This window comes from Actinorectispora metalli, from assembly GCF_056323685.1.
Genome location: NZ_JBREYE010000001.1, coordinates 3878920 through 3934426 on the forward strand (window position 1 = coordinate 3878920; position 55507 = coordinate 3934426).

General features: G+C 66.8%; 57 protein-coding genes and 1 pseudogene. 36 read left to right on the forward strand and 22 right to left on the reverse strand.

The window, feature by feature from the left end; all coding sequences use genetic code 11:
• Positions 1-1177: 1177 nt before the first annotated feature.
• On the forward strand, positions 1178-1663 hold the full coding sequence (locus ACU6XJ_RS18260; RefSeq protein WP_476312837.1) for a hypothetical protein: 486 nt from the start codon (positions 1178-1180) through the stop codon (positions 1661-1663).
• A gap of 22 nt (positions 1664-1685) precedes the next feature.
• Here ACU6XJ_RS18260 and ACU6XJ_RS18265 read toward each other — a convergent pair whose 3' ends face one another.
• Positions 1686-2090 carry a hypothetical protein gene (locus tag ACU6XJ_RS18265; protein ID WP_476312840.1) on the reverse strand — a complete coding sequence of 135 codons (405 nt, stop codon included), beginning with the start codon at positions 2088-2090 and terminating at the stop codon, positions 1686-1688.
• Positions 2091-2801: 711 nt separating this feature from the next.
• On the opposite strand from ACU6XJ_RS18265, the gene ACU6XJ_RS18270 reads away from it, so the two are divergent.
• From ACU6XJ_RS18270 to ACU6XJ_RS18280, 3 genes are all read left to right on the forward strand, one after another.
• Complete coding sequence (locus tag ACU6XJ_RS18270) at positions 2802-3200, forward strand: hypothetical protein (RefSeq protein ID WP_476312842.1); 399 nt, start codon at positions 2802-2804, stop codon at positions 3198-3200.
• Positions 3201-3215: 15 nt separating this feature from the next.
• A complete protein-coding gene (locus tag ACU6XJ_RS18275) occupies positions 3216-3590 on the forward strand; it encodes a hypothetical protein (protein WP_476312845.1) in 375 nt (124 codons plus the stop codon).
• A 606-nt stretch (positions 3591-4196) separates the two neighbouring features.
• A complete protein-coding gene (locus tag ACU6XJ_RS18280) occupies positions 4197-4538 on the forward strand; it encodes a hypothetical protein (protein WP_476312847.1) in 342 nt (113 codons plus the stop codon).
• Here ACU6XJ_RS18280 and ACU6XJ_RS18285 read toward each other — a convergent pair.
• The 6 genes from ACU6XJ_RS18285 to ACU6XJ_RS18310 form a co-directional block, all read right to left on the reverse strand.
• A complete protein-coding gene (locus ACU6XJ_RS18285; RefSeq protein WP_476312850.1) occupies positions 4528-6276 on the reverse strand; it encodes a recombinase family protein in 1749 nt (582 codons plus the stop codon). The two genes, ACU6XJ_RS18280 and ACU6XJ_RS18285, sit on opposite strands and share 11 nt — an antisense overlap.
• Before the next feature lie 224 nt (positions 6277-6500).
• On the reverse strand, positions 6501-6737 hold the full coding sequence (locus ACU6XJ_RS18290) for a helix-turn-helix domain-containing protein (RefSeq protein ID WP_476312853.1): 237 nt from the start codon (positions 6735-6737) through the stop codon (positions 6501-6503).
• Between the two features lie 56 nt (positions 6738-6793).
• Positions 6794-7600, reverse strand: a complete 807-nt coding sequence (locus ACU6XJ_RS18295) for a replication-relaxation family protein (protein ID WP_476312856.1) — start codon at positions 7598-7600, stop codon at positions 6794-6796.
• 115 nt (positions 7601-7715) lie between these two features.
• Complete coding sequence (locus tag ACU6XJ_RS18300) at positions 7716-9764, reverse strand: type IV secretory system conjugative DNA transfer family protein (RefSeq protein WP_476312859.1); 2049 nt, start codon at positions 9762-9764, stop codon at positions 7716-7718.
• A 313-nt stretch (positions 9765-10077) separates the two neighbouring features.
• The gene (locus ACU6XJ_RS18305; protein WP_476312861.1) at positions 10078-10404 is read right to left on the reverse strand and encodes a hypothetical protein; all 327 of its coding nucleotides are present in this window, start codon (positions 10402-10404) and stop codon (positions 10078-10080) included.
• A gap of 323 nt (positions 10405-10727) precedes the next feature.
• Entirely contained in the window at positions 10728-12215 is a 1488-nt protein-coding gene (locus ACU6XJ_RS18310) for a recombinase family protein (protein ID WP_476312864.1), read from the reverse strand.
• Positions 12216-12358: 143 nt separating this feature from the next.
• Between ACU6XJ_RS18310 and ACU6XJ_RS18315 the strand changes: the two are divergent.
• From ACU6XJ_RS18315 to ACU6XJ_RS18330, 4 genes and pseudogenes are all read left to right on the forward strand, one after another.
• Positions 12359-12955, forward strand: a pseudogene (locus ACU6XJ_RS18315) (magnesium chelatase subunit ChlI family protein); the annotation flags it as partial.
• Positions 12955-14214, forward strand: coding sequence for a DNA-processing protein DprA (dprA, locus tag ACU6XJ_RS18320; RefSeq protein WP_476312866.1), 1260 nt, complete (start codon positions 12955-12957; stop codon positions 14212-14214). The pseudogene ACU6XJ_RS18315 and the gene dprA, both read left to right, overlap by 1 nt.
• Positions 14215-14939: 725 nt before the next feature.
• Complete coding sequence (locus ACU6XJ_RS18325) at positions 14940-15911, forward strand: tyrosine recombinase XerC (RefSeq protein ID WP_476312868.1); 972 nt, start codon at positions 14940-14942, stop codon at positions 15909-15911.
• 298 nt (positions 15912-16209) lie between these two features.
• Positions 16210-16998 (forward strand): FliA/WhiG family RNA polymerase sigma factor, encoded by a 789-nt coding sequence (locus ACU6XJ_RS18330; RefSeq protein ID WP_476312870.1) that lies wholly within the window; start codon positions 16210-16212, stop codon positions 16996-16998.
• A gap of 442 nt (positions 16999-17440) precedes the next feature.
• Here the strand turns inward: ACU6XJ_RS18330 and ACU6XJ_RS18335 are convergent, their stop codons facing one another.
• The gene (locus tag ACU6XJ_RS18335) at positions 17441-18175 is read right to left on the reverse strand and encodes a peptidoglycan DD-metalloendopeptidase family protein (protein WP_476312873.1); all 735 of its coding nucleotides are present in this window, start codon (positions 18173-18175) and stop codon (positions 17441-17443) included.
• Between the two features lie 342 nt (positions 18176-18517).
• Here ACU6XJ_RS18335 and rpsB point away from each other — a divergent pair, with 342 nt between their 5' ends.
• The 6 genes from rpsB (at position 18518) to ACU6XJ_RS18365 (ending at position 23696) form a co-directional block, all read left to right on the forward strand.
• Positions 18518-19348, forward strand: a complete 831-nt coding sequence (gene rpsB / locus ACU6XJ_RS18340) for a 30S ribosomal protein S2 (protein ID WP_476312875.1) — start codon at positions 18518-18520, stop codon at positions 19346-19348.
• 96 nt (positions 19349-19444) lie between these two features.
• Positions 19445-20260: a translation elongation factor Ts gene (gene tsf / locus ACU6XJ_RS18345; RefSeq protein ID WP_476312878.1), complete on the forward strand. Its 816-nt coding sequence runs from the start codon at positions 19445-19447 to the stop codon at positions 20258-20260.
• Positions 20261-20374: 114 nt separating this feature from the next.
• The gene (pyrH, locus tag ACU6XJ_RS18350) at positions 20375-21112 is read left to right on the forward strand and encodes a UMP kinase (RefSeq protein ID WP_476312881.1); all 738 of its coding nucleotides are present in this window, start codon (positions 20375-20377) and stop codon (positions 21110-21112) included.
• Positions 21113-21185: 73 nt separating this feature from the next.
• The gene (frr, locus tag ACU6XJ_RS18355) at positions 21186-21743 is read left to right on the forward strand and encodes a ribosome recycling factor (protein ID WP_476312883.1); all 558 of its coding nucleotides are present in this window, start codon (positions 21186-21188) and stop codon (positions 21741-21743) included.
• Positions 21744-22060: 317 nt separating this feature from the next.
• Entirely contained in the window at positions 22061-22918 is an 858-nt protein-coding gene (locus ACU6XJ_RS18360; protein ID WP_476312886.1) for a phosphatidate cytidylyltransferase, read from the forward strand.
• Between the two features lie 58 nt (positions 22919-22976).
• Positions 22977-23696: a hypothetical protein gene (locus ACU6XJ_RS18365; RefSeq protein WP_476312889.1), complete on the forward strand. Its 720-nt coding sequence runs from the start codon at positions 22977-22979 to the stop codon at positions 23694-23696.
• On the opposite strand, the gene ACU6XJ_RS18370 is transcribed toward ACU6XJ_RS18365, so the two are convergent.
• A complete protein-coding gene (locus ACU6XJ_RS18370; RefSeq protein WP_476312891.1) occupies positions 23697-24488 on the reverse strand; it encodes a VOC family protein in 792 nt (263 codons plus the stop codon).
• 94 nt (positions 24489-24582) lie between these two features.
• On the opposite strand from ACU6XJ_RS18370, the gene ACU6XJ_RS18375 reads away from it, so the two are divergent.
• The 4 genes from ACU6XJ_RS18375 (at position 24583) to ACU6XJ_RS18390 (ending at position 27216) form a co-directional block, all read left to right on the forward strand.
• Entirely contained in the window at positions 24583-25341 is a 759-nt protein-coding gene (locus ACU6XJ_RS18375) for a class I SAM-dependent methyltransferase (RefSeq protein WP_476312894.1), read from the forward strand.
• 22 nt (positions 25342-25363) lie between these two features.
• A complete protein-coding gene (gene rlmN / locus ACU6XJ_RS18380; RefSeq protein WP_476312896.1) occupies positions 25364-26470 on the forward strand; it encodes a dual-specificity RNA methyltransferase RlmN in 1107 nt (368 codons plus the stop codon).
• Positions 26471-26542: 72 nt separating this feature from the next.
• On the forward strand, positions 26543-26788 hold the full coding sequence (locus ACU6XJ_RS18385; protein WP_476312899.1) for a FitA-like ribbon-helix-helix domain-containing protein: 246 nt from the start codon (positions 26543-26545) through the stop codon (positions 26786-26788).
• A complete protein-coding gene (locus ACU6XJ_RS18390; RefSeq protein ID WP_476312902.1) occupies positions 26785-27216 on the forward strand; it encodes a PIN domain-containing protein in 432 nt (143 codons plus the stop codon). The genes ACU6XJ_RS18385 and ACU6XJ_RS18390 overlap by 4 nt, the downstream gene beginning before the upstream one ends.
• A 23-nt stretch (positions 27217-27239) precedes the next feature.
• On the opposite strand, the gene ACU6XJ_RS18395 is transcribed toward ACU6XJ_RS18390, so the two are convergent.
• On the reverse strand, positions 27240-27512 hold the full coding sequence (locus ACU6XJ_RS18395) for a DUF2631 domain-containing protein (protein WP_476312905.1): 273 nt from the start codon (positions 27510-27512) through the stop codon (positions 27240-27242).
• A 138-nt stretch (positions 27513-27650) separates the two neighbouring features.
• Here ACU6XJ_RS18395 and ACU6XJ_RS18400 point away from each other — a divergent pair, with 138 nt between their 5' ends.
• From ACU6XJ_RS18400 to ACU6XJ_RS18420, 5 genes are all read left to right on the forward strand, one after another.
• The gene (locus ACU6XJ_RS18400; protein WP_476312908.1) at positions 27651-28724 is read left to right on the forward strand and encodes an ABC transporter ATP-binding protein; all 1074 of its coding nucleotides are present in this window, start codon (positions 27651-27653) and stop codon (positions 28722-28724) included.
• 76 nt (positions 28725-28800) lie between these two features.
• Positions 28801-29967 (forward strand): polyamine ABC transporter substrate-binding protein, encoded by a 1167-nt coding sequence (locus ACU6XJ_RS18405; protein ID WP_476312910.1) that lies wholly within the window; start codon positions 28801-28803, stop codon positions 29965-29967.
• Between the two features lie 10 nt (positions 29968-29977).
• Entirely contained in the window at positions 29978-31093 is a 1116-nt protein-coding gene (locus ACU6XJ_RS18410; protein WP_476312912.1) for a lysostaphin resistance A-like protein, read from the forward strand.
• Between the two features lie 4 nt (positions 31094-31097).
• Positions 31098-31943: an ABC transporter permease gene (locus ACU6XJ_RS18415; RefSeq protein WP_476312915.1), complete on the forward strand. Its 846-nt coding sequence runs from the start codon at positions 31098-31100 to the stop codon at positions 31941-31943.
• A complete protein-coding gene (locus tag ACU6XJ_RS18420) occupies positions 31940-32746 on the forward strand; it encodes an ABC transporter permease (protein WP_476312918.1) in 807 nt (268 codons plus the stop codon). Before ACU6XJ_RS18415 ends, ACU6XJ_RS18420 begins: the two co-directional genes overlap by 4 nt.
• 154 nt (positions 32747-32900) lie before the next feature.
• Here the strand turns inward: ACU6XJ_RS18420 and ACU6XJ_RS18425 are convergent, their stop codons facing one another.
• Positions 32901-33170 (reverse strand): GlsB/YeaQ/YmgE family stress response membrane protein, encoded by a 270-nt coding sequence (locus ACU6XJ_RS18425; RefSeq protein ID WP_476312921.1) that lies wholly within the window; start codon positions 33168-33170, stop codon positions 32901-32903.
• A 166-nt stretch (positions 33171-33336) separates the two neighbouring features.
• On the opposite strand from ACU6XJ_RS18425, the gene dxr reads away from it, so the two are divergent.
• Genes dxr through ispG form a run of 3 tightly spaced genes read left to right on the forward strand, consistent with a single transcriptional unit; the run spans position 33337 to position 37018 of the window.
• On the forward strand, positions 33337-34572 hold the full coding sequence (dxr, locus tag ACU6XJ_RS18430) for a 1-deoxy-D-xylulose-5-phosphate reductoisomerase (RefSeq protein WP_476312923.1): 1236 nt from the start codon (positions 33337-33339) through the stop codon (positions 34570-34572).
• Between the two features lie 5 nt (positions 34573-34577).
• Positions 34578-35795 (forward strand): M50 family metallopeptidase, encoded by a 1218-nt coding sequence (locus ACU6XJ_RS18435; protein WP_476312925.1) that lies wholly within the window; start codon positions 34578-34580, stop codon positions 35793-35795.
• 59 nt (positions 35796-35854) lie between these two features.
• Positions 35855-37018, forward strand: a complete 1164-nt coding sequence (gene ispG / locus ACU6XJ_RS18440) for a flavodoxin-dependent (E)-4-hydroxy-3-methylbut-2-enyl-diphosphate synthase (protein WP_476312927.1) — start codon at positions 35855-35857, stop codon at positions 37016-37018.
• 50 nt (positions 37019-37068) lie between these two features.
• Here ispG and ACU6XJ_RS18445 read toward each other — a convergent pair whose 3' ends face one another.
• Positions 37069-37467 (reverse strand): hypothetical protein, encoded by a 399-nt coding sequence (locus tag ACU6XJ_RS18445; protein WP_476312930.1) that lies wholly within the window; start codon positions 37465-37467, stop codon positions 37069-37071.
• 174 nt (positions 37468-37641) lie between these two features.
• Between ACU6XJ_RS18445 and ACU6XJ_RS18450 the strand changes: the two genes are divergently transcribed.
• The 3 genes from ACU6XJ_RS18450 (at position 37642) to map (ending at position 41561) form a co-directional block, all read left to right on the forward strand.
• Positions 37642-38475: a GNAT family N-acetyltransferase gene (locus tag ACU6XJ_RS18450; protein ID WP_476312933.1), complete on the forward strand. Its 834-nt coding sequence runs from the start codon at positions 37642-37644 to the stop codon at positions 38473-38475.
• A 57-nt stretch (positions 38476-38532) separates the two neighbouring features.
• The gene (locus ACU6XJ_RS18455) at positions 38533-40350 is read left to right on the forward strand and encodes a penicillin-binding transpeptidase domain-containing protein (RefSeq protein WP_476312934.1); all 1818 of its coding nucleotides are present in this window, start codon (positions 38533-38535) and stop codon (positions 40348-40350) included.
• A gap of 353 nt (positions 40351-40703) precedes the next feature.
• Complete coding sequence (gene map, locus ACU6XJ_RS18460; RefSeq protein ID WP_476312936.1) at positions 40704-41561, forward strand: type I methionyl aminopeptidase; 858 nt, start codon at positions 40704-40706, stop codon at positions 41559-41561.
• Here map and ACU6XJ_RS18465 read toward each other — a convergent pair.
• Positions 41548-42255 (reverse strand): alpha/beta fold hydrolase, encoded by a 708-nt coding sequence (locus ACU6XJ_RS18465; RefSeq protein WP_476312939.1) that lies wholly within the window; start codon positions 42253-42255, stop codon positions 41548-41550. The genes map and ACU6XJ_RS18465 overlap by 14 nt on opposite strands.
• Before the next feature lie 60 nt (positions 42256-42315).
• Between ACU6XJ_RS18465 and ACU6XJ_RS18470 the strand changes: the two genes are divergently transcribed.
• Positions 42316-43827 carry a cobyric acid synthase gene (locus ACU6XJ_RS18470; RefSeq protein ID WP_476312941.1) on the forward strand — a complete coding sequence of 504 codons (1512 nt, stop codon included), beginning with the start codon at positions 42316-42318 and terminating at the stop codon, positions 43825-43827.
• A 36-nt stretch (positions 43828-43863) separates the two neighbouring features.
• Here the strand turns inward: ACU6XJ_RS18470 and ACU6XJ_RS18475 are convergent, their stop codons facing one another.
• Entirely contained in the window at positions 43864-44544 is a 681-nt protein-coding gene (locus ACU6XJ_RS18475; protein WP_476312943.1) for a FadR/GntR family transcriptional regulator, read from the reverse strand.
• A 144-nt stretch (positions 44545-44688) separates the two neighbouring features.
• On the opposite strand from ACU6XJ_RS18475, the gene ACU6XJ_RS18480 reads away from it, so the two are divergent.
• Positions 44689-45879 (forward strand): MFS transporter, encoded by a 1191-nt coding sequence (locus ACU6XJ_RS18480; protein ID WP_476312946.1) that lies wholly within the window; start codon positions 44689-44691, stop codon positions 45877-45879.
• Here ACU6XJ_RS18480 and ACU6XJ_RS18485 read toward each other — a convergent pair.
• Positions 45870-46289 carry a VOC family protein gene (locus ACU6XJ_RS18485; protein WP_476312949.1) on the reverse strand — a complete coding sequence of 140 codons (420 nt, stop codon included), beginning with the start codon at positions 46287-46289 and terminating at the stop codon, positions 45870-45872. The two genes, ACU6XJ_RS18480 and ACU6XJ_RS18485, sit on opposite strands and share 10 nt — an antisense overlap.
• Before the next feature lie 32 nt (positions 46290-46321).
• Between ACU6XJ_RS18485 and ACU6XJ_RS18490 the strand changes: the two genes are divergently transcribed.
• Entirely contained in the window at positions 46322-47158 is an 837-nt protein-coding gene (locus ACU6XJ_RS18490) for an LLM class flavin-dependent oxidoreductase (RefSeq protein WP_476312952.1), read from the forward strand.
• Here ACU6XJ_RS18490 and ACU6XJ_RS18495 read toward each other — a convergent pair.
• From ACU6XJ_RS18495 to ACU6XJ_RS18515, 5 genes are all read right to left on the reverse strand, one after another.
• Complete coding sequence (locus ACU6XJ_RS18495; RefSeq protein WP_476312954.1) at positions 47155-48573, reverse strand: mycothione reductase; 1419 nt, start codon at positions 48571-48573, stop codon at positions 47155-47157. The two genes, ACU6XJ_RS18490 and ACU6XJ_RS18495, sit on opposite strands and share 4 nt — an antisense overlap.
• A gap of 26 nt (positions 48574-48599) precedes the next feature.
• A complete protein-coding gene (locus tag ACU6XJ_RS18500; RefSeq protein ID WP_476312957.1) occupies positions 48600-49466 on the reverse strand; it encodes a 3-methyladenine DNA glycosylase in 867 nt (288 codons plus the stop codon).
• 16 nt (positions 49467-49482) lie between these two features.
• On the reverse strand, positions 49483-50010 hold the full coding sequence (locus ACU6XJ_RS18505; RefSeq protein WP_476312960.1) for a YbhB/YbcL family Raf kinase inhibitor-like protein: 528 nt from the start codon (positions 50008-50010) through the stop codon (positions 49483-49485).
• Positions 50011-50295: 285 nt separating this feature from the next.
• Complete coding sequence (locus ACU6XJ_RS18510; protein WP_476312962.1) at positions 50296-50505, reverse strand: DUF397 domain-containing protein; 210 nt, start codon at positions 50503-50505, stop codon at positions 50296-50298.
• 26 nt (positions 50506-50531) lie between these two features.
• Positions 50532-51389, reverse strand: coding sequence for a helix-turn-helix domain-containing protein (locus ACU6XJ_RS18515; protein WP_476312965.1), 858 nt, complete (start codon positions 51387-51389; stop codon positions 50532-50534).
• Between the two features lie 239 nt (positions 51390-51628).
• Here ACU6XJ_RS18515 and ACU6XJ_RS18520 point away from each other — a divergent pair, with 239 nt between their 5' ends.
• The 4 genes from ACU6XJ_RS18520 to ACU6XJ_RS18535 all read left to right on the forward strand — a co-directional run bounded on the left by ACU6XJ_RS18520 (position 51629) and on the right by ACU6XJ_RS18535 (position 53781).
• The gene (locus ACU6XJ_RS18520) at positions 51629-51919 is read left to right on the forward strand and encodes a hypothetical protein (RefSeq protein WP_476312968.1); all 291 of its coding nucleotides are present in this window, start codon (positions 51629-51631) and stop codon (positions 51917-51919) included.
• A gap of 218 nt (positions 51920-52137) precedes the next feature.
• On the forward strand, positions 52138-52656 hold the full coding sequence (locus ACU6XJ_RS18525; RefSeq protein ID WP_476312970.1) for an SRPBCC family protein: 519 nt from the start codon (positions 52138-52140) through the stop codon (positions 52654-52656).
• A 146-nt stretch (positions 52657-52802) separates the two neighbouring features.
• Complete coding sequence (locus tag ACU6XJ_RS18530; protein WP_476312972.1) at positions 52803-53294, forward strand: AMIN-like domain-containing (lipo)protein; 492 nt, start codon at positions 52803-52805, stop codon at positions 53292-53294.
• A 19-nt stretch (positions 53295-53313) separates the two neighbouring features.
• Positions 53314-53781 carry an AMIN-like domain-containing (lipo)protein gene (locus tag ACU6XJ_RS18535; RefSeq protein ID WP_476312975.1) on the forward strand — a complete coding sequence of 156 codons (468 nt, stop codon included), beginning with the start codon at positions 53314-53316 and terminating at the stop codon, positions 53779-53781.
• A 46-nt stretch (positions 53782-53827) separates the two neighbouring features.
• On the opposite strand, the gene ACU6XJ_RS18540 is transcribed toward ACU6XJ_RS18535, so the two are convergent.
• Positions 53828-54475, reverse strand: coding sequence for a DUF6766 family protein (locus tag ACU6XJ_RS18540; protein ID WP_476312978.1), 648 nt, complete (start codon positions 54473-54475; stop codon positions 53828-53830).
• A gap of 78 nt (positions 54476-54553) precedes the next feature.
• Positions 54554-55390, reverse strand: a complete 837-nt coding sequence (locus ACU6XJ_RS18545) for an MBL fold metallo-hydrolase (RefSeq protein ID WP_476312981.1) — start codon at positions 55388-55390, stop codon at positions 54554-54556.
• Between the last annotated feature and the right edge of the window lie 117 nt (positions 55391-55507).

Genomic DNA, 55507 nt, shown 5'->3' on the forward strand with positions numbered 1-55507 from the left:
GGGGGGGGGGTAACTTCCAGGCTATCTTTTTACGAACCACTGCCCAAAAGGCGACACGTGCGCGCCTTCAGGCCGAGCTGGCCCATGAGGGTACTCCTTTGGCCCATCCCCTTTACATAATTATATCATCTTTCGTGATCTTGAGCGGGCGCCAGTTGGCGAGCAGGCTAACGCCCACTGCGACGAATGGCCGCAGAAAAGCGACGCAAACGGCTGAGTCAAATGTGAATGTGCTGAAGAACCTCTCCGAGTGTCAACCTTCTTGATAAACCGCTAGACTGCCGTGTTCCTGTCCAGGGATATGCAGCTCAGGGGTAAGCGTGAAGAAACCAGCAAGGCCGCGGCGGCTAGGGAAGAAGCATTGGGTCGCCCTCGCTGTACCAGTGATCGGGGGCCTGTTCGTGCTCGGCGCGGCATTCATCAAACCGAGCCTGAGTGCTCAGAGCGGGTCGCAGTCATCGGGCCCACCGACCTCCATGCCGTCCACACTTACGAACTCCTCCAGCTCGCCAAGCGCGACGGCGGTAATGCCTCCGCCGACTCAACCGCCTCCGGCACCAACGAAGGAGAACGCTACGTCCACCACGCCTCCTGGGCCTGCGCTGCTGGCTGCGGAAGTACCTACCGCCTACACGCTCTTCACCAAGACCAAAGAATTTCGGCTTGCTGGCAGGGTGGTCTGGGAACCCGACGGAAATGTCAGGATGGGCGGGGATATCTATGAGGGCAGCAACAAGCGGTGCGCACCGGGCTTGAAGGTAGTTGTAGAGGTCAAGAATTCCGCAGGCCGCCCGAGCGGCGGATGGACCCACAACTGCGACACGACCGACCGGTCAGGTTTCTCCCCGCGCTTTTCCGCTGAGACCATGCGGGTGGAGATCAAGTTCTACCAAGACGGCCAACTCGCAGGAGCGGCCTTCTGCACGCGGGCTGGCTGCTGAGTTTCAGCGTGACCGAGTCGAAACCATCTTGCCGAGGGTGGTGACTGCACCCAAAACCCGATCATGAATCCCGGAGACCGACTTAACGGCCTCCGGGTCGTTCCTTTCCTGACCATGCTCGAACTGGTGAAGTTCCAGTGCAGCGCGTCTCCAATGCATAACGATGACTGTCTCGGCATCCTGCATGTGGTACGGCTGACCTCTTAGGCCGTATCGCAGATGGAAGGTGCCAGACGATGGACGACTCACCTATCGAGCAACTTATGGCCAGGGGCGTGCCGAGATCTATAGCCCAGCGTGCAGCAGTATTTGTGACCGGCAAAATGCGATACCACGATGCGGATATCACCTGGGCGGACAATGCTGATTCCACGGGGACGTTTGTCATCTTGACTGAATCGACGGTTATCCGCGGAGGGTGGTTCAAAGACGCATTTGGGCGCGTCACTGCACAGGGGACGCAGTGTTGGTCACGTCGAACCCTGCAACAGATAGTATTGGTCGAAGTGCGCGATGATGGACTTATCGAGTCTCAGTGGGAAGATCTTGACCAGCGTGGCTGGGCACGTGGTGCGCAACTATCGTTGCAATATGCTGGCGAGTCGATTCAACTCCCCTTGACTCGGCAACGCATGCCATCGGGTGGAGCTGAACCGTTCCGCGAGCTGATTGATTCGTTGATTAATGACATGCAGTGTCAGGCGAAATCTAGTGACGATTAAGGGTACGAGCTGTGTGCTTTGCCTAAGATGCGACGGCTGATGGATTGCCAAGCTGGATAATAAACACCTTGCCCTCGGAATCGGCCAGCCCAATATCCGCGGCCGCGGCAATTTCGTACGCGTAATTTCCGGCATGCTCGCTAGGGTCGATGCCGTGCTTCTTGAAGAACTGTTCCGCCCGAATGGCTGTCGGGTACTCCTTCGTAACGCCGAGGGGGTACGCCTTCCTGTTGCTGCTGTCGGTGAACGAGATAGCCATCCGCTTCGTCTCGTTGTCCCAGAAGATGCGCGCCCGATCACCTTGGTTAATGTCGTACTCGGTCACGAAGTGCCGACGCAGACCGATGCGTCCTTGTGTGCTGAGTCGAAAGCAGCCGTCAGCGCCTTCTTTTTCTTCATATGGTGCTTCTATAAATGATGCTTTCATAGTATCCAGAATAAAATGGCGGGTGCATAATGTAAATACCTTTTCCGGCAGGCTCGTGTCGGTTCAGGCGCAGGAAGGCGGCGGCAGGGCTTCAAACCGGCTGTGTGCGTCGCCGTGTCCATCGCCCCACAGCCATAAGCGCCTTTGACCAGCATCTGGACTGGCCGCGCGCAGCGGCATAACGCCTCGTTTGGCACTTCGCCGTCCTCGGCCCCGGGCGGGGTGAAGGTGGTCGTCGTCGCCGAGCTGGTGGACGCGGCGGCTTTGCCTCTGGGGCCGCCTGCGCCGGAAATCCGGACCCGCAAGCTCGAAGCCGCGGGACGGCCCCAATTCCACCCCGTTGGAGTTTTCCACAGGCACCCCTCATTTCGCCCGCTAACAGAGGCGAAAACCCTTCTCAACAGAGGTCGAAAGAGATATAATAGAAGTACAACCAAATAAAAGAAGCCCCGATTGCGGCAGGGCTCCCATGAAACTTTGGCTACGTAAGTAGTCAAAGCCCACTGCTATTATTAGCACCCCCTGCCGCATTGGGCAAGGGGGATAGTCATATGCCAGTACCGTAACCACTTTTCTCTGACCGTGAGGCCGTGCCTCACGCGTCATGCTTGAACAAATATCCAACAAATCAGTAAGCGCCCTGACAGAACCGGCGACGGTACTCGTCGTGGTCCGCGCGTAGTTCGTGGGATGGGCGGAAGGAATATGTGTATGGGAACAACATGTGAGGAGCGGATAGCAACAGAACTACAAACCACCGAGGCGTGGCTCACTGATACCTACCGCAAAATCGAAGCCAGTGAAAGCCGCGGGGACTATAGCGAGGCCGACGGCCTGCGGGAAGAAATACAGCCTTACAGCGCCGACATCAAGTACACCATGAAGCTAGAGTTATCCGGTGGTGGTCCGGCCTCGTGGGTAGAGGTAGACCTAGAACGCGGGGGATTTGGCTATCAGGCAGTGGCAGTGTCCTACCACTTTGCCGATTGGTTCGACCACGCCCAGCGTGTAGTGAAGGAACATGAAGCGCCTGGCGTCTGGCGGCTGGCCGAGTACTACGCCGAACATGCCGACTGGCTGATACAAGCTAATGCCAAGCAGGCAGCGTAAGCAGGAGTGCCATGTATGCCAGACTGGACACTCAACATCGTCATCATAACTGGCGAAGCCGCTGCTATCCAGAAGATGAAGCGACGCCTTACCGGACAAACACCTTTTGACTTCAATCGCCTGGTGCCCACTTCGGCCAAAACATCTGAACGCCTCGCGTGGCGTGAAGACCGCTGGGGGACGAAATGGAACGCCCGCAAGGTCGCACTCTTTACGGATAGTACCTACCTGCTGGGCTACAGCTTTGAGACGCCCTGGGGTGCGCCCTATCCCATCGCCAGTAAGCTCAGCCGCCTGTGCCTGCACCGTGGACTATTCCTGACGTGGACGGCCACGGATGAGGGCGAAATTGCCATATATAACGTGCTGGCCGAGGATGCCGAAGAGTAAACAACTAAACAAGGGAACATCATCATGCAGACCGAAACTGATAAACGACCCATCACCTCCTGCCCGCACTGTGGCAGTGACGAGTTCTACATGTGTGAATCGATTGTCTGGAAAGCGGCGATTTACCCGGACAGGCCCGGAACGCTTAAGACGTGCGGCATGTCAGACAGCAGCACAGATTCCATCACGTGCAGGGGCTGCGAGGCCGAATTCGACCGTGAACAGTTTGAAGAAGTCGACTACAGCTAAGAGGTAATACGGTCATGCGCTACAAAGTCATCGACTCATGGACTAACACTCAGGTCGCAGAGCTGCCCTACAAACCACAACCCACAGTTAAGTGGTCGTACTCACCCCGCGTACAGCTGGTGCAGGACATAAAGCTGGCGGCTGCGATAGTGGTACTGCTTGGGCTTGTACTTCTGTTGTCAGGGTAGTAACTGGGCAGCAGCAAATCACGGCCGGATTGGCTGGCTGGAGCGGTAGGTACGTGGCCTACCGCTCTTAGTATTTTTCCATGGATGGTTCTCCTGTATGAAGTTGTGTCAGTACGGTAGGTTTACGTGCCTGTTGACATGATCAAGCTTGGCGCATAGATGGATGCGTATGGCAAAGCTCAAACCCCTCGAGCTGCACGAGATGATTGGAACGTCCACCGAGTGGACTGATGAACTATGGGATGGAGCGCTCATCTATCTACTAGCTAATACCTGCACGTTTGATGCCATCGTAATGGGACACGTCATCCACGGGCATCTTCTTCCCAACTACCCGCATAAGATTGGCTTCTTGCGCGACTTCCGGCGGTTCCCGCCAACGCTTCTGCTGGGTGCCTTTGACAAGATGCGCCTGGATAAGCATGTGCGGGCTGAAGCCGAGGAATACGAACGAAGAGTGGGATGTTCTCTATGGGCAAGCCGGGGTATCGGTAAGCACCCTACATATTGAGAGGCGTTTTGACGGCTAGGTTGACGGCAACGATGCCGAGTAAGTGGTTTCTGCTTTGGCGCAGTACTGTATCTTTAGTCCCGGAAGCGTGTGGCTGCCGCTCCTTGTTTTTGATTTCTCGAAGGCTGTGTATCCAGGTGTACCATAGAAGACATGATTGTACTCGTAACAACGCTCTCCCCTGTTGGAGGGCATTGTTTTGTGGTTCGAGAAGTCGTTGCAGCGCCAGATAGTCAGACACGGCTTTTTCGAGTAATTTGGCTTCCTCTTTCAACTCCGCAAGGAGGAAACTGCCACGTAATTGCAGGTTCGAGAAAACTTCCCTCAGCAGCACGCGGCGCTTGTCTGCGTCGGCAGCAGCAAACCGCTCGGCGATGGTTTGCGACCTATCCCAAAACGTCAGGCTCTCATCGACATCATCTTTGGGCGCGTCCTTCTCGCATACGAGTTGCCGCTCCAGTTCCCGTACCTCGCTTTCTAGCGCCTCCTGCTTTCGGTCGTACGTATCGACCGAGATACGTTCGTCTAAGCGGTCATCGTAAAGCCGCTCTTGTCTTCGCCGTAGCAGCTCGATTTGCTTCTGGATGGCACCAATACGTGCTTGCTGCTCCAGTTCGCGCTGTTCCTCGTCCTTGGCGCTTCGCACCAGTTGATTCCGAATCCAGGTAGCCCATGTTGGTGAGGGAATCAGTAAGCCCGTCAATCGGTCTTGCAGCTGCGCAAGAATACGGTCTTCGCGTGCCGTCTGGGTAACAGGACAGGCTTTTTTCTTGCAGTCACCATAGATGTGTCCCTTGCCCTTATACCAAGAGATGGTGCTCTGGCAGTTCGCACAACGAAACAAGCCCTTGAAGGTCCAGTTATACGTGCTCCACATGACCGTATTTGGCTTCAGGAGTATCCGACCGACACGTTCATGAAGCTCTCGGCTAATGGACACAGGATAGTTTCCGCGGTAGGTCTTACCGCCCCAATGCATCTCGCCGATATAGAAGGGGCTAAGAAGAATATCGTAGGCATGGGTGCGTACCAGCTTGCGGCCTTCCTGCGTACGCAAGCCTTCACGCGTCACCTGGTCTAGCGCCCTAGGAACAGAATAGTTGCCGGTATTCACGAGCTCGAACATGCGCTTGATGTGCGGCATCCGGTCCTCGTCAATCACCTGGATGGTCTTCTTGTCTGGTCCCTTGACGTTCTTGTAGCCAAGCATCGGCCTGCCCGGATACCAACCTTGTTTGAGCTTCTCAATCATGCCCTTCATGACTTCGCGCCGGATAGTTTCAGCCTGCCCCTTGGCAGTCGTCACCTGGAAGCCAAACATCATCCACTCGTTAGGCGCGGAGTGTTTATGAATACGGAAGCTTTCTTTCACGAAGTAGACAGAGCGTCGGTCGTCCTCCTTGACCCAACGCTCAATCTTGGCTGCATCGCCGAAATTGCGTGTCAGGCGGTCAACCTTCTCAAAGACCAGATGGCGGATACGCTCGACCTCGACCTTTTCCAAGGCGGCATAAAATTTTTGGCGTTTCTCTTCGTTCGAGGCGGTTTCGGCTATAGGGATGACTTCGTGGACAGTGAGACCTGCTCGCAGGATGGAATCTCTTAGGAAACGTTCCTGAGCGTCGAGCGAGTAGCCTTTCGCCTGCTCTTTACTGGAGACGCGCATAATGAGCACTGCTCGCGTGTCTTCTTCGGCGCTACTTGCCGCCGGTTTAATTGCACTTGGCCTGCGTGGCATACATCGGTACCTCCATATTTGGTTATGCTTCTATTATAAATCTTCGAGCAGGCGGGTAAGGCGTAGTAGAAATGCGCCTAGCCGTTGCGCTTGTTCTAAGCTCACTGCCTGCCCTGTTTCTCGTTGAAGTATCTGGCGCAGTTGCTCGTAGTCGGGTTCTCTCGGGAGGTTCGTCAGTGTTGTAGTTTTCCCATCGCTGGTGTGGGTGAGGTCTCCGATGGTGCTCATGCCAGGTCCTCGCGGCTGAGGGTGTCAATAAGTTTGTCGATGGCACTGGTGGGAATCAGGCGGCGCCTGCCGATGCGGATAGATACAAGCTGGCGCGAGTTAATCAGGCCGTACAAGGTCCGTTTACTGATGCGTAGTGTCGTATACGCCTCAGTGATAGTCAGAACGGCAGGCTTCCCATCTCCCTTCATGTGCAAGTTGTCGGTCACGGTGGTTGCAGTTGTCGGTTTCATCTCGATTGCTCCTGTGATTTACACAATTATTTTGCCTGGGTTCTAGGAGTAAATCGTCACGGTGGCCCCCGCGCCAACACCTCCGCCGCTTCATCCAACAACCCGACCGCAAACAGCGGCCGTGCTTCTACTGCCAGCCGTCCCAGTACCTGCAAAATCCGCTCCCGCCGCTCCTGATTCGGCACTAACCACACCACCCGCGGGAACACGCCAAAGCGTTGCTGTTCAACCCCAGCCTGCCAGTAAGCAATAAAGCGCAGTGACTTACGCTCAATCGTGGTGAGTCCCTCCGTGGCTAAGTCCACCTCGACAAACCACCGATGTTCAAACTCGCCAACGCCCAGCCGCACGGACGCATCCGGCTTCAAAATGACCGACTCACCACCGAGGCCGGAGAAGTACCGCCAGCACGCCGGTTCGCCCTCGAAACGCAGAAGGTCAAACCTTCCAGCTTCGGCCGCCTCGTGCAGCCGGACATACACCTCGGCCACTGCCAGCTTGTGGTCCTGGAAATGCGGCGTCGTCTCCCACGCGCGACGCCGCCGTTTACCGCAGGGGCCAGAGATATCCAGTACCGCTTGGCCAAGGGCCGAGAGGCCGTAGACGAAACCCGAGGAACCAGCACGTACGCCACCGACAACACGGGATAGGCGAACTACCAAGGAGAGTCCGTGCAACCGCTTCATCAGCATCTGGGTGCGTCGGGTACGTGCCCCAGCCGACCCGTCAACGAAATGCAGCCGTTGCACCTGGCGCAGGGTCACTATGCGTACCTCGTGCAGCGTCTCCAAAACCGCCAGTTCGCGCGGCGAAAGTTCCCGGCGCAGACGACCGGCCCGCCCGCGTGGTAAGTGGGAGGTCATAGACCATCTCCTGTACGGGAGATATCCACTGGCCTCAAGCAGCTTCTAGCAGGGGCCGAAGTGTCCAGTTGGCCTACACGACGCGAAGGGCGAGGCGAAACCAGCGACCAGACCATCAGGCAGTCCTCCGAGGCACGATGCCGATAGGACTGCCGGTTTCACCGCCTGCCTGCCAGCGTCGAAGGAGTGCCCTGTCAAGGTCGTGACCGTCGCGGCCGTACCGCTTGCGGCTCAGGTGGCGCAACATGTTTGGGTCGCTTACCGGCAGGTCGAGCGGTTGCGTGTGAACAAGCAGCGGCCGACTGACTTCATGCTCATGCACCAGCCGCATGTAGGCGTCGAAGCGGTGCAACCTGGCAAAGTCCTCGGCTTCCAGGTGGCCGAAGGCTCTCGCTAGCAGTGGCACATCATCGCTGCTGGGCGCGAAGGCGATACGGGAACGCGCGTTCGCCAGCAGGGCTGAGAGCAGCTTGGGGGACAGTTGGCCCAGATGCTGATGCGCCACCGTTAAGCCGACCCCAAGCGCACGGGCTTGGGCGAACATGTCGCCAAGGTCAACCGGCAGCTTCAGGTAGTTCTGGAACTCGTCAATCACCACCATCACCGGCTGCCGCTCCTTGGCCGGTTGCAGTGCTCGACGCTGGATGGCTTGCCAGAGCTGAGTCAGAAGAAGCGCACCCATCAAGGAGGCGGACTCTTGGCCGAGTACGCCAGCGTTGAGATTCACCAGCACGATGCGCCGCTTGCTCAGCAGCTCGTCCAACGAAAAGTTTGGTGCCCCTTGGCCCAGCAGGTGGCGTATGGCACTGCGGCTGAGGAATGCCCGCGTCTTGTTCAGTACCGGCGCGACCACCTGTGCACGCTGCTCCGTGGAAAGTCCCTCGAACCACCCGAAGAAGGGCGCCAACACAAGCGGGTCGTTCACCTTAGCGAGCACCTGGCGGCGAAACGCCTGGTTGGTCAGAAGTACCGGCAGGTCCGCCAAGGTGCCGTCATCAAGACGGGAGAGGGCAATAAGGGAATGCAGCAGCACATCGGTGCTCCGAGGCCCAACGCTGGAACCATGCAGCTGGTGGAACAGCGAGAGCAGGTCATCAGCCCGACGTTCGGCTTCGGCCTGGGGGCCAGCTAACGGGTTGATGCCCACCGTCACGCTGCTTTTACCCGGCTCAATCACCACCACGTCGTCGTGGCGATGCGCCGGGATGCCAGCCAGTACGTCACTTACGAGGTCGCCGCGAGGTTCAACCAGCAGCACACCATGACTGGCCGCGATGTCGTCACGCAGCATCCGGGCTAAGAGCGTGGATTTTCCGGCTCCAGTAGCGCCCACGACGTGTAGGTGATGCAGTGTCGAGGAAACCGGCAGGATTACCTCCCGCCCGCGGCTGGCTGGATGAAGACTCTGACCAAGCACGCGGCCGGGAACAGATTGACCGCCTGCACCAGCGGGCAGCAGAAGGCTCGGTGGCACCGGCGCTTGCTGGCCGTAGGCCGTGCGCAGGGAAGCCACGCCATCAAGCGGCCACGCGAGCAAGGCCGCCAGTTCGGCCGCGTTCGCGATGCCGCCCCAGCGGGTGGCACGTGCTGGATTAACCACCTGCTTCGCCTTGGCGGCGGTTGGCGGTTTCGCTCGTAGTTCGCTGTGACTGGCACTGGCAAGACACAGTGCCTCGGCCAGCATGCTGATGATGGCCTTGGTAACTGCCGCGTCCCTGGCATGAGCACCAACCCGGCCGGAGACAGCAAACAAGGGTTCGACTGTCTTCTGCCGCCACCCATGCTTGTCTTCCGAGGTGGGCTTATCTGGCGGCACCAACCCAAGCGATGCGCCGATGTTGAACGGTGACGGCAACACCTTCCGCGGCTGCGCTGGACCAACGACCCACTGCACCACCGCAGACTCTCCTTTATCCAGTGCGCTGAGCACTTCCAGCACGCCCGTACTGATGGAGGCCGCCATGTCAGTGCGCAGGGGTTGAGATACGCCCGTGAGGTAGAGGGAACTGGCCAGCAGCACAGAAGGCCGCTGCAACTGCGGCCGGGGCACAATGATGAGTTCTGGAAGTTGGGCGCGTAGTTGCTCGGCAAGGTGGTCGAGCCGGTCATCGACGCCTAGGACGTAACGGATGGTTTTCCCGTCACCCCAGCCTTCAAAGATCACAAGAGGGGTGTGCCTTCGCCATCCCAGGCGCGGCCGATGAGCCAGGAGGCGAAGTACATTGGTGACGGTTGCCAGCGCCACGTGCTGCGGAACAAATAACTCACACCAAACGAGGTTAGGCACAGATACCTTCCCGCGTCGCTACTGTGTTTCGACCGTTCACCCATCACCTCCTTCTTGCCTGAAACCAGGGCAAAATAAATAGAGTGTCCGCTCGATAAGAAGCGTCACCCTCGTTGTTGTAGTTGGCCCCCGCCTGGTGCTGCTGACGCACACACCAGGACGGGGGCAAGTGGAGAATGGGCCGCTTAGGTCACTTAAGAACTTGCGTTCCTGGACGGCGACCCTTGACGCCATGGGCTTCTTGCAGAATCTCGGTCATGCTGCCTGCCGTTGCCAAAGCATCGAAGTCGGCCGCCCGCGCGATAATCTGTTGTTCGACTCCGCCGGGTCGCTTGACCTCGATAATCACGACGTCTTCGTCAGCCTTGAGGCTGTCAATGACTTTGAGCAGCACATCAAGGCGCCTCGGCATCACCTCATTCAGGCCGGGATACTGGCGCACGATGACGTTAGCGAAATCGCTGTCTTTACCCGCTTTGCCGGTCAGGTCGCAGGCAATCTGCGAAATACGGGCCATGCTTGGTTCCTCTCCACGTTGTCTATCTTCGTTGAGTTCCCATCACCTCAACTGGTTTTATTTAGCCACAGTGAGAGGGGCCTGCATATGGTAGAAAAATCCGGCCGCCAGGGGTGGCGGCCGGATGTAGGGGGTTACCTAGGTGTATTGATGGCGGGCGGTGTGGGTGTTATAGTGGAAATATAACTAAATAAGGAACAGTGGTGTGGGTGAACAAGGACAAGTTGTAGATATCGCCAAGCACGTCGCGCAGTCGCGAGCCAGGCAAGGACTACCGCCAAAGGTGACGGACAAGGCGACCATCGCAAAGTTGGCCAACCTGGTTATACTTTCCAAACGATCTCGATCGAATCAGCGGGCGCTCCCCGACCCGGCTTGATAATCACCTTCTCGACCACAAGGTCGATGACTTTCCGTTGCCAACTCAGGCTTCCCTGCTCGAAGGAGTCTCGCAGGGTTTCCCCGACAGGAATGGAGAGTGCGACTTTCTTGGACTGGAGTGTACTAAGTTCAGCCTCCGTTTCATTGAGCTTTTGCTCGGCAACCTGCTTTGCAATGAGCAGTTCATCGCGGCGAAGAAGCCCGGCCCCGTAATCTGCAACCAGTTGTTGGATGTGAAGCTTCTGCTTGGAGTAGAGGGCTACTAGCTCTTTGATGCGGTCGCGATTTTCTTCCGGTGCGAGCAGTGCAGCCACTTCCGGGCTTTCGAGTGCAGTAAGTACGCACTCCTTAACCCATTCATCTACGATAGAAGCCTTGCGAAAGGTCTTCGGGCCGGGAAGCCGCTGACCGTGACTATCCTGGGCGGGGCATCCATATCGCCGATCGTATTTTCCGGGGCCGCGCTTCACCCCTTTGCCATGCATTGGTCCGTGACCTTCGTGAGTGCAATGGGCTTTTCCTGCGAGTAGATAGGAACTTTTTGTGCAACTCTTGCGTGGGTCGGCATTGACCCTAAAGGCGGCAATCATCAGCTCGTAGTCTTCTTTGGAGATGATAGCGGGCCAGATTGCCCGGTATTCTTTACCTTTGTGAACTCGCGTGCCCGGTCCGGGAAACTCTTCAAACGCAACGTCACGCTTGCGAGTCAACAATCTCTTAAGATTGCCGACACGCCACTTCCCGCCATGCGTGGCGGGGATATTGCGAGAGTTGAAGTCGCGCACCAAATCCATCTCCCGCTCACCGGCAATGATACGCTGGGTAGCTTCGAGCCTCACTTTGGCTTCGGATTCAACGATAATCACGCCAACTCGGCCAGGATTAAGCAGGCGACCGTTGATCTTTTCACCGCCAGGTGTGGTCAGTTCCTCGTAGATAGCGCCTTCGTATCCGTACGGACGGGTGCCTCCGTGATAAGCGCCTGCCTCGGCCAGTTTGTTTTTGCGCCGACCTTGCCGTACCGATGTTTGGTCGGATTCAAACTCGGCATCACTCACTGCTTCGCGAAAGGCCTTCCGGCCGCGTGGTGTATGAAGATCATAAACCATTCCGTCTGTTGTTCTAACGTAACGCAGAGAGGTCGTCTTTGAAAGTCGAATGAGCTCTAGGGCTTCTTCGCTTTGGCGGCAAAGACGTGGTACCTCTGTCACTATAATCTCGCGCACGAGATTGCGCATGATATGTGCGATGAGTTCGATGTAATCATCGCGGACCTTGACGCCAAAGGCTGAGGCGCTGATGTTGTTATCGCAGAAGTGTCGGGCAACCGGCTCGCCAGTATCTTCGGCGCATTCGTCAATCTCGTCCCGCTGGATTGTAACGCTTTTACGTCGCAAAGCGCGGTCAGTGCTCAGACGTTCATAACCCACACGCTCACCAAGGACGTCGGCCCTCGTCGTGGCAGTTGGTAGGTGTTCCTTTATATATGGTGCTGTTGCGGTACCCATTGTATGCTATTCATCCCTTATGTCCAAATTATACTATTTGGTGGATGAAGTTTCAATCATCGGCTGAAGCCGCGGAATGGGGTCCGAAACGCCTCCAGTCGTTGCGCATCCCGTTGGAGGAAGGAGAGATCAGACTCGCCAGGAGAGACGGCGTCATCCGCTACCCGGCGCGTTTCCAACTCGTCCTCGCCACGAACATGTGCCCGTGCGCCCCGCCGAGGGACACCGACTGCATCTGCACACCCCACGCACGAAGGCAATACCTGTCCCGTCTGTCCGGCCCCCTCCTCGATCGTGTGGACCTCCGCGTCCGGGTCCGTCCGGTGCGGGCGATGGCGCTGGAAACCGCCGACGCGGAGCAGACCTCCGTGGTTCGCAACCGCGTGATGCTCGCCAGGGAACGCGCCGAGAAGCGCTGGTGCGAACACGGCTGGCGAACCAACGCCGAGGTGCCCGGACCTGCGCTGCGACGAGAGTTCCGCCTACCCCGAACCGCAACGGCGTTGCTGGACCGCTCCCTGGACTCCGGCACCCTCAGCGCTCGCGGCGCGGACCGCTGCCTTCGGGTGGCATGGACGTTGGCCGATCTGGACGGACAGGACGAACCCGCCGAGCAGCACGTCCTCGCCGCCCTGGAATTCCGCGACCGGAAGGTGGCCTGATGATCGCCACCAAAGCCGGAGGACTGCTTCCAGGCCACCGCGAACTGCTGCTCGCCCGCAGCTACCTGCTGCGCGTCGCCGAACCACCCGCACCCGCACTCGACCTCTTCATCGCCGAGCACGGCCCCCAACACGCCGCCGCGATGGTGGCAGCGGGCCACGTGCCCGAACCGGTGCGGGCCGAGACCGCCGCCCGCAGCCATCTGCAACTGGCCGAACAAGACCTCGACCGCGCAGCCGACGTAGGCGCCCGACTGCTGATCCCCGAAGACGAGGAATGGCCTGCCTGGCGTTTCAACGCATTCGCCGTCGCCAACCGAGCGGGCCTGCCCAACACCGTGCCCCCGATCGCCCTATGGCAACGCGGACTCGTCAACCTGGCCGATCACACCGAACGAGCCATCGCCGTGGTGGGCGCTCGAGCCGCCACCGGATACGGCGAGCATGTAGCCGCCGAATTCGCCTACGCACTCGGCCAACGCGGATACACGGTGGTATCGGGCGCAGCCGTGGGCATTGACGGTGCAGCCCACCAAGGCGCTCTGGCCTCAGGCGCCCCCACCGTCGCCGTGCTGGCCTGCGGCCCCGACATCGCCTATCCCCAAACCCACACCAACCTGCTGACCAAGATCGCCACAACCGGAGCGATCCTCAGCGAATACCCACCTGGCACTCCACCTGCCAGGCACCGATTCCTCATCCGCAACAGACTGATCGCCGTCCTCAGCACAGGCACCCTGGTCGTGGAAGCAGGCGCCCGAAGCGGCGCCAGAAACACGGCCACCCACGCCCGCTACCTAGGCCTGCCCGTGATGGCCGTACCGGGCCCCGTCACCTCGGCGATGTCCCTCGGCTGCAACGCCATGCTCCGCTCGGGCGAAGCCATCGCCGTCAGCACCCCCGACGAGGTCCTCGAAACGGCAGGCCGCCTCACCGACACCCCAACCGCAGCGACCCCCACCACCGACCAACGCCCCACCGACCATCTCACCCCACAAGCCCTCAAAGTCCACGAAGCCCTGAACCGCACAACCGGCAAATCCGCCGAACAAATAGCCACCGAATCAGGAGTCCCCCTGCTGCAAACCAGAGCGCTCCTCTGCCAACTCGAACTGGAAACCTTCGCCACCCGCCACGAAGACGGCTGGCGCAGCCCACCCACCAAACCCAACGGCGCTTCCCGCACGGCTTCGCAATTCCCAGCCCAGCGCGCCTCACCCACACCCGCCACCACCGCGCCAACCGAACCCCGCCGATAACAACAGTCCAAGCCCAACACCAGTCGCGACAACCTCAAGAACCCGCGCGCCAAGGTCGCTGTCACAGACAGCCTCAATCCGAGTCGATGACCTCAAGCCACCTCACGCGAAGAACCAAGCCCAAGGCTTGCGGAGGCCCAACGCCGTGCCCTCGCCAACGCCAATATCCACAACCCGCAACCAGCGCATATCCCGGCGGTGGCTGGCCTTCACAAGCAACCTCGTGAGGCCGGCCGCTTACCGAACCACGACTCCAGAGGAACCGCAGCTCCATTCGAGCGCACGGGCAACGAAGGTGGGAGGGGAGGGGCGGGGGGGGGAGCCCCCAAGCCAAACTCTAATGCGGAGTGCACCGTGGACCACGGTGAAGAGCCAGCCCGGCTTGGCGTTGAACGCCGACGATGTTGTGCAGCATCGAGGTGGCCGTGAACACGGTGAGAATCTGCGGTTTGTGCTCATGCATCGACAGGCCGCACAGCCAAGGGCTGGGTGATCGATGAGGTGTGGTGCGCCACGGTCAATAGGTCTGGGGCCGAGGTAACTGTTTGGTGGGCTTCGGCCCGTGGATTCCCCTCAGCCTTGGGGAGTCTTGGGGTGATTGTGCGGACTGTCTTGAGGGCGGCGGCTGGGGTTTCTGTGCCGTTTACTGATCAATAGCTGCCGCTTGGCGGGTGCAGGCGTGGCGCTACTTGACCGGACGCACTTTGCAGCGCAACGTCATAGGGGTGGGTGAGACTGAGTCGCAGCGTGGCGACCGGCCAGATTTTGTCGGTGAGCGCGCCGGGCTACCGGCCGAGTTCGCCGAGACCCTGGACGCTTTCGAGCGGTATCTCCGCAGCGAGCGTGGGTATTCGCGGCACACCATCCGAGCCTATGTCGGTGATGTGGTTTCGCTGTTCACCCACTGCGTGCGTCACGACGTGCGAGCGGTATCGGGCATCGATTTGAACCTTTTGCGCGGGTGGCTGGCCACGCTGCACGGGTTGGGCAACGGTCGATCCACCGTCGCGCGTCGTTCGGCTGCGGTCCGCACTTTCACGGCGTGGGCGGGCAAGCATGGGTATCTCGAGGTCGACCCGGGGCCCAGGCTCGCCACCGCGAGAGGCGCTCGGACGTTGCCCGCCGTACTGGGGGTGGAGCAGGCACGAGAGGCGATGTCCGCGGCGGCATCCGGCGCCGCCGAGGGAGATCCTGTCGCGCTCCGCGACCTGGCTGTGGTGGAACTGCTGTACGCAACAGGTGCGCGGGTCTCAGAACTCTGCGGCACGGACCTGGCTGATCTTGAGCCGGCACGGCGGGTGGTGAAGGTTCGCGGTAAGGGTGACAAGGAGCGGGTGATCCCCTACGGGACGCCCGCCGAGGCGGCGCTGACGGCCTGGTTGGAGCGGGGGCGGCCTGGGCTGGTCACGGCGAGTTCGCCTCCCGCGCTGTTCCTCGGCGCCCGCGGTGGGCGCCTGGATCCGCGAGTGGCTCGTCGGGCAGTCCACGATGTGGTGCAAGCGGTGCCCGGCGCATCTGACATTGGGCCGCACGGGTTGCGACATTCGATGGCAACTCATCTTGTGGAGCGTGGTGCTGACCTCCGAAGCGTCCAGGAGCTTCTCGGTCACGCTACGCTCGCTACAACCCAGCTATATACCCATGTGACCGTTGAACGGCTGAAGGCGATCCATGACCGAACGCACCCCCGTGCCTGACAATGTCGGGGGAAGCTCTCGTATGAGGGTCAACGGGCCGCGTCCCTCGGTAAGCGATCGTCGGAACCACCCAGGTAGTGACCGTATGCCACATCGTCGTCCGGCTGCTCCAGCCGCGCCTCGGCATGCGCCGGGGGAGTTCGACGATGGCGGATCCGCCGCTCCATCCCAACCGGGCAGAGGAGACGTCGACGAACGCGGCTACCCTGAAAACGCAGTCACCGTCAGTCACAATGGGCAGAGCCAGTCGGGTGGCTATGCGCTGACCCAACCGGTCGAACAGGCAGCGGGAGACCTGGTGGAGTTGGCCGATGCCGACGAAGTCGAGGCGGGCATCGTCGCGCTATGGCAGTCCTATGGTGCCGAGAGTGACCAACGGCTGCGGGACAGGCTGGTGCTGCACTACGCGCCGCTGGTGAAGTACGTGGCGGGACGAGTGGGCACCGGGCTGCCATCGCATGTGGATGTCGCCGACCTGGTGCAGTCCGGCATCTTCGGGCTGGTCGACGCCATCGAAAAGTTCGAACCCGCCCGCGGCCTCAAGTTCGAGACCTACGCCATGCAACGCATCCGCGGCGCGATCCTGGATGACCTGCGTGCCCAGGACTGGGTGCCGCGTTCGATCCGCAGCCGCGCGCGGGACGTGGAGCGAGCGCTGGAGCGGCTGGAGGGCAGACTGCAGCGCACCGCGACCGACAGCGAACTGGCGATCGAGCTGGGGATCGCGCTCACCGAACTGCGTGAGCTCTACGCTCAGCTGCAGCTCACCAGCGTCGTCGCATTGGACGAGCTGATCACCGCGGGGCGCGGGACCGCTTCCCTCGCCGAGACGCTGCCCGACGATCGCATCGAAGATCCCGTCCTCGCACTCGTCGACCGGGACAGCCGCCGCCAACTCGCCGATGCCATCGCCCAGCTCTCCGAACGCGACCGGATCGTCGTCACCCTCTACTACTTCGAAAACCTGACCCTCGCCGAGATCGGGCGGGTCCTGGGCGTCACCGAGTCCCGTGTCTGCCAGCTCCACACCCGCGCCGTCCTGCGCCTCCGCAGCAAACTGGTGGACCAGCCCGAAGAAGACGAGTAGTCGCTGGCCGCTTGACGCTCGGGAATTCGAATTCGCGCTCTTTCTCGGTGGGGCCCTCCCCCCCGCCCCACCCCCCTCCCTCCCCTTTTGTTGGTCTTGCGGTTGGTGTGCTTCATGGACCGGTGGTTTTGACCATCGGTGGTTTGCGGGTGCCGGTGGACGCGGGTGTGCGTTCTGGCGGCGCGACTTTGTGATGACGCTGGATCCGGAGCGCCATGTTTAGTGGTGGTTGACGGCTGCAGGGCTGTGGCGAGTCGTCGTGGGTGACTTTGCGTTCTCGGGTTCTTCTTGGCTCGGTGAACCTTTTCTTTGTTCTCGGGTTTGGTGCTTTGTATGTGCTGGGCGAAATGTTGATGCTGGGCGGCTGGGTGTCGGGAGCTTGAGTTATCCGGAGGTTTGGACCTTGCGCGGGGCGCGGATGGCAAGAGCTGGGTGGCGGGGTTTAGGGGGTCCAGGGGCAGAGGCGGATGTTGGTGGGGAGGACCAGGCGTAGGGGGTCGAGGTACTCGGGGCCCCGGCGGACGCCCCAGTGGAGGCAGGTGGGCTCCGGGCATTCGGGGTGGGCGGGTAGCAGGAGGCCGATGGGGGTGCCTTGGTGGACGGGGTGGCCTGCGGTGAGTAGCGGGGTTACGGGTTCGTAGGTGGTGCGTAGGCCGTTGGGGTGGTCGATTGAGATCACGGGGCGGCCCGCCACCTGGCCTGCGAAGGCGATGGTGCCCGAGGCGGGCGCCAGGACCTGTTGGGTGGGGTGGCCGCCCAGGTCGACGCCTCGGTGGCCTGGGCCGTACGGGTGTGGGGGTGGTTCGAAGTGGCGGAGGACCGCGGGTCGGGGCGACAGGGGCCAGGTGAAGCGGGCTCGTGGTACCTCGTCGGGCGCGGGGGTGGTGGTGAACGTCGAGAAACGGTGGGTCGCCGCGAAGTCGAGTGGGGGTGTCCGGGATGGGGGCGGAGGAACGGTCGCGGGATTGGTGGGGAGCGGGGGCGTGGTCGAGGGGTTGTGGGGTTCGGGCCCCGGGGTGGACACGGAGGGTGGCCTGGGCGTGCGCAGGGTCGGTGGGAACGCGGGTTCGGTGGCGGTTCTTCGGTGGTCGGGCAGGGGCGGGGGAGAGGTGGTTGTCGGGGGGAGGAGCAGGGCCGTGGCCAGGAGGGTTCCGGTGAGGAGCGGGTTGGTGGTCATGGATTCAGGTTGCCGGGCGGTGGGGTGGTGGGGCCAGGGGAGGTGTGGATCTGGGGATAGGCGAGGGGGTTGTGGACAACACGCCGTGAAGGGGTCGTCCGGGTGAGTTGGGGGTCCGGGGGTGGGCGTACACTGTCGAGGCGATCCGCGTGTATGCGGGTCGACTTCGCGTGTCAGCGCGGGTTCCTCGGTTTATCGGGGGGCACGGCGTCCGGCGGTCCCGCCTCAGGGTGGGTTCGGGCGGCGGCGCGGCACCAGGGCGGGGGTCCGACCGGACCGTCGCGTCAACCCAATCCGCGCGCCCCTGCGGCGCGCCCGAGAACACGAGGTGCGAAACCGGCCATGGCCGTCGTCACCATGAAGCAGCTGCTCGACAGCGGCGTGCACTTCGGGCACCAGACCCGTCGGTGGAACCCGAAGATGAAGCGCTACATCTTCACCGAGCGCAACGGCATCTACATCATCGATCTTCAGCAGACGCTGAGCTACATCGACCGCGCCTACGAGTTCATCAAGGAGACCGTGGCGCACGGCGGGACCATCCTCTTCGTCGGCACCAAGAAGCAGGCCCAGGAAGCCATCGCCGAGCAGGCGCTGCGCGTGGGCATGCCCTTCGTCAACCAGCGCTGGCTGGGCGGCATGCTGACCAACTTCTCCACCGTCCACAAGCGTCTTCAGCGCCTCAAGGAGCTGGAGTCGATGGAGCAGACCGGTGGCTTCCAGGGTCGCACCAAGAAGGAAATCCTGATGCTGACCCGGGAGAAGGACAAGCTCGAGAAGACCCTCGGCGGTATCCGCGACATGTCCAAGGTGCCCAGCGCCATCTGGATCGTGGACACCAAGAAGGAGCACATCGCCGTCGGCGAGGCCCGGAAGCTGAACATCCCGGTCGTGGCGATCCTCGACACCAACTGCGACCCCGACGAGGTCGACTACCCCATCCCCGGCAACGACGACGCGATCCGTTCCGCCGCGCTGCTGACCAGGGTCGTCGCCGATGCCGCCGCCGACGGGCTGATGTCCCGCGCGGGCCAGCGCGGCGCGCCCGAGGGCCAGGACAAGCCGGAGGCAGGCGTGGGCAGCGAGGAGCCGCTCGCCGAGTGGGAGCAGGAGCTCCTGGCGGGCGCCACCGCCGGTGCCGGTGCGGGCGAGGGCGACAAGGCCAAGTCCTGACCTTCTGATCGACCACAGGGTGCCCGCCCGCACACCGGGCGGGCATCCACCCCAAACCCAAACCGCCGCGTACCACGAAGGACGGAACGAAGCACCATGGGCAACTACACCGCGGCAGACGTCAAGCGCCTCCGCGAGCTCACCGGCGCAGGCATGATGGCCTGTAAGAAGGCCCTCGAGGAGAACAACGGCGACTTCGACGCCGCCGTCGAGTTCCTGCGCATCAAGGGCGCCAAGGACGTCGGCAAGCGCGCCGAGCGCTCCGCCGCCAACGGCCTCGTCGTCGCCGAGGACGGCGTCCTGGTCGAGCTGAACTGCGAAACCGACTTCGTCGCCAAGAACACCGAGTTCCAGGAACTGGCCTCGAAGATCGTCGCCGTCGCCAAGGCCACCAAGCCCGCCGACATCGAGGCACTCAAGGCCGCCGACCTCGACGGCAAGACCGTCGACGAGGCCGTGCAGGCCCTGTCCGCCAAGATCGGCGAGAAGCTCGAGCTTCGCCGCGTCGCCGTGTTCGACGGCCCCGTCGCCGCCTACCTGCACCGCCGCGCCGCCGACCTGCCGCCCGCCGTCGGTGTGCTCGTCGAGTTCAACGGTGGCAGCGAGGACGCCGCCCGCGGCGCCGCCATGCAGATCGCCGCCATGAAGCCCCGCTACGTCACCCGCGACGAGGTCCCCGCCGACCTGGTCGCCAACGAGCGGCGCATCGCCGAGGAGACCGCCCGCGAGGAAGGCAAGCCCGAGCAGGCGCTGCCCAAGATCGTGGAAGGCCGCGTCAACGGCTTCTTCAAGGACGTCGTGCTGCTGGAGCAGCCCTCCGTGCAGGACTCCAAGAAGACCGTCAAGGCGATCCTCGACGAGGCAGGCGTTACCGTGAGCAGGTTCGCCCGCTTCGAGGTGGGCCAGAGCTGAACCCCGGCCCAGGCTGGTGCGCCCCGCCTTCGGAGTAACCCGGGGCGGGGCGCAGTCACATAGAGCTTGATCAACACCGGCGGCCGCGACCGGGGCAGCCGAGAAGGAGGACGGGTGCCGGAGAACCACCATCCAGTCGCCTATCGGCGGGTGGTACTCAAGCTGGGCGGTGAGATGTTCGGCGGCGGCGGAGTCGGCGTCGACCCCGACGTCGTGCAGACCGTCGCCCGGCAGATCGCCGACGTGGTCCGCAAAGGCACCCAGATGGCCGTCGTCATCGGCGGCGGCAACTTCTTCCGCGGCGCCGAACTCCAACAACGCGGCATGGACCGCTCCCGCGCCGACTACATGGGCATGCTCGGCACCGTCATGAACTGCCTGGCCCTGCAGGACTTCCTCGAACGCGAACACGGCATCGACACCCGCGTGCAGACCGCCATCACCATGGGCCAGGTCGCCGAGCCCTACATCCCCCGCCGCGCCATGCGCCACCTCGAAAAAGGTCGCGTGGTCATCTTCGGCTGCGGTGCGGGCATGCCCTACTTCTCCACCGACACCACCGCCGCCCAACGCGCCCTGGAGATCGGCTGCGAGGTGGTACTCATGGCCAAGGCCGTCGACGGCGTCTACACCGCCGACCCCAAGATCGACCCCACCGCCACCATGTACAACGAGATCACCCACCGCGAAGTCCTGGAGCTGGGGCTCAAGGTCGCCGACGCGACCGCGTTCAGCCTCTGCATGGACAACAACATGCCGATCATGGTTTTCAACCTGCTGGTGGAGGGCAACATCGCCCGCGCGGTCAACGGTGAGAAGATCGGCACATTGGTCAACACCCCGACCGCCTGATCCGCGGGCCGGGACGAGAAGGACAACTGCATCTCCGGCACGTGTGAGCAGCCCGGAAACCTTAGGAGCAGCCGTGATCGACGAAACACTCCTCGATGCCGAGGAGAAGATGGAAAAGGCCGTGTCCGTGGCCAAGGAAGACTTGGCCGCAGTGCGCACGGGCCGGGCGAACCCGGCCATGTTCTCCAGGATCCACGTCGAATACTACGGTGCGATGACCCCGCTGAACCAACTCGCCAGCGTCAGCATCCCGGAAGCCCGGCTCGCCGTCATCAAGCCCTACGACGTCAGCCAGCTGGCCTCCCTCGAACGGGCCATCCGCGATTCCGACCTCGGCGTCAACCCCAGCAACGACGGCGCCATCATCCGCATCTCCATCCCGCAGCTCTCCGAGGAACGCCGCCGGGACATGGTGAAGATGGCCAAGAGCAAGGGCGAGGACGCCAAAGTCTCCATCCGCAACGTCCGGCGCAAGGCCAACGAGGAACTGCACCGCATCCAGAAAGACGGCGAAGCGGGTGAAGACGACGTCGTTCGCGCCGAGAAGGAATTGCAGAACCTCACCGACAAGTACGTCGGCCAGGTCGACCTGCTCGTCAAGCACAAGGAAACCGAACTCCTCGACGTCTAGTGGCGGAAGCTCGTCACCCGTCCCTCCGCGCCAAGGCGGTCGCAGACGGCGACGAAATCCTGGTCACGCCCAGGTACAAGCGGTTCGCCGCCTCGCCTGCGAGCGGGCAACAGGCTTCCGACTCGGCACCAGACCGACGCGGACACATCAGCGGCGTGTCCACCCCTCGCCCGCGGCGGGCACCGGCTCGCCCGCGGGCCACTGCTGCGCACCGCCGAAACCCGGCGGCTAGGCTGGAGCGCGCCGCGCGCGCCCCACGCACGCATGGCATCGGTGAGCTGCGAATAAGGCGGTATCCCATCAACAAAGGCGTTACGGTGGCAACCAGTCAGGACGCGGACTCAGGGCCGGAGCCCGCCAAATCCTCGCGGGCCGGACGGGACCTCAAAGCCGCGATCACGGTCGGCGTGAGCCTCGGCGCCGTCATCCTCGGCTCCCTGTTCACCGTCCGCTACGTCTTCATCGGCATCGTCGCGCTCGCCGTCGCCATCGCCACCTGGGAACTCGCGGGCGCGCTGCGCCGCGCGGCGGGCATCCGCATCGCGCTGCTGCCCGTGCTTGTCGGCGGCCAGGCCATGATCTGGCTGTCCTGGCCCTTCGAACGCAACGGCCTGCTCGCCGCCTTCGTCGTCACCATCCTCGCCTGCCTGGCCTGGCGGTTCAGCGGCGGCGTCGACGGCTTCGTCCGCGACGTCACCGCCTCCGTGTTCACCGCCGCCTACCTGCCGCTGTTCGCCGCGTTCGCCGCCATGCTCGTGGTCCCCGACGACGGCGCGTTGCGGGTGCTGTGCTTCATCATCGCCGTGGTCTGCTCCGACACCGGCGGATACGCCGCGGGCGTCTTCCTCGGCCGCCACCCCATGGCGCCCTCCATCAGCCCCAACAAGTCGTGGGAAGGCTTCGCCGGATCCCTGCTCGTCGGCATGGCGGGCAGCGTCCTCACCATCACCCTCGGCCTGGACGGCCAGTGGTGGCACGGCGTGCTGTTCGGCGCCGCCATCGCCGTCACCGCCACCGCGGGCGACCTGATGGAATCGCTGATCAAACGCGACCTCGGCATCAAGGACATGGGCACCCTGCTGCCCGGCCACGGCGGGCTCATGGACCGCATGGACTCCCTGCTGCCCTCCGCCGTCGCCGCATGGCTGCTGCTGCGCTGGTTCGTGCCCGCTTGAGCACCGCCGCCGGTAAATCGTTCGCGAAAACCGCAGGTCGGCAGGCAAGCTCGAATACATGACCGAACGACTGGCACCCGCCGATCCGCACGACGCGGACTGGATCGTGCGCGGCCTCGGTCCCTTCGCGCGTGACGTCGGCTCCGTCATCCCCGCGGGCTTCGAGGCCTACTGCCGCATCCTGCACCCCGCCACCGCGGCCGACGGCGAAACCCCCGTGCCCTGGCGCACCATCGCCGCCTGGAGCGGCCGCCGGATCCACCCCGAAGTGCAGTTCCACGCCATCGCCACCCCCCGGACCGCGGCGGCAGGCCCGCCGCCCTGGGACGGCGAGCAGCCCCGAGACGACGGCAGCCTCCCGCACGACCTCGCCCTGCGGCTGTCCTGCCTGCTGCGGTCCCGCACCAACACCCCCGACGACTGCCGCTTCGCGACCTGGGAGGGGTTCGGGCAGCTCAAGGAGATCTTCGGCGCCGACTTCGACACCTGGCCGCGCATGAGCATCCCCAACCGCGACCTGATGCTCTTCCGCGGCCCGGCGCAGGCCGCGGCGGGCGACACCTGGTCGGGCGCGGACTTCTGGTACCAGAGCCCCAACCTGTGGTGGCCCGCCGACCGCGCCTGGTGCGTGGCGACCGAGATCGACTTCTGCTGGACCTACCTCGGCGGCACCGCCGAACTGATCGCCGCGGTCCTGGCCGAACCGGCCTTCGAAGCCCTGCCCGCCGACATCGGACAGGGCATCACCATCAACTCCGACCTCGTCAACCGTGACTGATCAGGCCTTGACCGTCGTGTCGATGATCGCGAACGCCGCGCCCGCCGAATCCGTCACCACCGAGATCCGGCCGTGCGCGCTGTCGAACGGCGGGACGTGGACCGCGCCGCCCAACTCCTCGACCTTCTTCGCCCCGCCATCGGCACCCAAGGCCGGGTCGATGCTGAAGTAGACCAGCCAATGCGCGGGCAAATCCGCGGGGAACTGCGGCCCCATCCGCAGCCTGCCCATCGCGGGGTCCTCGCCCAACGCCCACGTGGTGTAGTCGAAATTCACGCCGTCGCCGATCTGCTCCTGCCGGTAGCCGAACAGCTCGGCGAAGAACGCGTCCGCCGCCTCGCCGTCGCGGGTGTTCAGCTCCGTCCACACGAACGAGCCGGGCGTGATGCAGCCGAACTCCCACTCGCCGAGAGGCTGCCAGAACGCCAGCACCGCGCCCGTCGGGTCCTGGGCGGTGATGAACCGCCCGGTGTCGGGAATCGTCGCCGGACCGTCCAGCACCGTGCCGCCCGCCGCCGCCACCGCGCCCGCGGTCTCGAGGAGGTCGTCGCTGGTCAGGTACAGGGTCCAGGCGATCGGCTGCGCGTCCGGCCCGGTCGGGCGCTTGCCCAGCCCCGCCACCCGCACCCCGTGCAGGCGGGCCACCCAGTAGTTCGGGGTCCGCTGCTCGAACTCCCAACCGAACAGGCCGGCGTAGAACTCCTGCGATGCCGCGGGATCGTCGGCGAAGACATCCACCCAAGAGGGCAGCCCCGCCGAGATCGCAGCCTTGACCGGTACCGAAGTGCTCATGTCCACCCCAGGGGAAGAAGGATCGTATTGTCGCGCCGCACGCTACGCGCGGGGTCCGACAGTTTCCGGGAAAGCGCCGATTAGGGTTTGGCCCATGGGCATCGGACGGCTGCTCGGCGCGGCGGGACTGCGTGGGCTCACCGGCGGACCCACCGTGCTGCCCAGCCCCAACATCTGGCACTGGCCCGAGGTCTACGAAGCGGAAAACGCCGCGCAGGACGTCGACGGCGCCATCTGGGCCGCCCTGCGCCGCCACGCCCCGCACGACGGCGAAGACGTCCTCGACCTCGGCTGCGGCGACGGCTACCACCTGCCCGTCCTCGCCGCCCGCGCCGCCACCGTGATCGGCGTCGAACCCCACGAGCCGCTGCTGGCCAGGGCACGCCGACGCGTCGCGGACCATCCCCGCATCCGCGTCGAAGCGGGCACCGCGCAGCGCATCCCGCTGCCCGACCGCAGCGTCGACCTCGTGCACGCCCGCACCGCCTACTTCTTCGGCCCCGGCTGCGAACCCGGCCTGGCCGAGGCCGACCGGGTGCTGCGGCCCCACGGCATGCTGGCCATCGTCGACCTCGACGCCACCCGCCACCCCTACGGCGAGTGGATGCGCGCCGACCTGCCCGCCTACCGGCCGGGCGAGGTCGAAGGCTTCTTCGCCGACCACGGCTTCCGCTGCCTGCGCATCGACACCCGCTGGCAGTTCCAGGACCGGGAGACCCTGGAGGCCGTGCTGCGCATCGAGTTCGGCGAACGCACCGCCGCCCGCGCCATCGCCGCCACCCCCGGCCTGGGCTTCCCCGTCGCCTACCGGCTGCACCTGCGGGCCAAACCCGGCGGACTGATCACGGCGTGAACCGTGGGACAATAGGCGGGCTATGACCAGCCTCCCCCTCGTGTTCGACGCCCCCCGCCGCGGCCTGCCGCCGCGCCACCTCGCCGACCTCACCGCCACCGAACGCAAGGACGCCGTCGTCGGACTCGGGGAGAAACCGTTCCGCGCCACCCAGCTGTCCAACCACTACTTCGCGCGGCTCACCACCGACCCCCAGGCGATGACCGACATCCCGGCCGCCACCCGGGACAGGCTGGTCGGCGAGCTGATGCCGCCGCTGTTCACCGAGCTTCGCAAGGTGACCTGCGATGCGGGCACCACCCGCAAGACGCTGCTGCGCGCCCACGACGGCACGCTCATCGAAAGCGTCCTCATGCGCTACCCCGACCGCGCCACCCTGTGCATCTCCAGCCAGGCGGGCTGCGGCATGGCCTGCCCGTTCTGCGCCACCGGCCAAGGTGGACTCCAGCGCAACCTGTCCACCGCCGAAATCGTCGACCAGGTCCGCATGGGCGCGGCCGCCATGCGCGACGGCGAACTCCCCGGCGGCCCCGGCAGGCTGTCCAATATCGTGTTCATGGGCATGGGCGAGCCACTCGCGAACTACAAGCGCGTGCTCGAGGCCGTGCGCCGCATCTGCGACCCCGCCCCGGACGGCCTCGGTATTTCGCAGCGCACGGTCACGGTGTCCACGGTCGGGCTGGTGCCCGCGATTCGCAAGCTCACCGAGGAGAACCTCCAGGTGCGCCTGGCGGTGTCGCTGCACACCCCGGACGACGAGCTGCGAGACACATTGGTGCCGGTCAACGAGCGCTGGAAGGTCGCCGAGGTGCTGGAGGCGGCGCGCGGCTACGCCGACAAGACCGGGCGGCGGGTGTCCATCGAGTACGCCCTGATCCGCGACATCAACGACCAGCCGTGGCGCGCCGACCTGCTCGGCAAGCTACTGCGCAAACACCTCGGGCAGTTGGTGCACGTCAACGTGATCCCGTTGAACCCGACGCCGGGCAGCAAATGGGACGCCAGCCCGAAACCGGTGGAGCGGGAATTCGTGCGCCGCGTCAACGAGCAGGGCGTGGCCTGCACCGTCCGCGACACACGCGGCCAGGAAATCGCCGCCGCCTGCGGCCAACTCGCCGCCGAGGGCTAGCCGAAACGGTCGCCTTGCCGCGCCGTGTCAGCAATGCTAGCATTGACAGCAGCGACCGATGCGGGGGTGGACATGGCAACCCTGACTATCCGGGATTTCGATGACCATTTGAAAACCAGGCTGCGTATTCGCGCTGCCGAACATGGTCGGTCGATGGAAGCCGAAGTGCGTGCGATCCTCGCTTCGGTGTTGACCAAGGCCACGTTCGACTCCGGCATGGGCTCGCGGATTCGACAGCGGTTCAGCGACATCGGCGATCAGCCGATGGACTTGCCGCCGCGAACCGAAGCCCCACGAGCCGCGGAGCTCCCTGAGTGATCGTTCTCGACACCAACGTCGTCTCCGAACTGATGCGTCAAGCGCCGGACGACGGCGTTGTGGAGTGGGTCGACCGGTATCCGCCCGACGAGGTCTTCATCACCGCGGTGACCGCGGCCGAGCTTGCCTACGGAGTCCAGCGACTGCCCGACGGGCAGCGCAAGACGACGTTGATGGCGAGGGTGTCGGACCTGCTGGTCGAGGACTTCGACGGCCAGATCCTGCCCTTCGACGGTACGGCGGCGATGTACTACGCGCAGATCGCCGCGTCACGCGAACACACAGGACGCCCGATCAGCATGGCCGACGCGCAGATCGCCGCGATCTGCAGGCGTCATGCCGCCTGTCTCGCCACGAGGAACACCAGGGATTTCGCCGATACCGGCATTCAAGTGCTCAATCCGTGGGACGGCGTCGCCGAACCGTGAACACCCCGGCACGGGGGTTGAGGTCACTGCCGCCAGGAGGTGCGGCGGCGGATGCGGTCGGCGATCAGGATGCCGACCAGCACCAGCGCGGAGGCGATCAGCCACAGGTCGGCGGTGATGTCGTCGTGGTTGCCGATCAGCATGAGCAGCAGGAAACCCACCGTCAGCCAGCCCGCGGCGCGGGTGCTCTTCGGGAAGCCGCCGTGCCAGCCCCAGGCCGCCGACGGCTCGTCGGCTGCGTCGACGGTGTGGCTGTCCCGGGTGGCCGGCGCGGTGCCGGGCTTCGAGCTTGCCACGTGTTCCTCCTGCTGCCGATGGTCATCATGTGTGCAGCCTCATCGTGTCATACGCCCATTTGACGCCTCCCGCCCCGGGCGCAAGGAGCGGGAAACTTCACATCCGAGAAGGACGCGCCGACGAAGAAGGATGTGGGAGTGGTCGAGCCCGCCCAGGTGGCGTTGTGCGGATTGCGCAAACGCTTCGCCGACCACACCGCGGTGGCGGGCCTTGACCTGGAACTGCGGCGCGGTGAGTTCTTCTCCGTGCTGGGGCCATCTGGTTGCGGGAAGACCACCCTGCTGCGGATGATCGCCGGGTTCGAGCGGCCCGACGCCGGGCGGATCGAACTCGACGGCACCGACGTCTGCGCCGTGCCGCCGCACCGGCGCGAGGTCAACACCGTCTTCCAGTCCTACGCACTGTTCCCGCACCTGACCGTCTGGGACAACGTCGCCTACGGGCTGCGCCGCCACCGCGTGGGCGGCGCCGAGCTGCGGCGCCGCGTCGGCGAACACCTGGAGCTGGTGGCGCTGGCCGCACACGCCCGGCGGCGACCGCACCAGCTCTCCGGCGGCCAGCAGCAGCGGGTCGCCATCGCCAGGGCGCTGGCGGTGCGGCCCAAGGTGCTGCTGCTGGACGAGCCGCTGGCCGCCCTCGACGCCGAACTGCGCGCCCAGCTGCGCGGCGACCTGCTGCGCATCCAGCGCGAGGTCGGCATCACCTTCTGCTACGTCACCCACGACCAGCAGGAGGCGCTGGCGCTGTCCGACCGCATCGCCGTGATGAACCGGGGACGCTTCGAGCAGGTCGGGCCGCCGCGCGAGGTCTACGAGCGGCCCCGCTCGGTGTTCGTCGCACGCTTCCTCGGCGGGGCCAACCTGCTGGCCGGGCACGTCACGGGTGAGGATGCGGGCATGGCCGCGCTGCGCTGCCCCGCCGGGGAGTTCCGGGCGCCCGGCCCCGCGCCCACGGGGCACGCGGCGGTGGCCATCCGGCCGGAGCAGCTCGTGCTGCGCGCCCCCGGCGACACGTGGCCGAAGGCGTGGTGTGCGCTGCCCGCCACCGTCGTCGACGCCGTCTACGGCGGCCGCGACACGCGGTACCGGCTGCGGCTGGAGGGCGCCGAGCTCACCGCCGCCGGACGCGGGGAACACCCGCCCGGCCAGGCGGTGATCGCGACCTGGGACCCGGCGGCGACCGTCCTGTTCCCGCAACGGGAAACACCATGATTGCCCGCAAAGGTCCGGTAACCGGCCGGATTTCGGGTTCAATGGGAGCCAGCTCAAGGCAAAGGTGGCTGAATCGGTGAACCTGCGCGACGAACCGCTGCGGATCGCACGGCTCTGGGACGCGGAGTCCCCCCGGGTGAGCAGACGCGGCATGCTGCGCTCGATGGCGTTCTTCGCCATCGCCGCGGGCAGCGCGCCCGGACTGGCGGCCTGCGGGATCTCCGAACCCAGCGGCACCGGCGAACCCACCACTGAAGCCGAGCGCGCCGTCAACCGGGTCGACGAGCGGGCGCTGAACTTCTACAACTGGGTCGACTACATCGACCCCAACCTGCTCACCGGGTTCGAGCAGGAGACCGGCATCCGCGTGCGGTACGACAACTACAGCTCCAACGACGAGATGCTGGCCAAGGTCGGCGCGGGCGCGGGCGGCTACGACCTGGTCGTGCCCAGCAACAACATCCTCACCAAACTGCTAGAACGCGGCGTCCTGCGGCGGCTGGACCACGAGCTGCTGCCCAACCTCCAGCACCTGGAGCTGCGGTTCCGGCAGGAGGACTACGACCGCGGCAACAGGTACTCCGTGCCCTGGGCCTGGGGCACCACCGGGCTGGCCTACTCGCCGGAACTCGGCGCCCCGGTCACCGGCTACCAGGCCTACCAGCTGGCCGCGGCGCAAGGTCGCAGCACGATCCTGGACGAGGCCAGGGAAGCCATGGCGCTGGGCCTGCGGTCCATCGGCCACGACCCCAACACCTCCGACCGCGAGCAGATCGAGCAGGCGGGCCGCTACCTGGTCGACCTCAAACGCAGGATCGGCCAGATCACCTCCGACGTGATCGAACCCCTCGCGGGTGGGCAGATGCTGCTGGCCCAGGCCTACTCGGGGGACGCCTTCCAGGCCAAGAACCAGCGCAGGCAGCTGGAGTACGTGATCCCGGTGGAGGGCGCGGTGTCCTATGTGGACCTCATCTGCGTGCCCAAGGAGGCGCCGCACGCCGAGAACGCGCACCGGTTCATCAACTTCATCATGCGTCCCGAGATGGCGGCCAAGCTCGCCAACGCCATCCGCTACTACTGCCCCAACGCCACCGCCCGGCCCCTGATCGACCGCGAACTGCTCAACAACGAGCTCATCTACCCGCTGCCGGAGACAATGGGCAGGCTGCCGCTCATCCGGCAGCTGTCACCGGAGATCGAGGAGCACTACGCCAACGTCTGGACCAAGGTCAAGACCGGCTGACGGGGGAGACGTGACCGACCAGCAGCACGCCACACCACAGCTTCTCCCCCCAGGTGGCCTCGCCCCTGGCACGCGCTACCCGTTCGCCGGGCGCACCGACCGCTACCGGTGGTGGCGCCCGCTGCTGGCGGGGCTGGTGATCGTCGCGGTGTTCCTGCCGCTGATGACCGTGTCGGTGCTGGTCGCGGGCGCCTTGCCCGACACCGGAGCGGTCAAGGTGGGCATGGCGTTGTTCGTCATCGCCTGCATGATCCCCGCCATCTGGGCGGGGGTGCGGGTGGCCGAGAAACGGCCGCTGGGCAGCGTGTCCTCGGTGACCGGGAGGCTGCGCCCATCGTGGCTGGCGCTGTCGGTGGTGCCCGCCGTGGTCTACGTCGTGGTGATGGTGGTCATCCTCGGGCTGCTCGTGGTGGTGGCGGACGACCCCGCCTTCGGCGGCGACCAGGACCTCCCGAAGACGCCCGAGGCGGGCACCTTCCTCACTCTGGCGCTGGTCATCCTGCTGCTGACCCCGCTGCAGGCCGCCGCGGAGGAGTACCTGTGCCGCGGCTGGCTGTTCCAGACCGTCGCGGGGTGGGTCGGCGCGCGTCGCGAAGTGCTGTCGATGATCGTGGCCGCCACCGTGTCCTCACTGGTGTTCGCGGCGCTGCACGGGGACCAGAACTTCTGGCTGTTCGCCGACCGCTTCCTGCTCGGCGCCGTGCTGTGCTGGGTCGCGGTGCGCACCGGCGGGCTGGAGGCGGGCATCGCCATGCACAGCGTCAACAACCTGCTGCTGTTCCTCATCTCGGCGCTCTCGGGGGCGCTGGACGGCGGACTGGAATCCGGGGGCGGCGACGCGCCGTGGTGGTTCACCACCGTCAAATTCATCCTGGTCGTGCTGTTCGCGGTCGCGGTGGCAGGCATGACGAGCATCGTGAAGCTGACGACCGCGGTCGCGGCGCCGGGCGAGGACACCCCGCCGGGCATGCCGCCCTGGCCGTCCGCACCGACGCAGCCGGGACAGTACGGGCAGCCGTGGGCAGGCCGGCCCGCACCGGTCGATCCGCGGTCCGCCGACTCGCCGTGGGCGCGTCCCACCGAACCGGGACCGCCCGCCGAACCGCCGCTTCCCCCACCGCGGTAGCGCCATGCGAAGGCCACCACGGCGGATCTCCTCCGCCGCTCTCGTGCTGCCCGCGGTCGGCTGGCTCGCGGTGTTCCTGCTCGGCCCGCTGGCGCTGGTCGCGCAGTACAGCTTCGCCACCCGCGACGTCGGCATCGACCACGTGGTGCTGCCGTGGACGATGAACGCCTACCGCACCGCGCTGGACCCGGCGTTCCTGCCGATCTTCGGCCGCACCGTCGCCTACGCCACGCTGACCACCGGGATCTGCCTCGCGCTGGCCTTCCCGCTGGCCTGGTTCATGGCCCGGCACGCGGGCCGCTGGCAGCCGGTGCTGGTGGTCGCGGTGCTCGTGCCGTTCTGGGCCAGCTACCTGGCCCGCGTCTACGCCTGGAAGGCGCTGCTGGCCGAGGGCGGCATCGTCAACCGCGCGCTGGCCGTGGTGGGCATGGACCGCGACGGCGGGTTCCTGCTCACCGACGCCGCCGTCGTGCTCGGGCTCAGCCACGGCTTCCTGCCGTTCGCGGTGCTGCCGCTGTTCGTGGCCTGCCTGCGGTTCGACCACCGGCTCGTGGAAGCCTCCTACGACCTGGGCGCCGGGCCCCTCACCACCTTCCGCACGGTCATCGTGCCCGGCGTCGCGCCCGGCCTGGTCGCCGCCGCGCTGCTGGTGTTCGTGCCATCGGCGGGTGACTTCGTCACACCCAGGCTGCTCGGCGGTGTCGAGCAGAGCGGCTTCGGCAGCGTCATCGACGACCAGTTCCGCGGCGGCAACAACTGGCCGCTGGGCTCCGCGCTGGCCGTGCTGCTGCTCTGGCTCGTCGCCGCGGTGCTGCTGCTGCGCGGCAGGCGACAGGCGGACCTGCTGTGAACGCCCGGCTCGGCGCGGCGGCGGGCGCCGTCCTGCTGTTCCTCTACGCCCCGATCTGCTGGCTGGCGCTGGTCTCGGTCAACTCCGAACGCAGCATCAGCTCCTTCACCCGGCCCTCATTGCGCTGGTATGAGGAGTTGGCGGGCAACGCCGAGGTGCGCCGCGCGGCGCTGCTCAGCCTGGAACTGGCCGCCGCCACCACCGTCATCGCCACCGCGCTCGGCACGCTGGCCGCGCTCGGGCTGCGCCGCGGATTCCCCGGCCGCGGCGCGGTGTCGGTGCTGTTCACGCTGCCGCTGGCGGTGCCGGAGGTGGTGGTAGGGGTGAGCCTGCTGGCGTGGTGGGTGAAGGCCGCCGGGTTGCCGCTGGGATTCTGGGCGCTGCTGGCCGCACATGTCACGTTCGCGCTGAGTTTCGTGATCGTGGTGGTGCGGGCGCGCCTGGCCGGGCTCGATCCGCGGTTGGACGAGGCCGCCGCCGACCTGGGCGCGGACCCGATCACGCGCTGGCGCACCGTGACCTGGCCGCTGATCGCGCCCGCCGTCGGCAGCGCCGCGGTGTTCGCGTTCCTGCTGTCCTTCGACGACGTGGTGATCTCCAGCTTCCTCACCGGCGCGGGCTCCACCACGCTGCCGGTGCTCATCTACGGCCAGGCCACCAGAAAAGGCATCTCGCCGGAGATCGTCGCGCTGTCCACCTCACTGGTGCTGCTCAGCACGGTGCTGTTGGTCGCGGGCGCCCTGCTGGGCAGGCGGCGCGTCCGGTCCGGAAAACCGAACACCGCAGGCAGCGCTCGGCGCTGACCTGCGGTGCGCGGAAATGTCGGTGCTGTGGCCTAGCGTGGGAAACCGCCACCCGGGCCGCTTCGGAAAAGGGAGGAGCCGCGGCCCCTGGGGGTCAGGCCGCGGCTCCAAGTCGTATCAGGGTTGATGGTACACCGTGTCAGCCCGGAGTGGGTCAGGCGGCGGTATGCCGACGGCCCACGAAGACCCGGTACAGCCCCAGCAGGATCAGCGATCCCACAATGGCCAGCAACCAGGTGCTCAAGCTCCAGAACCTGTCGACACTCACGTTGAAGATCAGGCTCCCCAGCCAGCCGCCCAGCAGGGCGCCCGCCACACCGATCAACATCGTGATGATGATCCCACCCGGGTCCCTGCCAGGCATGATGGCCTTGGCAATGGCACCGGCGATCAGCCCGAGAATGATCCAGCCGATAATGCCCACCGGCTCGCTCCTTCCTCCTGCGCACCGGGGTCCAGCGCGCTTGCTTGTGATGGTGATACCCACGGCGCGTGGCCTCATGCCAAAGTTACGGCGCTGTTATCTGCAACGCAGCGTGAAATCGGTGCCGCCGCAGGTCCTCGGCCCGTTTGGGGGACAATAAGCGGTGATGAGCACGCTTTCTTCAGCCGACGCCCGCACCGTGGTGATCCTCGGCTCCACCGGATCCATCGGAACCCAGGCCCTCGACGTCATCCGTGACAACCCCGACCGCTTCCGCGTTACGGGGCTCGCCGCGGGCGGCTCCGACGCCGCCGCACTGGCCGCCCAAGCCCTGGAATTCGGCGTGGAGGCCGTCGCCGTGGCCCGCGGCAGCGCCGTGGAGGACCTCCAACTGGCCTGCTACGCCGAGGCGCAGCGCCGCGGCTACGCCCAGGGACGGTTCAAGCTGCCCCGCATCCTCGCCGGACCCGACGCGGCCACCGAGATCGTCACAAGCACCCCGGCCGACATCGTGCTCAACGGCATCACCGGCTCCCGCGGCCTGCGCCCCACCCTCGCCGCGCTGGCGACCGGCGCCCGGTTGGCGCTGGCCAACAAGGAGTCGCTGATCGCGGGCGGCCCGCTGGTGCTCAAGGCCGCCGCCCCCGGCCAGATCGTGCCGGTGGACTCCGAGCACTCCGCGCTGGCCCAGTGCCTGCGCGCCGGTCGGCTGGAGGAGGTCGACCGGCTCATCCTCACCGCCTCCGGCGGCCCCTTCCGCGGCCGCGCGCGCCACGAACTCGACGGAGTCACCGTCGAGCAGGCGCTGGCGCACCCCACCTGGTCCATGGGCCCGGTGATCACGATCAACTCGGCGACGCTGGTGAACAAGGGCCTGGAGCTCATCGAGGCGCAGCTTCTGTTCGGGCTGCCCTATGACCGCATCCAGGTGGTCGTGCACCCGCAGTCGATCATCCATTCGATGGTGGCCTACACCGACGGCTCCACCATCGCCCAGGCCAGCCCGCCCGATATGCGGCTGCCGATCGCGCTGGCGCTGGGCTGGCCGGACCGGGTTCCCGGCGCGGCCCTGCCCTGCGACTTCGGCGTGCCCGCGAGTTGGACGTTCGAGCCGCTGGACGACGAGGCGTTCCCCGCCGTGAGCCTGGCCAGGGCGGCCGGTATGGCGGGCGGCTGCCTGCCCGCCGTCTACAACGCCGCCAACGAGGAGGCGGTGGCCGCGTTCGTGGCTGGTGACACCAGTTTCACCTCGATTGTGGAGACTGTGTCCCGGGTACTCGACCAGGCCGACGCCTGGCGGGCCGACCCGGCCACGGTGGACGAGGTGCTGGCCGCCGAGGACTGGGCGCGGACGAGAGCCCGCGAACTGACCGGTGCGCCGGTGGAGTCGGGAAGGAACTGACAGACGTGCTGTTCGCCCTCGGGGTGATCCTCTTCGCATTGGGCATCGGGATCTCCATCGCGCTCCACGAGTTCGGCCACCTGCTCACGGCCAAGGCGTTCAAGATGAAGGCCACCCGGTACTTCATCGGCTTCGGCCCCAAGGTGTTCTCCTTCCGCAAGGGCGAGACCGAGTATGGGCTCAAAGCCATTCCGGCGGGCGGGTTCGTGCAGATCGTCGGCATGACCGCGCTGGAGGACGTGCACCCCGACGACGAGAAGCGCGCCTTCTACAACAAGCCGGTCTGGCAGCGCGTCATCGTGCTGTCGGCGGGCTCCATCACGCACTTCATCCTGGGCATCCTGATCCTGTACGTGATGGCGCTGTCCACCGGGCTGCCCAACCTCGAGGCCAAGCCCATCGTGGGTTCGATCAGCGAGTGCGCGGGCGCCACGCAGGATCTGAAGACGGGCGAATTGGCGCCGTGCAAGCCTGGCGAACCGGCCCCGGCGAAGCAAGCGGGACTGCGCGAGGGCGATGTCATCCTTTCGGTTGGCGGTCAGCAGGCGAAGACCTACCAGGACGCCGTCGAGCTCACCCGTAAGACGTCCGGCCCTACTCCGTTTGTGATCGAGCGGGACGGGCAGCGGCAGACGATCACCGTCGACGTCGTGCCGGTGCAGCGGATCAAGCCCGTCGCCAAGCCCGAAGAGCAGAAGCAGCTGGAAACCGTCGGCGCCATCGGCCTGGGATTCGACCGCAACCTCAACTACAGCGCGGTCGGCGCGGTGCCCGCGACCATGGATTTGACCGGCCAGATGTTCGTCAACACCTGGGAAGGCCTGAAGAAGCTGCCGCAGAAGATCCCCGCGGTGTGGAACGCCATCCTCGGTGAGGACGACCCGGAGCGGCCGGTCAGCGTGGTGGGCGCCAGCATCATCGGCGGCGACGCGGCCGAGCGCGGGCTGTGGGGCCTGTTCCTGCTGGTCCTGGCGGCGCTGAACTTCTTCGTCGGCGTGTTCAACCTGCTGCCGCTGCTGCCGCTGGACGGCGGGCACATCGCCATCAACCTCTACGAGAAGGTGCGCGACGGGTTCCGCAGGCTGCGCGGTCTGCCTGCGGGCGGCCCGGTCGACTACACCAAGTTGCTGCCGCTCACCTATGTGGTGATTTTCCTTGGCGGTGCGATGGTGCTGCTCACAGTGACCGCGGACGTCGTCAATCCGCTGCGGCTGGGACAATAGGAGCAAGGGAGTTTTCTGTCAGCTCCCGCACAAGCCGCCACGCAGGGAGAGTTGACCCGATGAGCACCGTCGAACTCGGGATGCCGTCCGCACCGCCGCCCGTGCTGTCCCCGCGCCGCAAGACCCGTCAGCTCATGGTGGGTTCGGTGGGGGTGGGCAGCGAGTTCCCGGTGTCGGTGCAGTCGATGACCACCACGCTGACCTCGGACGTCAACTCCACCCTGCAGCAGATCGCCGAGCTCACCGCATCGGGCTGCGACATCGTGCGGGTGGCGTGTCCGTCGCAGGACGACGCGGAGGCGCTGCCCGCCATCGCGCGCAAATCGCAGATCCCGGTGATCGCCGACATCCACTTCCAGCCCAAGTACGTCTTCGCCGCCATCGACGCGGGCTGCGCCGCGGTGCGGGTGAACCCCGGCAACATCAAGAAGTTCGACGACAAGGTCAAGGAGATCGCCGCCGCCGCCAAGGACCGCGGCACCCCGATCCGCATCGGCGTCAACGCCGGTTCGCTGGATCCCCGCCTGCTCGCCAAGTACGGCAAGGCCACCCCCGAGGCGCTGGTGGAGTCGGCGCTGTGGGAGGCGTCGCTGTTCGCCGAACACGACTTCCACGACATCAAGATCTCGGTGAAGCACAACGACCCGGTGGTCATGGTGCGCGCCTACGAGTTGCTGGCCGAGCAGTGCGACTACCCGCTGCACCTCGGCGTCACCGAGGCCGGCCCGGCGTTCCAGGGCACCATCAAGTCGGCGGTGGCCTTCGGCGCTCTGCTGCGCCAGGGCATCGGCGACACCATCCGGGTCTCGCTGTCCGCGCCGCCGGTCGAGGAGATCAAGGTCGGGCACCAGATCCTGCAATCGCTGAACCTGCGCCCCCGCAAGCTGGAGATCGTGTCCTGCCCGTCCTGCGGCCGCGCCCAGGTCGACGTCTACACCCTCGCCGACCAGGTCACCGCGGGCCTGGAGGGCATGGAGGTGCCGCTGCGGGTGGCCGTCATGGGCTGCGTGGTCAACGGCCCCGGCGAGGCCCGCGAGGCCGACCTGGGTGTCGCCTCCGGCAACGGCAAGGGCCAGATCTTCGTCAAGGGCAAGGTCATCAAGACCGTCCCCGAGCACCAGATCGTGGAAACCCTGATCGAAGAGGCCATGCGCATCGCCGAGGAAATGGGCGAGCCCGTGGACGCCGACTCAGCGGGCGCCCCGGTCGTCACCGTCGGCTGAGGCGCGCCCTCCGGCCGTACTGAGCGTTTCACCGCCAGGTTCCACCCCGGTCAGCGCATCTCGACGTTCAGCAGGTTCTGGAACTCCTGCCACGTCTCCACCAGGTCCCAGAAGTCCGAGATGGCCAGGGACGTGGTCATCACCTGGTCCAGCTGGCCGCTGGGGCGGGCCTGGCTCCACATGGGCAGGAGCAGCTCCATCAGGTCGGCGGCCAGCTGGCCCGAGCCGGGGTTGGGCTCCGGGTGCTCGGCGCCGCGCTGCGGCAGGCGCGGCACTGCCTCGTGGGCGGCGGCGAAGGCCGGGCCGAAGTTCGGGCGCTGTCCACCAGTGTGCGTGCCCGGGGGTGGGGGCAGGCGGCGGTCGAGGCGGACGGTTTCGCCGACGTCCTCGATCTCCTGATGCAGCACGAAGGTCGCAGGGTCGTCGGCCGGGGGTGTGGCGGCGAGCATGCGCTACCTCCTTCTCGTCGTGGCAGACGAAGGGACTGATCGGTTGATCAACGCAAACCGTGAACGCGTGTTACGGTTCTGTGACTGCCCGCGGGGCGATGTCACCCGGTTGGGCTCTATTTGTCTGCGCGACCCCGAAGCCAAGAACGCATTTCCTCTGGCAGGCTTACCGGCGTGCTGAAACTGGCCGGTGCGCGGTTATTGGGCGATCGGGACACCCACGCGGTGCGTGCGGTGCTCGATGTCGACCCCGTCTCCGGGTGCATGGTCGCCGCCAGGGTGGAGAGCGTGGGCCTCGACCCGTGGCGTCTCGGCGGCGAGATGTGGGCCTGGGGCGGTTTCAACGGGCTGTGCTTCTCCGGCGCCAACCTCGTCCCGCTGCGCGGCAACCGCGATGCCATGCGGGCCTTCGCCGACCGCGCGCTGCGGCGCAAGCGGTGCTGCTCCTCCCTGGTCGGACCCGCCGAGCAGGTGATGGAGCTCTGGGAGGAGCTTGCAGGCGGCTGGGGTCCGGCGCGGGAGATCCGCGACGATCAGCCGCTGCTGGCGCTCTCCGACGTCTCGCTGCTGCGGCCGGACCCGATGGTGCGGCCGGTGCGGCCCGACGAACTCGACCGGTACCTGCCCGCGGCGATCGCGATGTTCACCGAGGAGGTCGGCATCGACCCCCGCGTCGAGGACGGCGGGGCGGCGTTCCGCTCCCGTGTCGCCGAGCTCATCGCGGCGGGGCGGGCGTTCGCGCGGTTCGACGGCGGCGAGGTCGTGTTCAAAGCCGAGATCGGCGCCTTATCCCGCAAGGCCGGGCAGATCCAGGGCGTCTGGGTGCACCCGGAGCGGCGCGGCGGCGGGCTCGGCGCCGCGGGCACCGCGGCGGTCGCCGACCGCCTGGTGCGCGGGCTGGGCAAGGTCGCCAGCCTGTACGTCAACTCCTTCAACACCGCTGCGCGCAAGGCATATCAGCGGATCGGGTTCCGGCAGGTCGGCCGGTTCGGCACCGTTCTGTTCTGACCCGCCCCGTCGGTGTGTCCCCGGCACGGCCGTTGCGTGACGGGCATACTGCATGGCGTGACAGGCCTCCCTGCTCATCACCGGCTCCGCGGAGTACTCGCATCCGTACTGGTCGCCCTTCCGCTCGCGGGCTGCGGGCTGTTCGGCGACGACGGCGCCGAGAACACCGCACGTGATTTCCTTGCCGCCCTTGCCAAGGGCGACACCGCGGCCGCCGCCGCGTTGACCGACAACGAGAAAACCGCCAGAACCCAGCTGGACGCGACCCGCAAGGCGCTGGATGTGGTGTCCCTACAGGCGAACCTCGGCGAGGTCCGCGCCGCCACCCACGACGCGCCGGGCAAGATCGCCGATTTCGACGCGGCGTGGGAGCTGAAGAACAACCGCCGCTGGACCTATCGCGGCAACCTGGCGTTGCTGGAAGTCGACGACGGGTGGCGGGTGCGGTGGGCGCCGTCGGCGCTGCACCCCAAGCTCGGCGCCCAGCAGACCCTGGCGCTGCGCGAGAACCCCGCCCAGCTCGCACCCGTGCTGGACCGCGACGGCACTCCGCTGCTGTCCCCGGAGCGGGTCGTCGCCATCCAGCTTGACCGCAAGGCCACCACCGATCTCGGTGCCGTGGCCGGTTCGCTGGCCGCCGCACTCAACCGCTTCGACCCCGCCATCACCCAGACCTCCATCACCGACGGCGCGGGCAAGGTGCCCGAGGGGAGGGCCTATCAGGTCGCTGCCCTGCGGGAGGCCGACTACGTGCAGGTCAAGGCGCAGATCTACGACCTGCCCGGGGTGCGGTTCGTGGTTCAGGACCGGCTGCTGTCGCCGGTCAAGGACTTCGCCGCGCAGGTGCTCGCAGGCATTCGCCGCAACCTGGAGGACCAGGCGGTCGGCAAGGGTGGCTGGCGGGTGGTCACCCTCGACGCCGCGGGCGGCGAGGTGGAGACGCTGCACGAGGAAAGACCGCAGGTGCTGGAGGCGGTCAACACCACGCTCAGCACCAGCGTGCAGGCCGCCGCCGAGAACGTCATCGACCCGATCCCGCAGCCCGCGATGCTGGTGGCCGTCCAGCCCTCCAGCGGCGCCCTGCTCGCCGTCGCCCAGAACGCCCCCGCCGACGCACAGGGGCCGCTGGCGCTGACCGGGCGGTATCCGCCCGGCTCCAGCTTCAAGATCGTCACCGCCGCGGCGGCGCTGCAGGCGGGCAGCGCGCCCGATTCGGTGCTGCCCTGCCCGTCGACCTGGACCGTGCAGGGCCGCGAGATCCCCAACGACGAGCGGTTCGACCTCGGCCAGGTACCGCTGCGCACGGCTTTCGCCCGGTCCTGCAACACCACCTTCGCCCAGCTTGCCTCCCGGCTGCCCGCCGACGCGTTGACCCGCAACGCCGCCGCGCTCGGGCTCGGCACCGACTTCGAGGTGGCGGGCATCACCACCAACACCGGCTCGGTGCCGCCCGCCGACAACGAGGTGCAGCGCGCCGAGGACGGCTTCGGCCAGGGCAAGGTGTTGGCCAGCCCGTTCGGGATGGCGATGGTGGCCGCCTCGGTCGCCAAGGGCGGCCTGCCGACGCCGAACCTGATCAAGGGCGCGGAGACGAAAGTCAAGCAGTCGGGGGCGCAGACCATCCCGGAACCGGTCTTCGGGTCAGTGCGCTCGTTGATGCGCGAGGTCGTGCTCAGCGGCACCGCCACCGCGCTGGGCCGCCTCGGTGAGGTCGCGGGCAAGACCGGGACCGCCCAGTACGGCGACGGCGCCAAGGCGCACGGCTGGTTCGTCGGCTACCGCGGTGACCTGGCCTTCGCGGTGCTGGTCACCGACGCGGGCAAGTCGGTGCCCGCGGTGGATGCGGCGGGAAGGTTCCTCACCGCGGTGGGCTGATCGGTTCGACCGAAGACGAAACGGCGTTTTCGAGCCGTCCGCTGTCGCGGTTCGACCGTTCGGCGACGGCACCCCGTATCTCTTCGACGCCGTGACCTGGCAACGGGACTATGACGGCATGGGTAAACCTTCGCCATGCGGTGACGGGAAAGAGCCGTTGCCGCGCCAGGTGATCGACATCCGCAAGCTGCTCGAAGGCGTCGACCGGTCGAGCAGAACGCGGCCCGAGCCACCTCGCGATGATCCCCGCGGCAAGCCCGCCGAGGAGCGGTCGTAGAAGCGTTGCGACGGCAACGCCGCGTGCCGCCAGGGCTGCCCGCCGCGGTGCCGCGGCCGGCCGTAGGGTAGAGCGCATGCCCGTTCGCTCCGCTCTCGAACCAGGTCGGTTGTCCCCGCGACGTGAGGTGCCGGACCACATCGTCCGCCCCGAATACGTCGGCAAGCCCGCGCCCAAGCGCGGCGGAGAGCCGTGGGTGCAGCCGCCCGAGGTGATCGAGGCGATGCGGGCGGCGGGCAGGCTCGCGGCACAGGCACTGCAACTGGCGGGCAAGACGGTCGCTCCCGGTGTCACCACCGACGAGATCGACCGGGTGGTGCACGAGTTCCTCTGCGACAACGACGCCTACCCGTCCACGCTGGGCTACCGGAACTTCCCGAAGTCCTGCTGCACCTCGCTCAACGAGGTCATCTGCCACGGCATCCCGGACTCCACCGTCATCGCCGACGGCGACATCGTCAATGTGGACGTCACCGCCTACCTCGGCGGGGTGCACGGCGACACCAACGCCACGTTCTTCGCGGGCGAGGTGAGCGAGGAGGCGCGGCTGCTGGTGGAGCGCACCAGGGAGGCCACCGACCGCGCCATCAAGGCCGTGAAGCCGGGCAGGCAGCTCAACGTGGTGGGCCGCGTCATCGAGTCCTACGCCAAGCGCTTCGGCTACGGCGTGGTGCGGGACTTCACCGGCCACGGCATCGGCCGCGCCTTCCACAGCGGGCTGGTGGTGCTGCACTACGACGAGCCGAGCGTGGACACCGTGCTGGAGGCGGGCATGACGTTCACCATCGAGCCGATGATCACCCTCGGCACGATCGACTACGACATCTGGTCCGACGGCTGGACGGTCACCACCAAGGACAAGCTGTGGACCGCCCAGTTCGAGCACACCATCGTCGTCACCGCCGATGGGGCGGAGGTCCTCACTCTGCCGTGAGCTCGCCGATGAGCTCCAGCAGCGCGTCGGCCACCGGCCGCGGCTCGTTCGCGGTCGACAGGTGGTGCCCGCCGACGCGCCGCACCGGCCACCCGGCCCGCTCGGCGGCCGCGGCGTAGCCGCCGTAGGCCACGGTCGCCAGCAGCAGGTAGCCCAGTTTGCCCGGCCACGGCGTGTCCAGCCGCGGCTCGTCCAGGAACGCGGCGGGCACCCTGGGCAGCTCGCCCGCGATGCGCTCCCGCAGCGCCTCGTCGTCGACGAGTTCGACCAGCGGGTCGGGGGAGAACCACCGGTTCCACGGCGGCAGCGCGTCCTCCTCGGTCAGGTCGCGGAGTTGGGTGACCAGTTCACCGGGGGCGTCCTGCGACCAGGACTTGCCGGGGGTGGGCAGCCCGGCGTCCATCATCACCAGCGCCGCGACCTGGTGGTCGATGGCGGCGGCGAGGTCGGGCAGCAGCGGCCCGGCGGCGCTGTGTCCCACCAGCACCAACCGGCCGGACGGCTCGCTCGACCGGATCGCCTCGGCGAAGGCGCGGGCGAAGCCGCGGACCACGGGTGCCGCCGCCACGCCCGCCCGCAGGTCCGGCAGCAGCACCGGGTGGGCTTGGCGCAGCATCGCCCCGGCCAGCGGACGCAGGCTGCTGGGGCCGAGGAACGGACTGTGCACCAGGACGGTGGTGATCGGTTGCGGCACGCCGACGATGATCGCAGGCCCGCCGGGCAGGCGATGATGTGCGTGGCGGAAGGAGCAGGTGTGGGTGCGTTGCTGGTCGCGGGAACCACCTCGGACGCCGGCAAAAGCGTGTTGGTCGCCGGGTTGTGCCGGTGGCTGCACCGCCGCGGCGTGCGGGTGGCGCCGTTCAAGGCGCAGAACATGTCCAACAACTCCGCGGTCACCCCCGACGGCGGCGAGATCGGCCGCGCCCAGGCACTCCAGGCCGCGGCGGCGGGGCTGACGCCGCAGGTGCGGTTCAACCCGGTGCTGCTCAAGCCGGGCAGCGACCGCAGCTCGCAGGTGGTGGTGCTGGGCAAGGCGGTCGGCGAGGTCAGCGCGATGTCCTACCGGCAGCGCAAGCAGGCCCTGCTGGAGGTCGTGCTGTCCACCCTGGCCGCGCTGCGCGGCGAGTTCGACGCGGTGGTCTGCGAGGGCGCGGGCTCACCGACCGAGATCAACCTGCGCGCCAACGACATCGCCAACCTCGGCTTGGCCACCGCCGCGCGGCTGCCGGTGCTGGTGGTCGGCGACATCGACCGCGGCGGGGTGTTCGCGCACCTCTTCGGCACCCTCGCCCTGCTGGATCCGGCCGATCAGGCGCTCATCCAGGGCTTCGTGATCAACAAGTTCCGCGGCGACCCCGCGTTGTTGGAACCGGGCCTGCGTCAGCTCACCGCGGTCACCGGGCGCCCGGTGCTGGGGGTGCTGCCGTGGCGGGAGGAGTTGTGGCTGGACGCCGAGGACTCGCTGTCCTACGCCGCCGACGGCGTCATCGGCAGGCCGCGCCCGCCGGTCGGCGGGCAGTGGCTGCGGGTCGCGGTGCCGCGGCTGCCCAGGATTTCCAACGCCACCGACGTGGAGGCGCTGGCCGCAGAGCCCGGCGTGCTGGTGCGGTTCGTGACCGAGCCGTCGAGGCTGGCCGACGCCGACCTGGTGGTGCTGCCCGGCTCCAAGGCCACCGTCGCCGACCTGGACTGGCTGCGCCGCACCGGCCTGGCCGACGCGGTGCTCCGGCACGCGGGCGAGGGGCTGCCGGTGGCCGGGATCTGCGGCGGCTACCAGATGCTCGCCGCCAAGATCACCGACGATGTGGAGACCCGAACGGGCGTTGTCGACGGCCTCGGCCTGCTGGATGTCGACATCACCTTCGCCCGCGACAAGACGCTGGCCCGACCGCGCGGCACCGCCTTCGGTGAACCGGTGAGCGGCTACGAGATCCACCACGGCACGGTCACCCGCCATGAGGAGCAGCCCCTGATCGGCACCGAGGGCGCGATCACCGACGGAGTACTGGGCACCCACTGGCACGGCCTGTTCGAGAACGACGCCTTCCGCCGCCGCTTCCTCACCTGGGCGGCCGACCGCGCGGGGCGCACCGGTTTCCGCGCCGCCGCCGACACCAGCTTCGCCGACCTCCGCGAGGCCCAACTCGACCTGCTCGGTGACCTCGTCGAACAGCACCTCGACACCGCCGCGCTGCTCCGCCTGCTCGATCACGGCCCCCTCGAAGGGCTGCCTTTCATCCCGCCGGGCGCCCCGGGTCGTGGGTGACTGGCCTGCTGACACCGAACAAGCCACTCACGACCCTCAGGCGTTGCCGACCGTGTGCAGAAGCTCCTCCAGGAACCCGCCCGCCTCCCGCGCCGCGAGTTCGGCATCGCCCTCGCGCACCGCGGCCAGCAGCGCGGTGTGCGAGGTGAGGTCGCCCTGGGAGGGCTCGTGCACCTCGATGGCCGCGATCACGCTGGAGCGCACCGCCTCGGTGAACCCCCGGTACAGCCCGCTCAGCACGTCGTTGTGGCCCGCCTCCACGAGCAGCAGGTGAAACGCGGTGTCGGCCTCCACGACCTTGCCCCAGTCCCGCGCCGCGACCGCGCCGTCGCGCTCGGCCAGCGTGCGCTCCAGTTCGACCAGGTCCGCGGCCGTGCGCCGCTGGGCGGCCAGCCGGGCCCCCTCGACCTCCAGCGCCCGCCGCACCTCCAGCACGTCCCGCAACTCGGCGCCGAACAGCCTGCGCATGGCGCCGGAGAGCTCACTGGTGGCCCGGACGAAGGTGCCGTCGCCCTGACGGACCTCCAGCAGACCGGCATGAGCCAGCGCACGCACCGCCTCCCGCACGGTGTTGCGCCCCACCCCCAGCGCGGCGACCAGTTCCGGCTCCGGTGGTATCCGGGAGCCGATCGCCCATTCCCCGGCAGCCACAAGCTGCCGCATCTGGTCGATCACCTGGTCGACAAGGCCGGCCTTTCGCGTAGTGGCCAAAGGCACAGCTTCATCCTTTCATCCAAACATCCTACGTCTGTAACACTGTCGGCCGTGACGGCCAACCCGGAACTCCGAACCAACCACAGCCTTTCGAACGACCAGCCTGCCATCAGCCGATCGCTCCCGGCAGTCGATACCGCACAACGCTTGCGCCGCAAAGACGGAAAATCCGGCCAAACACCTCGATTCGCCCTTCTCGCGGTCGCGGTCGCATTGGTCGCGGCCAACCTGCGGCCCGCGCTGACCAGCGTGGCCGTCGTCCTGACGGAAATCCGCCAGGCGCTGAGCCTGAGCGCGGGCACCGCGGCCGTGCTGACCGCCGTCCCCGCGGTGTGCTTCGGGATCGTGGGCATCGCGGCGCCGTCGCTGGCCAGGCGCTTCGGCACCCGCACCGTGATCGAGTTCTCGGTGATCGCGCTGGCCGTGTCGCTGGCCGCGAGAGTGGCAGGCGGCACACCCGCGTTGATCGCCGGAACTGCAACGGCCTGTGCCGCGATCTCGATCTGCAACGTGCTGATCCCAGTGGTCATCAAGGAGTCGTTCGGGGCCCACCTCGGTGTGGTGACCGGTATCTACGCCGCTTCGGTCGCGGGCGGAGCCGCGCTCGGAGCGTCCTTGACCGCGCCGAGCCTTGCCCTCTTCGGAAGCTGGCGGCCGGCGCTGGGCGGCTGGACGACGCTTGCCGTCGTCGCCGCCGTCGTGTGGTCGGTCGCCCGGCGCAGGGGCCGGGTGACCGACCACACCCCGGCAGGTTTGCCCGCCCGCAGCGGCCGGGTGCTGCGCAGCCCGCGCGCCTGGCTGATCACCGCCTTCTTCGGCGTGCACTCGCTGGTCACCTACATCGTGCTGGGCTGGCTGCCGCAACTGCTGCGTGACCTGGTCGGCTTCGACCGGGCCACCGCGGGCCTGATGCTGGGCGTGCTGCTGCTGATCGGCGTGCCGCTGTCGATGGTGGTGCCGCCCATCGCCGCCCGCACCGGATCGGTCAGCGCCTGGCTGCTGGGCATGTTGGGCCTGGCGTTCCTCGGGGTGCTCGGTCTGCTCACGATGCCCACCGCGGTCCCGGGGCTGTGGGTGGTGCTGATCGGCGTCAGCCCGTCGATCTTCCCGCTGGCGCTGATGGTGATCACGCTGCGCACCCGCAGCGCAGCCGACACCGCCACGCTGTCGGCGATGGCGCAGAGCGTGGGCTACCTGATCGCCGCGGTCGGCCCGTTCGGCTTCGGCCTGGTGCACGCAGGCACCGGAAGCTGGACGCTGCCGCTGATCCTGCTGCTCGCGGGAATCGTCGGGCAGGCCGTGCTGGGCTGCCTCAGCGGCCGCCGCCGCTACGTCTGATCAGCCGCCAGGAACAGACAGAACGGGTGCCCTGCGGGGTCCAGCATGACCCGGACATCGTCTTGCGGCTGGAACTCGGCGAGGGTGGCACCGGCTCGCCGCGCCCAGTCAACCGCCGCGCCGAGGTCGTCGACCGCGATGTCGAGGTGTGCCTGCACTTGCTGCTCGCCCGCGGCCGACGGCCAGACCGGCGCCACGTGGTCGGCCTCGTACTCGAAGTTCAGGGTCGGTGCCGGGGAATCGGCCGGGGGTCGGATCTGCGCCCAGCCGTCCTCGGGCGGGAAGCCCGCGCGCGGCGGTTCGGTCGACGTCACGGCCATACCCAGCAGCCTGCTGTAGAACGCGGCGAGCGCACGAGGGTCCGGTGCCGCGATCGACACCGAGGTCACGCGCAAGGTCGGTGGCCTCACCGCACCGACACTATCGACATAAAGTGGGGATCATGCGCGTCGGCATCGTGATCCTTCCGGAGTACCACTGGCCCGAGGCGGCCCCGCGGTGGCGGGCGGCCGAGGAGTACGGCTTCTCGCACGCCTGGACCTACGACCACCTCGGCTGGCGGTCCCTGGTGGACGGCCCGTGGTTCGGGGCGATGCCGACCCTCACCGCCGCCGCGGCGGTCACCACGCGCATCCCGCTGGGCACCTTCGTGGCCAACCCCGCCTACCGGCACCCGGTGTCGTTCCTGCGCGAGCTCACCGCGGTGGACGACATCTCGGGCGGCCGCTTCATCCTCGGCGCCGGTGCGGGCGGCTCGGCCTTCGACGCTTCCGTGCTGGGTGGCCCGCCGCTCTCGCCCGGCGAGCTGGCCACGCGGTTCACCGAGTTCGTTGAGCTGCTCGACCTGCTGCTGACCACTGACCACGTCGACTACCAGGGCAAGTACTTCTCCGCCGTCGACGCCCGCACCCTGCCGGTGCGCAACCCCCGGATGCCGTTCGTGCTCGCCGCCAACGGCCCGCGGATGATGCGGCTCGCGGCGAGGTTCGGGCAGGGCTGGTCCACCACCGGCGCCAAGTCCGACACCCAAGAAGGCTGGTGGGCCTCGGTGGCCGAGCGGGCCCGCCGCTTCGACGACATCGGCGGCACCACCATGGACCGCTACCTACAGATCGACGCGGGCCCCGTCTTCGCGCTGTCCAGCCTGGAACGCTGGCGGGACGCCGTCGGCCGGGCCGCGGAACTGGGCTTCACCGACGTGGTCACCCACTGGCCCCGCCCGGACGGCCCGTACGCGGGCGACGAACGCATCCTGGACGCCGTAGCGGCCGAGCTCTAGGCCGGTTCGGCGCCCTGAACGCGGCTCGCGGCATCCGGTTCAGGGGGCTGAACCTTGAGCTGGAGGAGGGCGTTCTCGACCACCTCGGGCAGCGCGGGGTGGATCCAGTACTGGCCGCGGGCGAGGTCGCGCACGTGCTGGCCGAAGTGCATGGCCTGGATCAGCGGCTGGATCAGAGTGGAAGCCTGCGGGCCGATCAGGTGGGCACCCAGGAGCAGGCCGGTATCGGGGTCGGCCAGCAGCTTGCAGAAGCTGGTGGTGTCCTCCAGCGCCCAGCCGTAGGCGGTGCCGCCGTAGTCCTGGGTGGCCGTCACGTAGTTCACGCCGCGCACCCTGGCCTGCTGCTCGGTCAGGCCGACCGAGGCGATCTGTGGGGAGCTGAACACCGCGTGCGGCACGAAGCGGTGGTCGGCGGCGATCGGCTCGTCGGGGTGCAACAGATTGTGCTGCACCACCCGCGCCTCGTGGTTGGCGACGTGCTTGAGCTGGTAGGGCGAGCAGATGTCGCCCAGCGCGTAGATCCCCTCCACCACGGTCTGCTGGTTGACGTCCACCGCGATCCGGCCGTCGGGGCAGGTGGAGACGCCGGTGGCCTCGGCGTCGAGCAGGTCGCCGTTGGGGATGCGGCCGACGGCCAGCAGCAGGGCGTCGCCCTCGACGGTTTCCGCGCCGTCTGGGCCTTCCAGGTGCAGGCGCACCGTGTCGCCGTCGCGTTCCACCGACACCGTCTTGCGGTGCAGCCGCACGTCCCACTGGTCGGCGGCCAACTCGGTGAAGCGGGCGGCCACGTCCTCGTCCTCGACGCGCAGCAGCGCCTCCGAGCGGGCGATCACGGTGACGTCGACGCCGAAAGAGCTGAAGACGTGGGCGAACTCGCAGGCCACGAAGCCGCTGCCCAGGATCACCAGGCGCCGGGGGAGTCGCTCCAGCCGCATGATGTCGTCGTTGGTGTAGTACCCCGACTCGGCCAGCCCCGGGACATCGGGCACCAGCGGCCGACCGCCCGCGGCGATCACGAAGCGGTCCGCGGTGATCACCTGGTCGTTCACCGTGAGCTGCTTGTGCCCGGTGAACCGGCCGTGGCCGTTGTAGACGGTGATGTTGGGGCAGTCCTGCATGCGGTAGCGCTTGCCGCCCGCCGCGATCGGGTCGATGCGGCCGAAGACGCGGTCGCGCACCTCGGCCCAGCGCACGCCGTGCAGTTCGGCGTCCACGCCCAGCTTGGCGCCCGCCGCCGGGGCCCGCGCCACATCGGCGGTGTGCACGAACATCTTCGTCGGGATACACCCGACGTTGAGGCAGGTGCCGCCGAAGGTGCCGCCCTCGACCACGGCGATCCGCCAGTCGTCGAAGCGCTCGTCGGGAATCGAGTTCCCCGAGCCGGTACCGATGATCACCAGATCGTAGTGCGCCACCACATCATTCTGCCCCGCTGCATCGCTCACGCAGGCGTCAACCTGCCCAATGCGGCCTCGCATTCCCGCCGCAGCCGTTCCCGCAGCGGCGCGGCCCGGTCGGCGAAGGCGCGTTGCATCGCGGCGTACTCGGCGCGGCCCTGCACCGTCTCGATACGCACCGGGGTGTAGCCCAGCTCCGACAGGTCGTACGGGCTGGCCCGCATGTCCAGCTCACGGACCTCCCGCGCCAGCTCGAAGCAGTCGGCGACGAGCTCGGAGCAGACCAGCGGCAGCAGCTTGTAGCTCCACTTGTACAGGTCCATGTTCGCGTGCAGGCAGCCCGGCTGCTCCAGCTCCGTCTGGGTAGCCCTGGTCGGCCGCACCGTGTTGCGGGGCGCGGCGGCGGGGGTGAAGAAACGGAACGCGTCGTAGTGCGTGCAGCGCAGCCCGCGTTCCTCTACCACCTCGGCGGTGCCATCGGCCCCCAGCCGCAGCGGCCAGTCGCTGTGCCGGACCTCGGGCTGCCGGTACACCATCGCCCACTCGTGCAGCCCGAAGCAGCCCAACTGGGCTGGGCGCCGAGCGGTGCGGGCCAGCAGGTCCGCCACCCAGCGCAGCGTGTCCGTCCGCCGACCTGCCACGGCCGCCGCGTCCACGGTGACCCCGCCGTCGACCCGGTGGTAGCCGCTGAACTCCAGGAACTCCTCGGCGTCGGCGAGCACCACGCCCTGGCCGGGGTGCCAGCGGCGCAGCAGCGACGGGCGCAGCGAGTAGTACTCGAAGAGGAAGTCCTCCACCGGGTGCTTGCGGCCGTGGCGGCGACGCTGCCGGTGGGCGCCGATCAGGGCGTCCACGCGTGCGGCGTGGGCGGCCCGCCTGGACCGCCACTGCCGCTGCTCGAGAACCCGCACCGCACCAGGGTAGGCGTCAGCTCTGCTGGTACGTCGGGGTGATGATGGCCCGCGCCAGCGTGTGGAAGGCCAGGTTGAAGCCGACCACCGCGGGGCTGGCGTTTTCGTCGACGTCCAGCTTGTCCACGTCGACCGCGTGCACCACGAAGAAGTAGCGGTGCGGGATGTCGCCCGCGGGCGGGGCGGCGCCGCCGTAGGCGCGGTCGCCGAAGTCGCTGCGCACGTGGAACGCGCCACCGGGCAGGTCCGTGCCGTTGCCCGCGTTGGTCGCCAGTTCCACCACCGAGGACGGCAGGTTCACCAGCACCCAGTGCCAGAAACCGGAGGGGATGGGGGCGTCCGGGTCGAAGCAGGTCACCACGAAGCTCTTGGTGGCCTCCGGGAAACCCTCCCAGCGCAGGTGCGGGGAGCGGTTCTCGCCCGCGTGGGTGTGTGCCTCCGACATCGGCTCGCCGTCGCGCACATCGTCGGAGGCGACGGTGAACGAGGGGACCTGCGGCAGCAGAGCGTACGGGTCCGGGGCGGTCGGGCGCTCCAGGCTCATGTGTCCTCCACAACTCGATCGACTCGCCGACAACCCTAGTGGGGATGACGTCAACCGTCCGTGCGCACATGCCCGTGCATTTGCATGGTGCAAAATACTCCGCTGGCGTAAATATGACGCCTGTTCGGCGTAAATGCGCCAGGAATGAGCAGGAGCCGACTCCGGGAGCGAGTCGGCCCCTGCGTGTTTTTCTCACGTTTTGGAATGGGCGGCCTGCCCAGCGTCGCCCATCCGCATGGCGTCCCGAAACGGAAGAATTGTCCGTTTGTCCGGGAGGCGCCAGCGCTACAACTGGACGAACGTGCCAGCCTTGGCGGCCGTGTGGAACGCTTTCCAGCCACTCTCGGTGAAGCTCAATATCGGACCGGTCGGATTCTTGGAGTCGCGCATGGCGACCCGGTCGAAGGCAAAGGCGACCTCGACGCAGGCACCGCCGTTGGTGGCGCTGCGTGTGCTCTTGCGCCAGCCCGTGCCGGCCAGATCGGGGGTGTTCATGGTCCCACCTTCCCGAGACGTATCTGTCACATGTACTCCTCGACTGCGGACATAATCATTTCGCGTGATTCATCTGGACTGGCAGATTTCACCTGCAGCTGTCCAAATACCACGTTATGCCACTCTATGTCGGAGCGCCGCTCCGGATAAACAGCGCCGGACAAACTGTCGAGGTAAACAACGTCGGCCCCCGGCTCACCACCGAAGCGCAACAGGTAGAACGAAAGGCCGACAGCCGGATGCGCTCCGGCTGCGAACGGAAGCACCTGAAGGGTGACGTTGGGAAGTTTGCATACCTCCAATAGGTGTCTCAGTTGCTTGCACATCACCTCCGGCGAACCGATGGTGCGACGAAGAACCGCCTCATTGAGTACGAACCAGAACAGCGGGGCGGCGGGCTCCCGGCGGCGCAACAGCGCTTGCCTGGCCAGCCGTACCCGAATGCGCCGTTCGATCTCGTCGCCGCCCACCATGGACTGCACCGACGCCATCAGCGCCCGCAGGTACTCCTCGCACTGCAACAGGCCTGGTACGAGTTCCACCTCGAAGCCGCGGACCTCGTCGGCGTCGGCCTCCAGCGCGGCGTAACGGCGGAACCAGTTCGGCACCGCATCGGTATAGGTCGTCGCGGGCCTGCGCTGCCGGGCGGCGATGCCGATGGCGAGCACGTTCTCCCTGGCGTCGCCGGAGGCGCCGTAGAGGTCGAGCAGCTTTTCCAACTCGGCGGGCCGCACCGCGGATAAGCCGTTCTCGATTCTGCTCACCGTGGAGAGGTCGCGGCTGATGGCCGCCGCGGCCTCGTCACGGGTTCTGCCCGCCTCCTCGCGGAGCCGTTTGAGCTCCATTCCGAGTTGGCGGCGCTGCAGGCTCGGGCTGTCCGGCATGCTGCGACCTTTCTGTCACCGATGAATAATCAGTGTTTCACGATCACAATCCGTAATGCGTGGAATCCACCTACTGGGCACATGTGCGCGGCACATATGCGCGCTACAGTTCTTGCCTGATCATCGGCCTGACACTGGGGGCCGGATCGAAAACGCTGCGAGACCGGCAGTTTACCCACAGTGACAACACCTGTGGGTGGCTGTGTCGGCCCCTGCGAAATATCAGCCACAGGCAAGGGGTGATCACGGTCGTGAACAAGGTGTTCGTCACGTGGATGCGAAGTTCGGTGGATGCCTACGACCACGCCGTCACCGACGAGTACGCCGCCGCGGGCATGCAGCGCGGCCGCGGCGAGTACGAGTCGCTGTGCGGGCACATGGTCGAGGTGACGCCGATGACCGTGGAGAACGGGCCGCGCTGCGCCCGCTGCCACGCGGTCTACCTCGCCCAGCAGACTCTGCGCGGAATGGACGAGTACCAGCCGCGGCATGAGCGGCGCGGTTGGCTGGAGCGCCTGCTGCATCGCTGAAGCTCTTGATCGAACAAGTTCTGCGGGTGATCATGAGTCAGGCCCGGTGTCCGCCCCCCGACCGGACACCGGGCCACCCCGGGAGACCGGTGGTGTGTGAAGACCTCCCCGAGTCACACACCACCGGTCTCCGCCATGTCGGCTCCCCGTGATCGCGGTTGTGGCCCGCCCCGCATGGGAAAACAGGCCTTACTGTGGAAACCGGACAAGGGGAGGCCATGGTCTACAACCTGCACCTCAGGCGGCTGCCGACCACAGCGGAGCGGGCCGGGGCACTGATCGACGGACTGGCCGGGGACAACGACCTGCTGTGGCCGCACACCATGTGGCCCGCCATGCGGTTCGACCGCCCGCTGGAGGTCGGCGCCATCGGCGGCCACGGGCCGATCCGGTACCGCGTGGTGGCCTACCAGCCCGGCCAGTGGGTTAGGTTCCGGTTCCTCCGCCCGCGCGGCTTCGACGGCTTCCACGAGTACACGCTGTGGGAGACCGAGAACGGGGTCGAACTGCACCACCTGTGCGCGATGCGGCTGCGCGGCACCGCCCGGCTGACCTGGCCGTTGTTGTGGCGGCCGCTGCACGACGCGGCGCTGGAGGACAGCCTCGACCGCGCCGAACTGGCCCTCAACGGACCGGTGGCGCACCCGGCGCGGTGGAGCGGCTACGTGCGCTTCCTCCGCTCGCTCGCCGCCCGCGCCTCACGACGCCGAGTATCCGGTGATCACCTCCGCGGGTGAGGCGCCACCGGCCTGGGTGAGCGGGGACCGCGCATCACGGCGCGGGCACGTTTGCGAGGTGAAGCACCCTTTGCCCGAATGGCCGCGCAACCCCCGCGGTCCCGGTACGTCCACCAGTCACCCCAACGGGTAAGAGGGAGGACGAAATGACACGCAAGTTCAGGCGTGCGCTGACCGCGCTGGGTCTGGCTTTCATCGCGGGCGTCGCCGGGGTGGTCTCGGCCCCTGCCGTCGGCGCGACGCAGACCCCGGAGCTCACGAACATCCGCACCGGCAAGCACGAGTACTTCGATCGGATCGTGTTGGACTTCAACACGCCCAACGCCCCGGGCGTGCTCGCCAAGAAGTACGTGCCGCAGCTCATCGAGGACGGCTCAGGCAAGCCCGTCACCCTGCCCGGCAACGCCTTCCTCGAGGTCGTGCTGAACCCGGCGGCCGCCCACGACGGCAACGGCAACTCGACCTACCCCGGCCCCCGCAAGTTCGAGACCCCGGGCCTGGGCAACACCAAGGCCGTGGCGATCACCGGCGACTTCGAGGCGCACCTGACGATCGGCCTCGGCGCCGGCCACAAGACGCTGTTCAACGTCTACACGCTGAGCAATCCCACCCGCGTCGTCATCGACATCGGGCACTGAGCCCAGGAGGGAGACCGCCATGCTCCGCACGCTGTTGGCTCTCACCATGGCGCTGGTCGCGGCGGTCGTCGCGACCCCGGCGGCAAGCGCGACCCACGTCGGCGAGGTCACCGACCTCCGCACCGGCAAGCACGAGTACTTCGACCGGCTCGTCATCGACGTCCGCGGACCGGCGCCGCAGGTGCTGTTCCAGAAGTACGTGCCGCAGCTCACCGAGGACGGCTCGGGCAACCCGGTCTCGCTGCCGGGCAACGCCTTCCTCCAGGTGACGCTGTCGCCCCTGGCGGGCTACGACGACAACTTCGAGCCCACCTACACCGGTCCCCGCAAGTTCACCACGCCCGCACTGAGCAACGTCAGGGCCGTGGCGATCACCGGGGACTTCGAGGCCACCTTCACCGTCGGCCTCGGTGTGAACCACAAGTCCCTGTTCCGGGTCTTCACGCTGAGCAATCCGACCCGGGTGGTCATCGACATCGGGCACTAGCCCAGGACCGGGCGCCCGTGAGTGGGCCGCGCCCACTCACGGACGTTCACCCGCCGGTTTCCGAATTCGGCGCGGTGACCTCCTTGGACTGCGAGGAGCCCTGCTGGCGCAGGAAGATGCCGAGCACGATCAACGCGCCGACGGCCAGGAACTCGCTCTGCCAGTTCTGCATGGACTGGAACCAGAACTCCTCGTCGCCGAGGAACTCCCACACACTCACCGGCGGCTTGCCGAGCAGGGCCTGCTGGTCGTTGTACTCGGCGGAGCCGCCGATCAGGTGCAGCACGAACGACACCCCGAAGAGCAGGAACATCGCGATGGACAGGCTGTTGCGGTACAGCACGTTCACCAGCCCACCCCATTTGGCGGGTGTCGGGGAGTCGACCCGCAGGTCACCAGGGTGCCGGTCCTTGGCGTGCAGCGGCTTGGACTCCGGCGAGCCCTTCTGCACCAGCCACGCGGTGAGCACCACGTAGGCGCCCATCTGCAGAAACTCCGACTCCCAGTTCTCGAAGGTGGCCTCGACGAAGTGCCCACTCCCGAGATAGCTCCAGAAGTCCTCGGCGGCCCGGCCGTGGTCGGCCAGCTCGGAGTTGTTCGCCTGCCAGCCGAAGATGCTCTGCAGAATGAGGAACAGCAGGAACGCGCCGAACATGATCAGCGCCAGCCCGTTGTCGTGCAGAAAGCGTTTCACCGTGGACCTCCTGGTTCGAGGTGTCCCCCGATCTTGCTACGGCCATACCCGGCCCGCTCGGCGGAGAATCCCCGGCTCTCAGCGGAACGAGCGCACCGTCTCGGTGCCAGACCGCGACCCGTCGACCCAGCTCAGGTACCGCCGCGCCGACCGGGCGACGGCGTCTTTGGCGTCGGCGGCGATGGTCCGGCCGGGCCACCCGCCGTGGACACGGGTGAACTCGTACGGCTCGACCCGGCCCGCGACGACCCGCACATCGCGTTCGGGCAGCGGCAGGAAGCCGGGGTAGTTGCGCATGAACGACACGTGCGCGAGGTCGGGCCCCACGGTCATGGTGTCGCCGACGAGCAGCCTGCCGCCGTGCCGCGCCCAATGCGCGACGGCGCTGCCCTCGAAGTGGCCGCCGCACTGCACGAGCGTGATCCCCGGCAGCACCTCGAGGGTGTCCGACCAGAACTTCACCGCGGAATCGGGACGCGCCACCCAGTCCCGGTCGGCCTCGGCGAGGTGGATCGGCGCGCCGCCGAAGGCCCGGCTCCACTCGACCTGAACGCCGTAGAAGTGCGGGTGGCTGATCGCGATGGCCGCGATGCCGCCGAGTTCCGCGATCCGTTCGATGCCCGCTTGGTCGATGAACCCGACGCAGTCCCACAGCAGGTTGCCTTCTGGCGTGCGGACCAGCAGCGCACGCTGCCCGATCGCGACGGGGGCCGTCACCGCGACCTCGTACAGGTCCGGTTCCAACTCGGTGATCCGCGTCCGGTGGCCCGCCGCGGCGAGCTCACCCAGGGTCGTCCAACCCTGGGCGCCGGGCGGCGGCGACTGGCGTTCGTCGGCGCAGATCGCGCAGCCGGTGGGCGGCTGTTCGGACTCGGCGTACTGCACACCGCACGCGGTACAGATCCAAGGCGTCATGGCTGGCTCCTTCAGCAGGGAAGCGCTGTCGCCAGGCAGTCTCAAACCTCAACCGGACTGGAGGTCAAGCCGTCCGCTGCCGCCACGCCAGACATCCCCCGCCCGCCCGGGGGCACG

Excerpts from the sequence above, each read along its gene's own strand:
- ACU6XJ_RS18515 (WP_476312965.1), bottom strand. The coding sequence starts at position 51,389 with ATGCCGGACAGCCCGAGCCTGCAGCGCCGCCAACTCGGAATGGAGCTC.
- ACU6XJ_RS18280 (WP_476312847.1), top strand. The coding sequence starts at position 4,197 with ATGGCAAAGCTCAAACCCCTCGAGCTGCACGAGATGATTGGAACGTCC.
- rpsB (WP_476312875.1), top strand. The coding sequence starts at position 18,518 with ATGGCCGTCGTCACCATGAAGCAGCTGCTCGACAGCGGCGTGCACTTC.
- ACU6XJ_RS18415 (WP_476312915.1), top strand. The coding sequence starts at position 31,098 with ATGCGAAGGCCACCACGGCGGATCTCCTCCGCCGCTCTCGTGCTGCCC.
- ACU6XJ_RS18265 (WP_476312840.1), bottom strand. The coding sequence starts at position 2,090 with ATGAAAGCATCATTTATAGAAGCACCATATGAAGAAAAAGAAGGCGCT.
- ACU6XJ_RS18370 (WP_476312891.1), bottom strand. The coding sequence starts at position 24,488 with ATGAGCACTTCGGTACCGGTCAAGGCTGCGATCTCGGCGGGGCTGCCC.
- ACU6XJ_RS18275 (WP_476312845.1), top strand. The coding sequence starts at position 3,216 with ATGCCAGACTGGACACTCAACATCGTCATCATAACTGGCGAAGCCGCT.
- tsf (WP_476312878.1), top strand. The coding sequence starts at position 19,445 with ATGGGCAACTACACCGCGGCAGACGTCAAGCGCCTCCGCGAGCTCACC.
- ACU6XJ_RS18525 (WP_476312970.1), top strand. The coding sequence starts at position 52,138 with ATGGTCTACAACCTGCACCTCAGGCGGCTGCCGACCACAGCGGAGCGG.
- rlmN (WP_476312896.1), top strand. The coding sequence starts at position 25,364 with ATGACCAGCCTCCCCCTCGTGTTCGACGCCCCCCGCCGCGGCCTGCCG.
- ACU6XJ_RS18375 (WP_476312894.1), top strand. The coding sequence starts at position 24,583 with ATGGGCATCGGACGGCTGCTCGGCGCGGCGGGACTGCGTGGGCTCACC.
- ACU6XJ_RS18510 (WP_476312962.1), bottom strand. The coding sequence starts at position 50,505 with ATGAACACCCCCGATCTGGCCGGCACGGGCTGGCGCAAGAGCACACGC.
- map (WP_476312936.1), top strand. The coding sequence starts at position 40,704 with ATGCCCGTTCGCTCCGCTCTCGAACCAGGTCGGTTGTCCCCGCGACGT.
- ACU6XJ_RS18335 (WP_476312873.1), bottom strand. The coding sequence starts at position 18,175 with ATGACCACCAACCCGCTCCTCACCGGAACCCTCCTGGCCACGGCCCTG.
- ACU6XJ_RS18445 (WP_476312930.1), bottom strand. The coding sequence starts at position 37,467 with ATGCTCGCCGCCACACCCCCGGCCGACGACCCTGCGACCTTCGTGCTG.
- ACU6XJ_RS18535 (WP_476312975.1), top strand. The coding sequence starts at position 53,314 with ATGCTCCGCACGCTGTTGGCTCTCACCATGGCGCTGGTCGCGGCGGTC.
- ACU6XJ_RS18365 (WP_476312889.1), top strand. The coding sequence starts at position 22,977 with ATGACCGAACGACTGGCACCCGCCGATCCGCACGACGCGGACTGGATC.
- dxr (WP_476312923.1), top strand. The coding sequence starts at position 33,337 with ATGAGCACGCTTTCTTCAGCCGACGCCCGCACCGTGGTGATCCTCGGC.
- ACU6XJ_RS18305 (WP_476312861.1), bottom strand. The coding sequence starts at position 10,404 with ATGGCCCGTATTTCGCAGATTGCCTGCGACCTGACCGGCAAAGCGGGT.
- ACU6XJ_RS18260 (WP_476312837.1), top strand. The coding sequence starts at position 1,178 with ATGGACGACTCACCTATCGAGCAACTTATGGCCAGGGGCGTGCCGAGA.
- ACU6XJ_RS18490 (WP_476312952.1), top strand. The coding sequence starts at position 46,322 with ATGCGCGTCGGCATCGTGATCCTTCCGGAGTACCACTGGCCCGAGGCG.
- ACU6XJ_RS18385 (WP_476312899.1), top strand. The coding sequence starts at position 26,543 with ATGGCAACCCTGACTATCCGGGATTTCGATGACCATTTGAAAACCAGG.
- ACU6XJ_RS18290 (WP_476312853.1), bottom strand. The coding sequence starts at position 6,737 with ATGAAACCGACAACTGCAACCACCGTGACCGACAACTTGCACATGAAG.
- ACU6XJ_RS18270 (WP_476312842.1), top strand. The coding sequence starts at position 2,802 with ATGGGAACAACATGTGAGGAGCGGATAGCAACAGAACTACAAACCACC.
- ACU6XJ_RS18530 (WP_476312972.1), top strand. The coding sequence starts at position 52,803 with ATGACACGCAAGTTCAGGCGTGCGCTGACCGCGCTGGGTCTGGCTTTC.
- ACU6XJ_RS18545 (WP_476312981.1), bottom strand. The coding sequence starts at position 55,390 with ATGACGCCTTGGATCTGTACCGCGTGCGGTGTGCAGTACGCCGAGTCC.
- ACU6XJ_RS18295 (WP_476312856.1), bottom strand. The coding sequence starts at position 7,600 with ATGACCTCCCACTTACCACGCGGGCGGGCCGGTCGTCTGCGCCGGGAA.
- ispG (WP_476312927.1), top strand. The coding sequence starts at position 35,855 with ATGAGCACCGTCGAACTCGGGATGCCGTCCGCACCGCCGCCCGTGCTG.
- dprA (WP_476312866.1), top strand. The coding sequence starts at position 12,955 with ATGATCGCCACCAAAGCCGGAGGACTGCTTCCAGGCCACCGCGAACTG.
- ACU6XJ_RS18285 (WP_476312850.1), bottom strand. The coding sequence starts at position 6,276 with ATGCCACGCAGGCCAAGTGCAATTAAACCGGCGGCAAGTAGCGCCGAA.
- ACU6XJ_RS18505 (WP_476312960.1), bottom strand. The coding sequence starts at position 50,010 with ATGAGCCTGGAGCGCCCGACCGCCCCGGACCCGTACGCTCTGCTGCCG.